The 57,671-nt window shown below is 35.0% G+C and carries 55 protein-coding genes and 1 other annotated feature (1 of these 56 running past the window's edge); of the genes, 6 read left to right on the top strand and 49 right to left on the bottom strand.

Translation table 11 applies throughout. The features are described from left to right. The 20 genes from ADJ83_RS21350 to rpsU all read right to left on the bottom strand — a co-directional run. Positions 1 to 458: the 5' portion of a YaiI/YqxD family protein gene (locus tag ADJ83_RS21350; protein WP_031536615.1), read on the bottom strand. It extends 4 nt beyond the left edge of the window; the window shows 458 of its 462 coding nt (coding positions 1-458); the start codon lies at positions 456 to 458; its stop codon lies beyond the left edge, outside the window. Positions 459 to 951: 493 nt separating this feature from the next. Further along, complete coding sequence (locus tag ADJ83_RS21345; protein WP_031536614.1) at positions 952 to 1,782, bottom strand: pyruvate, water dikinase regulatory protein; 831 nt, start codon at positions 1,780 to 1,782, stop codon at positions 952 to 954. Beyond that, on the bottom strand, positions 1,775 to 2,425 hold the full coding sequence (locus ADJ83_RS21340) for a helix-turn-helix transcriptional regulator (protein WP_035416268.1): 651 nt from the start codon (positions 2,423 to 2,425) through the stop codon (positions 1,775 to 1,777). Before ADJ83_RS21340 ends, ADJ83_RS21345 begins: the two co-directional genes overlap by 8 nt. Before the next feature lie 213 nt (positions 2,426 to 2,638). Next, on the bottom strand, positions 2,639 to 4,705 hold the full coding sequence (glyS, locus tag ADJ83_RS21335; protein ID WP_031536612.1) for a glycine--tRNA ligase subunit beta: 2,067 nt from the start codon (positions 4,703 to 4,705) through the stop codon (positions 2,639 to 2,641). Next, positions 4,698 to 5,588, bottom strand: coding sequence for a glycine--tRNA ligase subunit alpha (gene glyQ / locus ADJ83_RS21330; protein ID WP_031536611.1), 891 nt, complete (start codon positions 5,586 to 5,588; stop codon positions 4,698 to 4,700). The genes glyS and glyQ overlap by 8 nt, the downstream gene beginning before the upstream one ends. A gap of 113 nt (positions 5,589 to 5,701) precedes the next feature. After that, positions 5,702 to 5,876 (bottom strand) — a binding site (T-box leader). Between the two features lie 74 nt (positions 5,877 to 5,950). Next, positions 5,951 to 6,712 carry a DNA repair protein RecO gene (recO, locus tag ADJ83_RS21325; protein ID WP_031536610.1) on the bottom strand — a complete coding sequence of 254 codons (762 nt, stop codon included), beginning with the start codon at positions 6,710 to 6,712 and terminating at the stop codon, positions 5,951 to 5,953. A gap of 33 nt (positions 6,713 to 6,745) precedes the next feature. Then, positions 6,746 to 6,889 carry a YqzL family protein gene (locus ADJ83_RS24655; protein ID WP_065429142.1) on the bottom strand — a complete coding sequence of 48 codons (144 nt, stop codon included), beginning with the start codon at positions 6,887 to 6,889 and terminating at the stop codon, positions 6,746 to 6,748. A gap of 191 nt (positions 6,890 to 7,080) precedes the next feature. Further along, positions 7,081 to 7,995: a GTPase Era gene (gene era / locus ADJ83_RS21320; protein WP_031536609.1), complete on the bottom strand. Its 915-nt coding sequence runs from the start codon at positions 7,993 to 7,995 to the stop codon at positions 7,081 to 7,083. Then, complete coding sequence (cdd, locus tag ADJ83_RS21315) at positions 7,985 to 8,386, bottom strand: cytidine deaminase (protein ID WP_031536608.1); 402 nt, start codon at positions 8,384 to 8,386, stop codon at positions 7,985 to 7,987. The genes era and cdd overlap by 11 nt, the downstream gene beginning before the upstream one ends. 507 nt (positions 8,387 to 8,893) lie before the next feature. Beyond that, positions 8,894 to 9,292, bottom strand: a complete 399-nt coding sequence (locus ADJ83_RS21310; protein WP_031536607.1) for a diacylglycerol kinase family protein — start codon at positions 9,290 to 9,292, stop codon at positions 8,894 to 8,896. After that, the gene (ybeY, locus tag ADJ83_RS21305) at positions 9,270 to 9,740 is read right to left on the bottom strand and encodes an rRNA maturation RNase YbeY (protein WP_031536606.1); all 471 of its coding nucleotides are present in this window, start codon (positions 9,738 to 9,740) and stop codon (positions 9,270 to 9,272) included. Before ybeY ends, ADJ83_RS21310 begins: the two co-directional genes overlap by 23 nt. A 12-nt stretch (positions 9,741 to 9,752) precedes the next feature. Further along, a complete protein-coding gene (locus tag ADJ83_RS21300; protein ID WP_031536605.1) occupies positions 9,753 to 11,924 on the bottom strand; it encodes an HD family phosphohydrolase in 2,172 nt (723 codons plus the stop codon). Between the two features lie 302 nt (positions 11,925 to 12,226). After that, complete coding sequence (locus ADJ83_RS21295; protein ID WP_031536604.1) at positions 12,227 to 13,192, bottom strand: PhoH family protein; 966 nt, start codon at positions 13,190 to 13,192, stop codon at positions 12,227 to 12,229. Continuing rightward, a complete protein-coding gene (gene yqfD, locus ADJ83_RS21290; protein ID WP_031536603.1) occupies positions 13,189 to 14,382 on the bottom strand; it encodes a sporulation protein YqfD in 1,194 nt (397 codons plus the stop codon). Before yqfD ends, ADJ83_RS21295 begins: the two co-directional genes overlap by 4 nt. Positions 14,383 to 14,396: 14 nt before the next feature. After that, on the bottom strand, positions 14,397 to 14,681 hold the full coding sequence (gene yqfC / locus ADJ83_RS21285; RefSeq protein WP_016202973.1) for a sporulation protein YqfC: 285 nt from the start codon (positions 14,679 to 14,681) through the stop codon (positions 14,397 to 14,399). 225 nt (positions 14,682 to 14,906) lie between these two features. Next, a complete protein-coding gene (locus ADJ83_RS21280; RefSeq protein WP_031536602.1) occupies positions 14,907 to 15,359 on the bottom strand; it encodes a hypothetical protein in 453 nt (150 codons plus the stop codon). 24 nt (positions 15,360 to 15,383) lie between these two features. Continuing rightward, positions 15,384 to 16,385 (bottom strand): flotillin-like protein FloA, encoded by a 1,002-nt coding sequence (gene floA / locus ADJ83_RS21275; RefSeq protein ID WP_031536601.1) that lies wholly within the window; start codon positions 16,383 to 16,385, stop codon positions 15,384 to 15,386. Continuing rightward, complete coding sequence (locus ADJ83_RS21270) at positions 16,385 to 17,725, bottom strand: NfeD family protein (protein WP_031536600.1); 1,341 nt, start codon at positions 17,723 to 17,725, stop codon at positions 16,385 to 16,387. The genes floA and ADJ83_RS21270 overlap by 1 nt, the downstream gene beginning before the upstream one ends. 380 nt (positions 17,726 to 18,105) lie before the next feature. Further along, positions 18,106 to 18,549: a GatB/YqeY domain-containing protein gene (locus ADJ83_RS21265; protein ID WP_031536599.1), complete on the bottom strand. Its 444-nt coding sequence runs from the start codon at positions 18,547 to 18,549 to the stop codon at positions 18,106 to 18,108. A gap of 17 nt (positions 18,550 to 18,566) precedes the next feature. Beyond that, complete coding sequence (gene rpsU, locus ADJ83_RS21260; RefSeq protein ID WP_003152957.1) at positions 18,567 to 18,740, bottom strand: 30S ribosomal protein S21; 174 nt, start codon at positions 18,738 to 18,740, stop codon at positions 18,567 to 18,569. Between the two features lie 343 nt (positions 18,741 to 19,083). On the opposite strand from rpsU, the gene ADJ83_RS21255 reads away from it, so the two are divergent. Beyond that, positions 19,084 to 20,001: a Na/Pi symporter gene (locus ADJ83_RS21255; protein WP_031536598.1), complete on the top strand. Its 918-nt coding sequence runs from the start codon at positions 19,084 to 19,086 to the stop codon at positions 19,999 to 20,001. Positions 20,002 to 20,396: 395 nt separating this feature from the next. Here ADJ83_RS21255 and ADJ83_RS21250 read toward each other — a convergent pair whose 3' ends face one another. Together ADJ83_RS21250 and ADJ83_RS21245 are read right to left on the bottom strand one after the other, a co-directional pair. Continuing rightward, positions 20,397 to 22,178, bottom strand: coding sequence for an ABC transporter ATP-binding protein (locus tag ADJ83_RS21250; protein WP_031536596.1), 1,782 nt, complete (start codon positions 22,176 to 22,178; stop codon positions 20,397 to 20,399). Continuing rightward, positions 22,168 to 23,928 carry an ABC transporter ATP-binding protein gene (locus ADJ83_RS21245; protein ID WP_031536595.1) on the bottom strand — a complete coding sequence of 587 codons (1,761 nt, stop codon included), beginning with the start codon at positions 23,926 to 23,928 and terminating at the stop codon, positions 22,168 to 22,170. Before ADJ83_RS21245 ends, ADJ83_RS21250 begins: the two co-directional genes overlap by 11 nt. 447 nt (positions 23,929 to 24,375) lie before the next feature. Between ADJ83_RS21245 and ADJ83_RS21240 the strand changes: the two genes are divergently transcribed. Further along, entirely contained in the window at positions 24,376 to 25,161 is a 786-nt protein-coding gene (locus tag ADJ83_RS21240) for an AraC family transcriptional regulator (RefSeq protein WP_031536594.1), read from the top strand. 80 nt (positions 25,162 to 25,241) lie between these two features. Here ADJ83_RS21240 and deoC read toward each other — a convergent pair whose 3' ends face one another. The 12 genes from deoC to gpr all read right to left on the bottom strand — a co-directional run bounded on the left by deoC (position 25,242) and on the right by gpr (position 39,274). Continuing rightward, entirely contained in the window at positions 25,242 to 25,907 is a 666-nt protein-coding gene (deoC, locus tag ADJ83_RS21235) for a deoxyribose-phosphate aldolase (protein WP_031536593.1), read from the bottom strand. Positions 25,908 to 26,035: 128 nt separating this feature from the next. Next, the gene (gene mtaB / locus ADJ83_RS21230; RefSeq protein WP_031536592.1) at positions 26,036 to 27,388 is read right to left on the bottom strand and encodes a tRNA (N(6)-L-threonylcarbamoyladenosine(37)-C(2))-methylthiotransferase MtaB; all 1,353 of its coding nucleotides are present in this window, start codon (positions 27,386 to 27,388) and stop codon (positions 26,036 to 26,038) included. A 5-nt stretch (positions 27,389 to 27,393) separates the two neighbouring features. Further along, positions 27,394 to 28,137 (bottom strand): 16S rRNA (uracil(1498)-N(3))-methyltransferase, encoded by a 744-nt coding sequence (locus ADJ83_RS21225; protein ID WP_031536591.1) that lies wholly within the window; start codon positions 28,135 to 28,137, stop codon positions 27,394 to 27,396. Positions 28,138 to 28,261: 124 nt separating this feature from the next. Further along, a complete protein-coding gene (prmA, locus tag ADJ83_RS21220) occupies positions 28,262 to 29,209 on the bottom strand; it encodes a 50S ribosomal protein L11 methyltransferase (protein ID WP_031536590.1) in 948 nt (315 codons plus the stop codon). A gap of 20 nt (positions 29,210 to 29,229) precedes the next feature. Then, the gene (gene dnaJ / locus ADJ83_RS21215; RefSeq protein WP_031536589.1) at positions 29,230 to 30,357 is read right to left on the bottom strand and encodes a molecular chaperone DnaJ; all 1,128 of its coding nucleotides are present in this window, start codon (positions 30,355 to 30,357) and stop codon (positions 29,230 to 29,232) included. 180 nt (positions 30,358 to 30,537) lie between these two features. Next, positions 30,538 to 32,367, bottom strand: a complete 1,830-nt coding sequence (gene dnaK / locus ADJ83_RS21210; RefSeq protein ID WP_031536588.1) for a molecular chaperone DnaK — start codon at positions 32,365 to 32,367, stop codon at positions 30,538 to 30,540. 35 nt (positions 32,368 to 32,402) lie between these two features. Then, positions 32,403 to 32,999 carry a nucleotide exchange factor GrpE gene (grpE, locus tag ADJ83_RS21205; RefSeq protein ID WP_031536587.1) on the bottom strand — a complete coding sequence of 199 codons (597 nt, stop codon included), beginning with the start codon at positions 32,997 to 32,999 and terminating at the stop codon, positions 32,403 to 32,405. A gap of 119 nt (positions 33,000 to 33,118) precedes the next feature. Beyond that, positions 33,119 to 34,147, bottom strand: a complete 1,029-nt coding sequence (gene hrcA / locus ADJ83_RS21200) for a heat-inducible transcriptional repressor HrcA (protein WP_031536586.1) — start codon at positions 34,145 to 34,147, stop codon at positions 33,119 to 33,121. Positions 34,148 to 34,350: 203 nt separating this feature from the next. Then, positions 34,351 to 35,490, bottom strand: coding sequence for a radical SAM family heme chaperone HemW (hemW, locus tag ADJ83_RS21195; protein WP_031536585.1), 1,140 nt, complete (start codon positions 35,488 to 35,490; stop codon positions 34,351 to 34,353). Between the two features lie 202 nt (positions 35,491 to 35,692). Beyond that, on the bottom strand, positions 35,693 to 37,528 hold the full coding sequence (gene lepA, locus ADJ83_RS21190; protein WP_031536584.1) for a translation elongation factor 4: 1,836 nt from the start codon (positions 37,526 to 37,528) through the stop codon (positions 35,693 to 35,695). 102 nt (positions 37,529 to 37,630) lie between these two features. Further along, positions 37,631 to 37,978 carry a YqxA family protein gene (locus tag ADJ83_RS21185; RefSeq protein ID WP_031536583.1) on the bottom strand — a complete coding sequence of 116 codons (348 nt, stop codon included), beginning with the start codon at positions 37,976 to 37,978 and terminating at the stop codon, positions 37,631 to 37,633. Between the two features lie 174 nt (positions 37,979 to 38,152). After that, positions 38,153 to 39,274, bottom strand: a complete 1,122-nt coding sequence (gene gpr / locus ADJ83_RS21180) for a GPR endopeptidase (protein WP_031536582.1) — start codon at positions 39,272 to 39,274, stop codon at positions 38,153 to 38,155. A gap of 207 nt (positions 39,275 to 39,481) precedes the next feature. Here gpr and rpsT point away from each other — a divergent pair, with 207 nt between their 5' ends. Then, positions 39,482 to 39,748 (top strand): 30S ribosomal protein S20, encoded by a 267-nt coding sequence (gene rpsT, locus ADJ83_RS21175; protein ID WP_031536581.1) that lies wholly within the window; start codon positions 39,482 to 39,484, stop codon positions 39,746 to 39,748. 149 nt (positions 39,749 to 39,897) lie between these two features. On the opposite strand, the gene holA is transcribed toward rpsT, so the two are convergent. The 4 genes from holA to ADJ83_RS21155 form a co-directional block, all read right to left on the bottom strand. Further along, a complete protein-coding gene (gene holA / locus ADJ83_RS21170) occupies positions 39,898 to 40,920 on the bottom strand; it encodes a DNA polymerase III subunit delta (RefSeq protein WP_031536580.1) in 1,023 nt (340 codons plus the stop codon). A 633-nt stretch (positions 40,921 to 41,553) separates the two neighbouring features. Then, on the bottom strand, positions 41,554 to 43,884 hold the full coding sequence (locus ADJ83_RS21165) for a DNA internalization-related competence protein ComEC/Rec2 (RefSeq protein WP_031536579.1): 2,331 nt from the start codon (positions 43,882 to 43,884) through the stop codon (positions 41,554 to 41,556). A 46-nt stretch (positions 43,885 to 43,930) separates the two neighbouring features. Next, complete coding sequence (locus ADJ83_RS21160) at positions 43,931 to 44,509, bottom strand: ComE operon protein 2 (RefSeq protein WP_031536578.1); 579 nt, start codon at positions 44,507 to 44,509, stop codon at positions 43,931 to 43,933. 152 nt (positions 44,510 to 44,661) lie between these two features. Beyond that, complete coding sequence (locus ADJ83_RS21155; RefSeq protein WP_031536577.1) at positions 44,662 to 45,300, bottom strand: helix-hairpin-helix domain-containing protein; 639 nt, start codon at positions 45,298 to 45,300, stop codon at positions 44,662 to 44,664. 88 nt (positions 45,301 to 45,388) lie between these two features. On the opposite strand from ADJ83_RS21155, the gene comER reads away from it, so the two are divergent. Next, positions 45,389 to 46,222, top strand: coding sequence for a late competence protein ComER (gene comER, locus ADJ83_RS21150; protein ID WP_031536575.1), 834 nt, complete (start codon positions 45,389 to 45,391; stop codon positions 46,220 to 46,222). A gap of 159 nt (positions 46,223 to 46,381) precedes the next feature. Here the strand turns inward: comER and ADJ83_RS21145 are convergent, their stop codons facing one another. Genes ADJ83_RS21145 through ADJ83_RS21110 form a run of 8 tightly spaced genes read right to left on the bottom strand, consistent with a single transcriptional unit; the run spans position 46,382 to position 51,419 of the window. Continuing rightward, positions 46,382 to 47,128 (bottom strand): class I SAM-dependent methyltransferase, encoded by a 747-nt coding sequence (locus tag ADJ83_RS21145; RefSeq protein ID WP_031536574.1) that lies wholly within the window; start codon positions 47,126 to 47,128, stop codon positions 46,382 to 46,384. Beyond that, positions 47,125 to 47,481 (bottom strand): ribosome silencing factor, encoded by a 357-nt coding sequence (rsfS, locus tag ADJ83_RS21140; RefSeq protein WP_031536573.1) that lies wholly within the window; start codon positions 47,479 to 47,481, stop codon positions 47,125 to 47,127. Before rsfS ends, ADJ83_RS21145 begins: the two co-directional genes overlap by 4 nt. A gap of 4 nt (positions 47,482 to 47,485) precedes the next feature. After that, positions 47,486 to 48,052, bottom strand: coding sequence for a bis(5'-nucleosyl)-tetraphosphatase (symmetrical) YqeK (gene yqeK, locus ADJ83_RS21135; RefSeq protein WP_031536572.1), 567 nt, complete (start codon positions 48,050 to 48,052; stop codon positions 47,486 to 47,488). After that, positions 48,042 to 48,611: a nicotinate-nucleotide adenylyltransferase gene (locus ADJ83_RS21130; protein ID WP_031536571.1), complete on the bottom strand. Its 570-nt coding sequence runs from the start codon at positions 48,609 to 48,611 to the stop codon at positions 48,042 to 48,044. The genes yqeK and ADJ83_RS21130 overlap by 11 nt, the downstream gene beginning before the upstream one ends. Positions 48,612 to 48,633: 22 nt before the next feature. Continuing rightward, entirely contained in the window at positions 48,634 to 48,927 is a 294-nt protein-coding gene (gene yhbY, locus ADJ83_RS21125; protein ID WP_016202941.1) for a ribosome assembly RNA-binding protein YhbY, read from the bottom strand. Then, positions 48,921 to 49,760: a shikimate dehydrogenase gene (aroE, locus tag ADJ83_RS21120; protein ID WP_031536570.1), complete on the bottom strand. Its 840-nt coding sequence runs from the start codon at positions 49,758 to 49,760 to the stop codon at positions 48,921 to 48,923. The genes yhbY and aroE overlap by 7 nt, the downstream gene beginning before the upstream one ends. A 36-nt stretch (positions 49,761 to 49,796) precedes the next feature. After that, positions 49,797 to 50,900 carry a ribosome biogenesis GTPase YqeH gene (yqeH, locus tag ADJ83_RS21115; protein ID WP_031536569.1) on the bottom strand — a complete coding sequence of 368 codons (1,104 nt, stop codon included), beginning with the start codon at positions 50,898 to 50,900 and terminating at the stop codon, positions 49,797 to 49,799. Positions 50,901 to 50,903: 3 nt separating this feature from the next. Continuing rightward, positions 50,904 to 51,419: a YqeG family HAD IIIA-type phosphatase gene (locus tag ADJ83_RS21110; RefSeq protein WP_031536568.1), complete on the bottom strand. Its 516-nt coding sequence runs from the start codon at positions 51,417 to 51,419 to the stop codon at positions 50,904 to 50,906. A 600-nt stretch (positions 51,420 to 52,019) separates the two neighbouring features. Between ADJ83_RS21110 and ADJ83_RS21105 the strand changes: the two genes are divergently transcribed. Then, complete coding sequence (locus ADJ83_RS21105; RefSeq protein ID WP_048719030.1) at positions 52,020 to 52,160, top strand: sporulation histidine kinase inhibitor Sda; 141 nt, start codon at positions 52,020 to 52,022, stop codon at positions 52,158 to 52,160. 197 nt (positions 52,161 to 52,357) lie between these two features. Here ADJ83_RS21105 and ADJ83_RS21100 read toward each other — a convergent pair whose 3' ends face one another. Beyond that, entirely contained in the window at positions 52,358 to 53,149 is a 792-nt protein-coding gene (locus tag ADJ83_RS21100; RefSeq protein WP_031536567.1) for a phosphatidylserine decarboxylase, read from the bottom strand. A 122-nt stretch (positions 53,150 to 53,271) separates the two neighbouring features. Between ADJ83_RS21100 and pssA the strand changes: the two genes are divergently transcribed. After that, positions 53,272 to 53,811 carry a CDP-diacylglycerol--serine O-phosphatidyltransferase gene (pssA, locus tag ADJ83_RS21095; protein ID WP_031536566.1) on the top strand — a complete coding sequence of 180 codons (540 nt, stop codon included), beginning with the start codon at positions 53,272 to 53,274 and terminating at the stop codon, positions 53,809 to 53,811. A 126-nt stretch (positions 53,812 to 53,937) separates the two neighbouring features. Here pssA and ADJ83_RS21090 read toward each other — a convergent pair whose 3' ends face one another. Together ADJ83_RS21090 and ADJ83_RS21080 are read right to left on the bottom strand one after the other, a co-directional pair. Next, entirely contained in the window at positions 53,938 to 55,722 is a 1,785-nt protein-coding gene (locus ADJ83_RS21090) for a M3 family oligoendopeptidase (RefSeq protein WP_031536565.1), read from the bottom strand. 430 nt (positions 55,723 to 56,152) lie between these two features. Continuing rightward, positions 56,153 to 57,499, bottom strand: coding sequence for an ISLre2 family transposase (locus ADJ83_RS21080; protein WP_048717475.1), 1,347 nt, complete (start codon positions 57,497 to 57,499; stop codon positions 56,153 to 56,155). Positions 57,500 to 57,671: the final 172 nt, after the last annotated feature.

Below are 57,671 nucleotides of genomic sequence, written 5' to 3'. Positions count from 1 at the left end.
TCGACGTAACCAATCGATTCTCCTTCAACTTTCGACAAAATCCTTATAAAATTTCTTCTGAATTTTTGGCGATCCTCTTCTGTATAAGGTTTTGGCCCTTTCCCATATACCCCTTTTCGTCTTGCCTTAGCAGATAAATATCGCATATCAAGTGCAGTATTTATAGTTTTCTCCTCAAATATTACGCCCCTAGGGGAGAGGACAGTAACTTGCTTTAACAATAACGTAGAGGCAAGGCCAATATCTTGAGTGACGACAATATCCTGTTTTTTGGTAGCATTCATAATAAATAAATCTACAGCTTCTTTATCGCTATCCACATACTTCCACTTTTGTTCGTCATTTTCTTTCATCATATGTGCATAGGATGCAACGAATAGCAATTCATAATGATAATAAGAAGCTATTTCGACAATATCTTCTTTTACAGGACAGGAATCAGCATCAACATATACCATATGTTTCCCTAATGTACTATTAATTCTACATCACTCCACATATTCCTTCTTCCTAAATAATTTTTTCACGAAAGAAGTAATGTCGAAAATTTTTTTATCCCTTTCCTTGACTTCTCACAATAAATAGTTTATTCGTAAAAAGCCAAGTCTAAACCTAAAACATGATACTTTTTTATCACAATTTTTTATTATAGTATAAATTCACTTGAAATTCCATCTTTTTTTATCTATAATTATTCCTTTTATGCCATACTAGAACCAAAATACATACAAAAAATAAATTAAGATAGGTCATTAAATTAATTTTATTAAATAGAAATTATCTTTGCTAATTTATTTTATGAACACAACCATTTTTAGAAACGGCCATTTAAATAGGACGAGAAATAGTTCACTTGAAAATTATTGAAACACAAGTTTTTCATAATTAAAAACTTGATTCTCCCATATGAGAATCAAGCTTTTACCAATTAATCTCACTAATATCAAGCAGTTATCTGTCTGTGCTATACTTAGATCTATAATACAAACTGTGAATAATATTTGCTGTTTCTTCCACTGCTTTATTTGTAACATCAATAACTGGACAGCCAAGTCGATTCACAATGTCCTCAAAATAAGTTAGCTCTTCTTTTATTCTTTCAATTTGCGCATAACTCGCTTTGTCACTTAATCCAAGAGAAATAAGGCGCTCTTTTCTAATATTGTTTAATTTTGTCGGACTTATTTTTAAACCAAAACATTTACTCGCCGGTACTTCAAATAACTCTTTTGGCGGGTCTACCTCTGGCACAATCGGTACATTTGCTACTTTGACTCTTTTATGGGCTAAAAATTGGGAAAGTGGTGTTTTAGAAGTCCTCGAAACACCAATTAATATGATATCAGCCTTCTCTAAACCTCTCGGATCCCTGCCATCATCATATTTCACAGCAAATTCTATTGCCTCCACTTTTTTAAAATAGTCTTCATCTAATTTCCGAACAAGTCCTGGTTCATAAAGTGGAGTCTTTCCCCATAACACTTGAAACTGATCAATAATTGGTCCAATTATATCGCATGCATATACTCCTTCTTGCCGAGCTAGCTCACTCATATAATTACGGATTTCTGGTTTAACAAGTGTATAGGCAATCATTCCATGCTCTTCTTTTGCTTGCATTACTACTTCATGAATGTTTGATTTATCCTCTACAAAAGGAAATCTTTTTATAAGCACATTAACATTGTGGCCGGAAAATTGGCTGATTGCTGCTTTTGTTACAAGTTCAGCTGTTTCACCAACCGAATCAGATACAACATATATAATTTGTCTTTCAGTCATTTTGTTCCTCCACAATTCCATCACGATTATTAGACAAGTCTACAAACGCTCTAGTAATATTAGTTTTCGAAACTCTTCCTATTACAAGAAGACCATTCTCCGTTTTTTCTACAACTGGGAGTGCATCAATTTCTCGATTCATTAATTTACAGCCAACATCTACTAATATTTCCTCTTCAAAACAATACGTGACATTCGGCATCCTTGTCATAATAATCGCAACTGGCAACGAATTTAACTCTTGTTTACCAATACTTGCTCGCAATAGATCTTTACGAGAAACAACTCCTGTTAATGTGGAGTTCTCATCAACGACAAAAATGGTTCCAACATCTTCTGTAAACATAATTACGATTGCATCATATACAGAGGAATTTTCATGAACCACAACTGGATGTGAATAATAATCCTTCACTAATATATTGCGTATATTATCGATTACTTGTCTTTCCGAGTTTTTTCCCGTATAGAAGTATCCTACTCGAGGTCTGGCATCTAAAAAGCCCGCCATTGTCAATATCGCTAAATCAGGTCGAAGGGTTGCCCTTGTCAAGTTTAATTTATCTGCAATATGCTCACCTGTAATTGGGCCACTCTCTTTTACTATTTCAATTATTCTTTCTTGCCGTTTGTTCAGTTCGATCTCCTATTCACCACCTTCATTTAGGTAACGATATCTACTAACTATTATATACGAAATAGGCGGAATCAAAAGAAAAAGAATCCAAAGTTATCTATTTTATCTATAATATTTAAAACATTTGCTCGTTCTTTTCCTTATCACGCCATTAAATTCTTACAAAACGAAACTAGGTAGGGGTGGCCCTGCCTAGCTCTTTTTAAAACAATTTAATTCTTACTTTACAATTATTTCGTTTACACTTGCAAATCCTTTAATATAGGAAGCTATTTCCACCATCAGATTTAATCGATTTTCTTTCACTTTTTCTTCATCAGCCATAACCATAGTATGATCAAAGTATGCTGAAATAGCATCTTTTAAGGAGAATAATAAATCAAAATATTCTTCTTCATTTACCTCTGAATTTATTTTTTCCATTACATCTTGAAAACGATTATAAAGTTCATGTTCATATTCGTTTTCAAATAAACTTGGATCAACCGGGGAAATTGTTGTTACCTTATTAGAAATATTGATGATTCTGCTTAGGGCTTCAATTCCTTCTTTAAAATCGGCAGCTCCCTTGCGAAGCTCAAGAACGCTTGCTTTTCTTAACACACTTGCTGCTCCACCAATTTTTTCTGCTAATATGGCATCAATCATATCATAACGAATGCCTTTTTCTTGTAAAATATGCTTCACACGCAATTTAAAGAATGAAAGAACGGAATCAACTAGTTCTTCACCAGCTACTTTTAAAGAATGTGACATTGCATTTATGGTGAGATCGACTAAGCTCTCAATGGATATACTCCAGTTTTTATCAATGAGCGTCTGCACAATTCCTGTTGCCTGTCTTCTTAAAGCGTAAGGGTCTTGTGATCCTGTCGGAACCATGCCAATACTAAAGAATGAGACAATCGTATCTAGTTTTTCAGCAAGTGCCAGGACTGCCCCTACATTACTCTTAGCTGTTTCATCCTCCGCATGGCGCGGCATATAATGTTCGTTTATCGCAGCAGCTACTACTTTTTTCTCTCCCTTTTGCAAAGCATACCGTTCTCCCATTAATCCTTGCAGTTCTGGGAATTCATAAACCATATTGGTAACAAGGTCAAACTTTGCAATTTGTGCTGCTCTATCAACATCCTGTTGTTCTTCTTTTGTTAAATTTAGCTTTTCAGATAAGGAAGCGGCAATTGCTCGCACTCGAGCAACTTTTTCTGCTAAAGTGCCGATTTCCTCGTGATAAACAATCGTTTCCAACTTTTTAAGAAGATCATCAATTACTAGTTTTTGATCTTCTTTATAGAAGAATGCTGCATCAGCAAGTCTTGCTCTAAGAACTTTCTCATTTCCTTTTGCAACTTTTTCTAAATGTTGATGATCACCGTTACGAACAGTGACAAAGTATGGCAACAGCTTTCCTTCCTTTGATTTCACTGGGAAATAGCGTTGGTGTTCCTTCATACTAGTGATTAATACCTCTGTAGGCAATTCTAAAAACGACTCTTCAAAAGTACCAAATAATGTAGTTGGATATTCAACTAAATTGGTTACTTCATCTAATAAATCTGCATCGATTGGAATCACCCAATTATTTTCTTCCTCTAATTTTTTAATTTGAGAAACAATAGCCTCTTTACGTTCGTCAGCATTAACCATTACATACTGAGCTAACATTTTTTTCTCATAATCAGATGGATTGTTGAAAACAATTTCTCCACCAAGGAAGCGATGACCGAGAGATTTATTGGAAGTTTCTACATTGGCGATAGAAAAAGGTATTACTTCCTCGCCGAATAATGCGATTAGCCATTTTATTGGGCGTATGTAACGTAAGTCATTATTTGCCCAACGCATATTTTTTGGAAAAGTTAAGCTTAAAATCAATTCTTTTAATTCAGGCAATAACATACTCGTTTGTTGTCCTTTTATGAACTTTTTAACGTGAGCATACTCTACACCATTTATTTCTTTAAAATATATATCTTCTACTGTTAAACCTTGTCCTCTAGTAAAACCAGCAGCTGCCTTAGACCATTCTCCGTTATCACTTTGCGCAATTCGTTTGGCAGGACCTTTTGCTTCTTCTTCCCTATCTTGCTGTGATTCATCTAAACCAGCAACAACTAGTGCCAATCTACGAGGAGAAGAAAATGCATAAACAGAAGTATAGCCTAATTGCTTTTCACTAAGCCATGACTCCATTTTTCCCTTCAATGCCTCTATGCTAGCAGGGATGAAGCGAGCGGGCATTTCTTCTAAACCAATTTCCAATAACAAGTCTCTTTTATTCATGACTTTCTCCCTCCTTGCTTTTTAAAATTGGGAATCCTAATTTTTCTCTTTCTTCGTAGAATGTTTTGGCAATCTTACGTGCTAAATTTCTACATCTTCCAATATATCCCGTTCTTTCCGTAACAGAAATAGCCCCTTTAGCATCCAATAGATTGAAAACATGAGAGCATTTTAATACATAATCATAAGCAGGATGTACTAGACCCTCGTCCATTTGTCTATGTGCTTCTTTTTCATAAATGGAAAATAAATTAAATAGCATTTCTGTATCAGATGTTTCAAATGTGTATTTACTATGTTCAAATTCTGGTTGATAAAAAATATCTTTGATTGTAAACCCATCTGTCCACTCTAAATCAAAAACATTCTCTTTATCCTGAATGTATGATGCCAATCGTTCAATCCCGTATGTTATCTCAACAGATACTGGCTTACATTCAATACCGCCAACTTGTTGAAAATAAGTAAATTGTGTGATTTCCATGCCATCAAGCCATACTTCCCATCCGAGACCAGCACAGCCTAGAGAAGGATTCTCCCAGTTATCCTCTACAAAACGGATATCATGCTCAAGTGGATTAATGCCTAGTGCCTTTAAAGAATCTAAGTATAGTTCTTGAATATTATCTGGCGATGGCTTCATGATAACTTGAAATTGATGATGCTGATATAGGCGATTGGGATTTTCACCATATCTTCCATCAGCAGGTCTTCTCGATGGCTCTACATAAGCCACATTCCAAGGCTCAGGACCTATCGCTCTTAAAAAAGTGTAAGGACTCATTGTTCCTGCACCTTTTTCCACATCATATGCCTGCATCAAAATACAACCATAATCTGACCAATGTTTCTGCAATGTTAAAATCATGTTTTGAATATTCATTGCTTAAATACACCTCCGAAATTGATAAATCATTATTTAGCATAGAAACTTTAGCCGAGACCTTTTAAATTTAGAAACACAAAAAAACTCTCGTCTCTATGCCAAATTTTTGACATAGGGACGAGAGTTAACCCGCGGTTCCACCCTATTTGCTGTATACATACAGCCACTTTCATACGCAGTTGCTCCAAGAACGCCTTCCTTAATACTCATGCACTTGGCTTTCACTATCCCAAGCTCGCTTTTCATGAGGAGAAATAAGTACTACTTTCTTTTCAACGCAACACTCTTATTTACATGAATAATAGCGAAATTTTTTTTGATTGTCAACCTTGCAACCAATTGGAATCAAAATTTAGTTATTATGTAAAAGCATCTCCCAAATTTTTCATGGATTGGATAAACTTTTTAGATTTCAAATATAACCCTGAATATTCTTCATAATAAGCATCAATAATCATACTAAGTTCTTTCTTTGTTGTATCTTTTACTGAAATACTTCCTAGTCGAGATATATCCATATAATAAAAAATCCGGAGAAGCTTCACAGTAGCCTGAGAAATTTTATAATGATATAGATCTTTTTCCAAGCATTGATGGCAGACCAATCCTCCTTCTCGTATGGAAAAAGAAAAATGGCCTTCTGTTGCTCCACAAAAAACACAACGATCTAATGTTGGATATAACCCCAAACCGTTTAACATTTTTAATTCATAAATGTTCACTAGAATTTCCGGGTCAAATTCTTCATTCATATAATTCAAAGTTTGAAATAATAATTCGAAATGAAAAGGATTTGGCTTTGGCTTTTTTTCATCTGTACATTTGTCAGTAAGCTCTACTATGTAGCTTGCATATGCGGTAAGAAAAATATCCTCTTTTAATCCACGCATGCTAGAAATAATATCGCCCTGCTGCAAAAGACCTAATCCACTACTACGCTGAACGAGAAAATAGCCATAGACAAAAGGTTGGGTTACAGCAGAAAGTCTGCTGTTTGGCTTTTTTGCACCTCTTGCCATAACCCCAACCTTTCCCCATTCTCTTGTAAAGAGAGTAACAATTTTATTTGATTCACCGTAGTCAATTGATCTAATAACAATTCCTTCACACTTTTCCAGCATCACCATTCACCATCCCTTACTATAAGGACAGCGCTATGAGATGGGATAATCAAGTTCTGCTAGTTCCTCTTCTTGCATTCCTGGTATTTCATGATTAGTCTTTTCTAATTCTTTAAAGAGTAGATAAGTATCAATGTTACCTGTTTTGGAAAAAACTTTCCAGGTAAAGTCTAACATGTAAAACCCCACCTTTCGATTTTAACTAGCTGTTTATAACTTTAATCTTATCATAGCCTGTCTTTATAAAATCATGAGACGAAAATATTGTTAATTGATCGCATGTATAATTTTTTAATACCTATGAATTCAAACCATGACGGTTTTTGCAGGTCGAGTAAAATATATCTATTCGCTAAAAAAACAACTAATTAATATTCGTCTTCTCTAAAGCCGAAGTCACGGAGCTGTGTCATTTTATTACGCCAATCTTTTTGCACCTTTACCCATAACTCTAAGTAAACCTTATTTCCGAGAAGATTTTCGATATCTGTTCTCGCTCTTTTTCCAATCTCTTTCAGCATGCTTCCTTGTTTACCAATAATAATCCCTTTTTGAGAATCACGCTCAACGATGATTGTTGCCATTACATTAATAACATCGTTTGGTTTTCTCTCCATTTTCTCAATGACGACTGCAAGGGAGTGAGGAATTTCCTCTCTTGTTAAATGAAGTGCTTTTTCTCTTATTAATTCTGAAACAATAAAGCGTTCTGGATGATCGGTTACTTGATCAGCCGGATAAAACTGTGGTCCTTCTGGCAAATATTTTTTTATTTGCGTTAATAATGTTTCCACATTATTTCCCTCTAAAGCAGAGATAGGAATAATCTCTTTAAATGGATATTTTTCTTTATATGATTCAATAATCGAAAATAATTGATCTGGATGAATTGTATCAATTTTATTAATCACTAAAAATATCGGCGTCTTAACTGTCTGGAATTTTTCAAGAATAAATTCTTCGCCTTTTCCAAATCCTTCTTCCGCATTAACCATGAAGAGGATTAGATCCACTTCTTTCAACGTATTTTGGGCTACCTTCATCATAAAATCACCAAGTCGATGCTTTGGCTTATGAATTCCAGGTGTATCAATAAATATGAGCTGGGAATCATCTGTTGTTAATACACCTTGAACTTTATTTCTCGTCGTTTGTGGCTTGTCGCTCATTATGGCAATCTTTTGGCCAATTACGCGATTTAAAAACGTAGATTTTCCTACATTTGGTCTTCCGATAATGGATATAAATCCTGATTTATGCTCTGATTGGTTATTAATGTTCATGTAAATCCTCCGGTGAAAATGCTCCTGGCAATAATTCTGCCACAGTTAATGTTTGTATGTCGCCTTTTAAATTTGTCAATACTACTTCCATGTCTTTAGGACACAGCTCAGAAATTACTTGTCTGCAAGCCCCACAAGGAGAAACAGGTCCCTCTGTATCAGCAATAACGACAAGCTTCTTAAAGCTAGTATCACCTTCTGATACCGCTTTAAACAAGGCTGTTCTTTCCGCACAGTTTGTCATACTATAGGCTGCATTTTCAATATTACAACCATGATAAACGGTTCCATTTTCGGAAAGAAGCGCCGCACCTACCTTGAATTTCGAGTAGGGAACGTATGCTTTCTCACGAGCAAGCTTAGCTTCTTCTATTAGAAGTTCTTTTTTCATGTAAACCCCTCTTTTCCTTTGCAGTTTTTTATTTCCATTTTGCAGTTAACATTTGGGTGTATAAATAGACGCTTAAATGGCGGCGAGTTGTCAATTGTCTCGACTCACTTACCATTTTTTTTAGTAAAGCTTTATCTTAAAATAATATCTTACATTTAGTTATCCCTTTGTAAGAAGGAATATATTAGCCTTCAAATTATTTTAAAGAAAAGTATCAACGTTTACAAACTTTCGTATCAATTGACCCTATTTACTATGTACTGTCTTAAAATTATATACTAATTTGTATTTACAATAAAGGGGCAGAAGTAAGGAGTTTGTCGCTTATTGTTTGTTTTGGCTAGATGGCCAAGTATTAGAATTTTACTGCCTGTATTTGTCTATAGCAATATCTTTATTAAAAGCCTAAAACAAAAAGGCTATCAAAAAAACTAGACCAAAAGCCAAATGCATTCTTTAGCTATTTTTCGTCTAGTTTTACTAGATAACCACTCTGTTTTTATTTTTTTAGCCGCCCGTAATAGCTTCCACTATTTTTGGAATAAAAATGATTCCACCGACTATAACAGAAAGAATCGCTGCTACAAATACAGCACCTGCAGCTATATCCTTAGCCTCTTTTGCCAATGGATGGTATTTATCGGTAACAAGATCTACCACGCGTTCAATGGCTGTATTTATTAGTTCTAAACTTATTACTAAGCCAATACAAAAAGCAATAAACAGCCACTCTTGTTTTGAGAGATCATTTATAATCCCTAATACAATGACAAAAATCGAAATAACCAAATGAATCTTTACATTTCTTTCTTGTTTAATAGCGGTTAATATTCCTGATATAGCTAAGCGAAAGGAGGATAATTGACTGTTTTTGCGAATTCTTTTATCTTTGTAATCCGAATTCATCTAAAATATCCTTTTGAAGAGTAAACATTACTTCTTCTTCTTCCTTTGTCATATGGTCATATCCCAATAAATGCAAAAATCCATGAACAGATAAAAATCCAAGTTCTCGCATATAAGAATGACCATATTCTTTTGCCTGCTCCTCCGCTTTATCAATGGAAATGACAATATCTCCTAACATTCTAGGAAGTCCTTCGCCAACTAATGGTGTCTCCCCTTCTCCTAATTCCTCAAGTGCAAAAGAAATAACATCTGTTGGTTGGTCTTTTTCTCTATATTCCTTATTTATTTCTTGAATTTGATCATTATGGACAAAAGTGATTGACAACTCAATCTCTCCCTGCAGATTTTGTTTTTTCGCTGCAAATTGAAGAAGTTCATGAATTTTGGTTATTTCACTTTCCTTTATTTTTTCCGTTTCATCAATAAAATCAATCTCTAAATTCATATTCTACTTCCTTTACTTTTTCATTTCAGGATATTCGATTCGTGAATGAAAAATCCCTTTTAGTGTTTCGCTCAATGTATTTCGAACAATATCTAATTCCTTCAATGTTAAATCACATTCGTCTAATTGTCCATCTTGCAAACGGTCAGAGATAATGTTTTTAATTAAAGAATCAATTTGGTCTGTTGTAGGAGCATTCATGCTTCTAACTGCGGCTTCCACACTATCTGCAATCCCAATAATGGCTACTTCTCTTGTCTGTGCCTTTGGGCCAGGGTAACGGTAATCACTTTCATTTACCTCTCCACCCTTTTCTTTTGCTTTAAAATAAAAATATTTTAATAACGAAGTTCCATGATGCTGTTCCGCAATATCGACTATTTCCTTCGGAAGCTTGTATTTTCTTAACAATTCAGCGCCATCTGTGGCATGGGCAATAATAATATTTTTACTTGCCTGTGGTGGAATACGATCATGGGGATTTCCCATATTCATTTGATTTTCAATAAAGAAGTGTGGTCTTTTTGTTTTACCTATATCATGATAATAACAGCCCACCCTTGCTAGTAAACCATTAGCTCCAATTGCTTCACAGGCAGATTCCGCTAAATTGGCAACCATAACACTGTGATGATAGGTGCCAGGCGCTTCTGTTAAAATTTTACGTAAAAGCGGATGATTTGGATTTGATAGCTCAATTAACTTGATTGTAGAAAGAACACCGAATCCTGTTTCAAGGAAAGGAAGAAATCCAATTGTTAAAACAGCGGAACTTATCCCTGAAATTATTGCCAGCAATATAAAAACACCATATTCCTTTGCACCATAATGACCATTTTGCAAATACAATATCGCTAATATGGTAACAATATTGATGAAAGAAATAAAGAATCCTGCATAAAGAATATTGGTACGTTGATTTCTTTTGTTTAGAAAGAGTATTCCTGCTAAACCACTTGCGATAATGTAAATACCCATGCCTACATTAAAAGTTCCAGCGACCCCTTCATTAAACATAATCATTCCACATATCGCAAGGATAATCGTTACCAAAATGGCTGATTTTTCTTCCATTAATATTTTTATTAGCATAACCGCCATCGCCGCCGGAAAAATATACCCGATTTCCGTATATTCAAACTGCTGAAATACACTTATTGTTTTCATCAGTACGATGGTTACACCTAATATGATAAAGAACATTAAATAGAATAGAATATTTTTCTCCGTTTCCTTTGTTGTTCTTTTAAATATATAAAAATATAACAACGAAAGTATTGCTAAAATAATGATACATAGACCGATAAATGGTTGAATCGAATTATCACTATCTAACAAACCAACAAGTTCAAGCTGTCTTTGAATTTCTCTGCTGATCAATTGTCCCTCTTCCACCAAAACCTGCCCTTGAAGGACCCTTATCGACTCTACATTATCCACTGCTTGTTGACGCATTTCCTCTGTTGCTGTCGGATCATAGAACTCATTTTGAATGATTGCAAACCTACCTAGATCAATACTTGCGCTCTTCAAATCAGATGTCAAACCATCATTGACTTTTAAAATATCCTCTACTCTTTTTTTAGCATTTTCTACTTCATCTGACGGAATCTTTCCGTTCATCACTGTATGTATTGCTGTAACTGTAATATCTTTTGCTATTTCTAATTGATCTTCTGAATAAGGAATAAGGGATTTTAAAGATCGATCCATAATTTCGTTCGTTACTTCATTTGTTAGCTTTCCTTTTAGCAACTCGAGCTTTTCATCAACAGTTGGTTCTTTTATTGACTCCTTATCTTTATCGTCTTCTTCCGCTTTTTTTCGTTTTTCTTCTAATTCTTTCTCTACTTCATTATTTACTTCTGTAACAGAATCAAATATGGAAGATATTAAATCGACACGATTTTGTGCAATTTCCTTATTTACAACATATACATCCTGTACCTGGTTTTTCGCTTCTTCTTTCTTTTTCTCCGTACTTTCCTTATCTTCTACCGTTATTGGTGAACGAATCGTTTGATCTGCTACAGAAAAAAGCTGCACATTTAATTTTTCTGGCTTTACGTTTCCATAGAGGGTAAAGAATAAAATGACACCAATAAGAACAAAAAGAGTTATTTTAAAAAAAGTGATATTCATTAGTTTGATTAAATTATTACTTATTCTCTGCCAAATGTTCATATTTACCTCCTATCGTTAAAAAATAGGTTGATTTGCTTTCATATTCTCATCTTGAACCTATTTCTTCATCCTTAACCTATCTAGTTGTAACTTCTTACTATGCAGTTGGTTTGAGGCTTAACCTGCACTTTCTATATAGATAAGTAAAGCCGCTATCGCATTAGAAAAAAACTTATGATATGTAAAATGATAACAGTTTTTTCGATTGTTTTCACCCTTTTTCGAAATAATTCATGTTTCTTAAAACTTAAACAAATAAAAAAAGAACAATCCCCTAAGTAATGAGATTGCCCCTTTGAATGTTAATTTTCCTGCTTTCCATATGCATTGATAATTTTTCCAACTAGCGGATGTCTTACAACATCGCTCTCTTCTAATTGTACTAAACCTATTCCGTTCACTTTTTGCAAAATTTGTTCTGCAACCACTAAACCTGATTTGACACCTTTTGGCAAATCTATTTGTGTTTTATCACCAGTAATCACCATCTTGGAACCAAATCCAAGTCTTGTTAGAAACATTTTCATTTGTGCATTGGTTGTATTCTGGGCTTCATCCAATATAACAAATGCATCATCCAATGTTCTACCACGCATATATGCGAGTGGGGCTACTTCAATCGTGTTTCGTTCAATTAAACGTGTTGTATGCTCCATACCAAGGACATCGTGCAGTGCATCATATAACGGACGTAAATACGGATCCACTTTTTCTTTAAGATCTCCCGGCAAGAACCCTAAGCTTTCGCCAGCCTCAACAGCAGGTCTGGTTAATATGATTCTATTCACTTTACCGCTCTTTAAAGCATTTACTGCCATTACAACGGCTAAATACGTCTTCCCAGTACCTGCAGGACCAATACCAAACACTAAATCATTTCGTCTAATAGATCGGATATACTCACTTTGACCAATCGTTTTTACTCTAATGGATTTTCCTTTAACCGTTTTGGCTATTTCTTCATCGTATAATGACCCGAAGTATTCGAGTGTCCCTTTCTTTGCCAAAGAAATCGCATATATCACGTCTCGTTGACTAATTGACACACCCTTTCGGATGACTTGTAAAAGTTTCTCAACAATTTCTCCAACAAGCTCTATCGAATCAGGACTTTCAGAAGAAACAAGCAGCGTTTCTCCTCTTGTTACGATGTTACAATCTAATTCTTTTTCAAGTACTTGCAGATTGCTATCTCCATTACCAAGTAAAGCAATAGCTTCGTTTGGATCTTTCAATTTAACATTCATCGTTTTTAAATCTTCTGTCATTCTGTATCTCCTTGAGTTAGAGGTTGTGCTTTCGCAATGTTTTCTATTGTTGTAAAAGCTATATTTAGTTTTACTTTACCATTCTTTATATCGCGTTGTAAAATTTTTTCTTCCTTAATTTTCCCATCTTCACCAATTCGTTTCAATATATCCTTCCTCGCATCTTCCTTTCCTTTCTTTACAGCTTCTTTCTCACTATATCCTCTTTTTACGATTTCCTTTTCTCGATACGTTTTATCGACAACCTTAATTGGTAACTCCCATTTAAAAAACTTAACGTTCGTTTCATTCTCCTCTTTTTCATACTCCTTATACTCCATTTTCCCAAAACCCCATATTGGGATATTCCACTTACCAAGCTTTATATAAAATTTTTGCTTTTCTTCTCCATTAAATACTTGGAACGTTGTTTCTAAAGGAACTGTTACTTCTGTCGTATACCATACTTCGCCCCATACTTTCCCTTTAGCAGAAACATTTTTGGTATGATCTTCCTTTCCTATTGTGCCAGCAACTAATAATTGTCCTTTTCTTACCACTTCATTAAGTGTATATTGTTTCGTACCAGATTCCACAAAATCTGTTACGATTGTCGCTTTTTTCGTTGCCACTAAGTTTTGTGGTCCCACTTCTTCTCTTTTCTCGGGTTCATTTTTTTCCACAACTTGAAAATGATAAGTTGTCCCTTTTAGCTCCACACCAATCCATGTAATTGCATCAATATTATTCGTTAATTCCGCTTGGATTTCATCTAATTCTTTTGCAAAAAATTGAGACTTCCCAATTTTAATATCCATCTTATCAAGCTGCTTACGTATCTGATATTCTGTTGCTGGATTCGCTCCTTTAATTTCGATTCCCCAAACCATATTTGATAAGGCAATAACTAATCCAAGAAAGAGGAAAATCCCAATAACAAACCCACTGTTCTTCCACAATCTTTTATATAGAAATGGAGCTCCAGCTCTGCGCTGAAACTCTATTTTTATTCCGCTTCCTCTCACTAAATGACGAAGTCGGTGAACTTTTTTCAAACTAATTTGAAAAGTTACAGCATGCGGTCCATGTTTCTTTACGTTCCAGACAGAAATATCATTTTTTAATAGCCTATTTAAAAAGCGTTCCAATCCTTTGCCTGTAGCTTTTACTGTAATTATCCCTGTTATATATTCTAGCCAATGATTTTTCATATTTTCCTCCCAAATCATTCATTTATGTATAAAACTTGATCAATTTTTCCTTCTAATAATATTTCTTCTGGTAATATTGTTTTAATAACAAATCCTTTTCCTTTAATAAGGAGTTGACCTTGTTTTAGAAGCAGACGCAATTCTTTATCTGAAAAGGTTATTAATCCACGGTGGTTCTCTACATAAATATGTATTTGTCCAATCATTGTGATTCTAGGTAAGTCCATCATGACATCTTGAGGAAGTTCTAAATTTTTAATCATCCAGTTCCGCAAGTTGTGTCCCCACTTTTTAGCCATAAAAAAAGAACCCCCCTTTCCTCTCTTTTATGAGATTCTCTAGGTAGACGGTACACTTTCTTACACTTACTATCATCATATTCAGGGAGATTTACATTATGCTAAGAAAAGCAGAGATACCTCTACGCTTTTTTAGAGGATATTTTCATCTCATCTATTTATTAAACTAAAAAAGAGTTATTACCACGCAGAAAAAAGACTGCATGGTAATAACTCTTCATTTTTTTAGACCCTATTCTTTCCTTTACGGTGCATGGATGCTCTATGCGGGTTTCTTGCTCTAGGAGCACTTAGAACTTCAGAAAACACTACCGCTTGAATAACATTATCCTTCGTAAACAGCCCTTCAGCATCAGCACTGTCTTCCTTTTTTGGGAGAGGTGATTGAACCCCTCTACTCCTTTGCTTTTCCATCATCTTAATCTTCTTCTGTAAGCTTGCATTTTCTCGATGTAGCCTTTCTAACTCAGAAAGGGGATTCTCTTTCTCCACTGCTTTCTCCACTGCTTTTTTCGCCTTTTCAGGGACCCTCAGAACGGTTGATTCTCTGTTCCTTTCCGTCTTTACAGGCTTAGGTATCTGTGGTCTTTTTGGCTTAGGAGCCTGTTTTTTACTATTATCAAATAAAGAAGAGAAGAGAAAAGCTGCAATCGCTATGATTATTCCGATAAATTCCAAATTTTCTCCCTCCCTTTTTTAAAGTTACTCATTATCATCTTTATTTTTTTGATCATCTGACAATTTGCCAATGGAGCCTCTCATTTCCGTATCAGCAGTAATATTTTGTAAATTCATATAATCCATTACGCCGATATTTCCTGAACGCAATGCATCAGACATAGCCATTGGTACTTCTGCTTCTGCCTCCACAACCTTCGCACGCATTTCTTGTACTTTTGCTTTCATCTCTTGTTCTTGGGCAACAGCCATCGCTCTGCGCTCTTCCGCTTTTGCTTGCGCGATTTTCTTATCTGCTTCTGCTTGCTCTGTTTGTAATTCAGCTCCGATGTTTTTGCCGATATCCACATCCGCAATATCAATCGACAGAATTTCAAAGGCAGTCCCGGCATCTAGGCCTTTTGATAAAACAGTTTGAGAAATCATATCTGGATTTTCCAGAACTTTTTTATGATTACTTGAAGAACCGATCGTAGAAACAATACCTTCGCCAACTCTGGCTACAATTGTTTCTTCACCAGCTCCCCCTACTAGTCTTTCAATATTAGCACGAACTGTAATTCTTGCTTTTGCTTTTACCTCAATACCATCCATCGCTACACCAGCAATAAATGGTGTTTCAATTACTTTTGGATTAACACTCATTTGAACAGCTTCTAATACATCACGTCCTGCCAAATCAATAGCAGCACATCGTTCAAATGATAGTTCAATGTTCGCTCGATGTGCAGCGATTAATGCATTTACAACTCTATCTACATTCCCGCCAGCAAGATAGTGGCTTTCTAATTGATTAATCGTTACATTTAAGCCAGCTTTATGTGCTTTAATCAACGGATTAACAACTCGACTAGGAATAACCCTTCTTAAACGCATCCCTATTAACGTGAAAATGCTAATTCTCACTCCTGCTGCTAAAGCAGAAATCCATAGCATTACAGGCACAAATGTTAATAGCACCCCTAACAAAATAATTGCTAATACTACTACAATAATCCAAAAAATTTCAAATCCGCCTACTAACATTACTCATCCTCCTTAAGTATATCTATCGGTAGTATTTCTCTAACTACAATTCTTGAACCTTCTGCTTTTACAATTTTTACTTTCTTCTCTTTATCAATAAAACTTCCCTCACTTACTACATCGATTCTTTCATCGTCAACAAGGACCACTCCAGCAGGACGTAATGCAGTTAGGGTCGTACCTATTTTTCCAATCAATTCCTTGCGATTTTGATTGGAAACATACCCACTTTCCGTGTTGGTTGAGTCGGTTAATATAATTTTTCTAAAGAATTTCATTTTTCTACCAAACACCTTTACTAATAAGATAGACGCAATAATGGAAACTCCTATTGCGATTAAAAGACTTATCCCGATTACTGCAATATCTCCACTCGCAAGAAACATACTTGCAATTACAGCAATAATCCCTATCGCTCCTGCTATTCCTCCAACAACAAAGAATTCCAGTATTATCAAGAGTATACCTATAACAAAGAGAATAAGACTTTCATATCCAGCAAGGCCTGCAACTAGATGCCCATAGAAAAATAATAACAATGCAGAAAGCCCCGCAATTCCGGGTAAGCCAAAACCAGGTGAATATAACTCAATTATTAACCCTAGACTCCCAATTGACAATAAAATAGGAATAATAATTGGATTTGTTACAAATCTTGCAATTTTATCTGCAAAGCTTTCATCTACTCTTTCTACCTTCGCATTCTGTAAACCAAGTTCTTCAAGTAGTTTATCTAAATTATCGACTGTACCATCCGAATAGTTTACCTCTTCTGCTTCTGTTGAAGTTAAGGTTAAAAAGGTCCCTTCTTCTTTCATTCCAGGAATGGCTATAGATTTATCAGCCATCGCCATTGCATAAATTGGATCTCTTCCTTTCTTCTCTGCTGCTCCCTTCATTGCGGATATCCAGTAAGATTGCGCTTTTTCATCTGCTGCATTTCCTTGTCCGTCAATAACGCCAGACGATCCTATCCTGCTTCCCTCCACCATATAGATTTTATCGGTATTTAATGCAATATAGGAACCTGCTGAAATAGCATCTTGATTAATATAGGTTATGGTTTTAACATCCGTTTCAGAAATTCTTTTTCCTATTTCAATAGCAGCCGAAACATCTCCGCCAGGTGTATTCATATCAAAAATAATCGCACTAGCTTGATTTTCTTCAGCTTCCGTTATGGCTCGATCTATAAACTCACTTAAACCTTTTTCAACAGTGTTTTTAATCGGCACAACATACACGACTTCTTCGTTATTCGCACTGATTACACTAGGTATTATTGATAGTAAAAAGATAAAAAGAAGAGAAAGCAATAATCGTTTCTTATGTCTTCTCAGAATTCTCCCTCCTTCCCCAAACGTTTTAGTATTTAAAACACTATGGCTATGTATACGTTTCATTTTAAAAAAAGTTTCATTTTAATTTATATTTTTTTAAAGACTATCTTCATTATATGTTTTTTAGTTTAAGATAAAACAGTAATCTTCTAAAATTACTTCAACATTAAAAGAAAGCACTTCGTTCAAATAAATAAAAGGGGGTTTTTTCTTTGTCCTCCACTGAGTTAGATGAACTACTTTGCCTTAAGGGCTTTTGACACACCCATCTTCCGAGAATGTTCATCAGATTACAATTGATTCTTATTCTACTGAGAGCAGGGAAAGTAGATGTAAAAAGGCTGCAGACATAGTCTGCAGCCTTTAAAACATAAACTTATTTATGAAAGGTGTTGTTGTACAAGTTTATTTACTAGTGAACCGTCTGCTTTTCCTTTTACCTTAGGCATTAAAGCAGCCATCACTTTTCCCATTTCTTTCTTTGAAGAAGCACCTGTTTCATCAATTGCTTGTTTCACAATTTCAGATAGTTCCTCTTCTGAAAGTTGTTCAGGCATATATATTTCAACATGTTTTAACTCCGCACGTATTTTGTCAACAAGATCTTCACGACCTGCTTTCTCAAACTCATGGAGGGAGTCTTTGCGTTGTTTTACTTCGCGAGAAAGGACAGATAACTCGTCTTCTTCAGAAAGAACTCTACCAAGCTTAATGCTTTCATTCTGAATGGCAGCCTTAATCATTCGAATCACAACTAGTTTATCTTTTTCTTTGTTTTTCATCGCTTGCTTCATATCATTGTTTAAACGTTCGAGAAGACTCAATTTTGCTACACCCTCTCTTAGAACTTACGTTTTCTTGCTGCTTCTGATTTTTTCTTACGTTTCACACTTGGTTTCTCGTAGAATTCGCGCTTTCTAGCTTCCTGCAAAGTACCAGTTTTTGATACTGAACGTTTGAAGCGACGAAGAGCATCTTCAAGCGATTCGTTTTTACGAACGACGGTTTTAGACATTCTCTTTCCCTCCCTCCGAACACAACACACTAACATCAACATGGTTTCCATGTACCTTGACATTATAATATATCAAAGTGACAAGGTCAACCGTATTTGACCTAGTTAGACAAATTGTTTTAAAAAAAACGTAAAAAAAGGGTGTTTTATACAATAATCAGCCCTTTTCTCCCTCCATTCCTTTCTCGTCCTTTATTTTTCCCTCTATAGGTCATTATAAACATATGTCATGACAAGAACTTATATAAGTAACTTATGCTACCTTCTCCATCATTTATTTAGCCGCAGATGACATGTCCACAGCCTTTTCTTCATATAGTTTTCATAGAGGAGGAAATATATAATGATTTATCTTATACTTTTTATCGTTCTTATCCTATTATTTATTTTTGGGATGACCCTTTTACGGACAGGTTTATTTAATTTATCTTCCAAATCTCTTAAAGGCTTGCTCGAAAAATTAACAGATAAACCTTGGAAAGGGTTAATTATCTCGATTTTAATTACAGCATTACTCCAAAGCAGTGCTGCCGTAATGGTGCTTACGATTGGGCTGATTTCCGCCAGAGTTTTATCCTTTCCTCAATCCATTGGCATTATTTTAGGAACCAATATTGGGACCACATTAACAACTGAATTCATCACTTTCGACATCAATGATTATTTACTTCCGCTTGCTATCATCGGTGTCCTATTTATGATAATTAACAAATCCCAATTAAGAAGTATTGGATTCATATTATTCGGAATTGCTACTGTATTTACAACGATGCGTGGATTTAAATATTTTGCAGGGATGATTGAAGACCATCCCCTTTTAAACACTTTTTTTCTACAATTAGCTGATCAACCTATTATTGCTCTTTTAGTTGGCATTGGCGTTACTGCCTTGATTCAATCGAGCACGGCAACAATTGGGATTATGATGGGTTTTTTAGTGGCCGGCATGCTTCCAATAGAAATTGCTATAGCCATTATGCTTGGCTCTAATATCGGCACATGTATTACTTCTTATTTAGCATCAATAGGAACAGAAAAAAGCTCAAAGCTATGTGCATATGCTCATATTTGGCTAAATATAGGAGGAGTTATTCTATTCTATCCTTTCATTGACATATTAGCAGCTACCGTTAAAAATATGACTGCTGACATCGATGTTCAACTTGCCCATGCAAGCCTTTTATTTAATGTCCTATCTTCCCTACTTGTTCTACCCTTTGCCGAGCGTTTTGGCAAATTAATAATGCGTATACATAGCTGAAATTTTGCTTATTTTCTTGATAATAGAGGAGGCTTAGACAAAACTAAATTGTCTATCTGTAAATAATCAATCGGCGAAACCAATTCATTCCATTGCGATACGTCGCGCGATGAACGAGGCATTTTGACTTAACTAATGGAGAATACTGAAACAGCAATTTAACCATAATTATTGGTAGCCCACTTTTAAATTGGGTATTTTCATATGTTTTCCGAGGAGATAGCACTCCTTTGGAAAGCGAAGTGTATTTTAGGCTGTTGATATTACTATCCCAACTTTACTGAAACAGCCTTTTATAAACTGATTAAAAACCCGCCCCCCAACCATACGAAACGCTTGTATGGTTGGGGGGCGGGTTTATTTATGACCGAAATACTTATGTCCCAGTCTCTTTTTCACATAACTTTAAGTAAATCATATTGTGATTGATATAAATGATAATATAATCCTTTTAAAGCCATTAGCTCGTCATGGGTACCTTTTTCCGCAATTCTTCCTCCATCTATATAGAATATTTGACTGCTATTTTTAATGGTCGATAAGCGATGAGCGATAATAAAAGAAGTTCTTCCCTTTAGTAATTCCGTTATCCCTTCTTGTAGAAGCTCCTCTGTTTTGGTATCAATACTACTAGTCGCTTCATCTAAGATCAATATTTTGGGATTTGCTAAAAGTGCCCTTGCAAAGGATATTAATTGTCTTTGTCCTGCTGATAAAGTACTGCCTCGTTCTTCAACAACCGTATGATATCCATCCTTTAGATCTTTAATGAAGTCATCTGCCCTGACAATTTTAGCCGCTGTGATTATTTCATCTTCTGTTGCATCCAATTTTCCATAACGAATATTATCAAGGATTGTTCCTGAAAATACAAAAGTGTCTTGAAGCATTACCCCCATTTGAGAACGCAGTGATTTCAATGTGACATCTCGTACATCGATATCATCAATTTTTACGCTTCCTTCATTAACATCATAGAACCTGCTAAGTAAATTTATAATGGTTGACTTTCCTGCACCAGTTGGTCCTACTAAAGCAATGCTTTCTCCCGCATTAATATGGAAACTGACATCGTTTAGAATGTTTTTCCCTTCTTCATAACGGAAAGATACATGATCAAATGTTACGTTTCCTTTAATAGTCGGCATTTGAATGGCTTTAGGATTATCTTTAATATCTGGCTCTACATCTAGCGTTTCAAAAATTCGTTCTAAATAAGCAGACGCTGTAATAAGCGCATTATAAAAGTTCCCCATATTAATTACTGGATTCCAAAAGTTATTTACATAGCCAATAAAAGCAACAAGTGTACCTGTACTAACATCCACCCCAATCTGACGGATTCCTACAAAGTAAATTAAACTTGTTGTCAACACAGAGATGTTTTGTACACCTGGCCAGAGTAGAAACTGAATGGAAACAGCCTTCATCCAAGAGGTTCGAGTTTCATTGCTCACTTCATCAAATATTTCATAATTCTCATCTTCTCTTGCAAATGATTGTGTAATCTTAATCCCTGCAATACTTTCATGAATATATGCATTCATGTTGGATTGTTTGTTACTTAACACTTGATATGCTTTTCTTTGCATATTTTTAATAACCCATACCAATATTCCTAAAATAGGGAGCAGAGCTAAACTGTATAATGTTAATTTAGCATCAATCGCAAACATAAAAATCAAAGTAATAATAACACTGATAATATCTGAGATTAGATTAATTAATCCGTTGCTTAATAAATCACTAAGTGTATTAATATAGTTAACTACTCTTATTAATATTTTTCCATGTGGACGATTATCAAAATAAGAAAAAGGTAACTTTTGCAAATGCTGAAAAATATCCAAACGCATATCCTTTAAAATATTTTGACCGATACGTGTAATCCATTGAATTCTATAACGCATACATATTCCAATAACGATAAGGGATAACAAAAATAGTATACTAAGTCCAATTAATAGCGGAATATTTTTATCTGGGATAATTTCATCGATTGCTATTTTCGTAAAAAATGGACCGAGCATCCCTGCAACATTGGCAGTTAATATGATCAGCAATGTAATAAACAATGCCTTTTTATAAGGTTTAATATATGCACCGATACGTTTATAGTGACTCCAGTTAAATTCGGTTTCTAATTCTTCATCAACATTAAATTTATTACGGGCCAATGGTTGCTCCCCCTTCTTCCTGCTCAACTAGTCCTAGCTGCCTTTTATAAACATCGTAATACAGCCCTTTTTTCGCTACAAGCTCCATATGCGTACCCTGCTCTTTCACTTCCCCTTTGTCGAGAACTAAAATAAAATCCGCATCTCTTACAGAAGAAATTCGGTGTGCAATAATGAAGGTTGTTTTATCTTCGGTTAGCTGATTTAATTCCTTTTGGATTTTACTTTCTGTTTCCATATCTACCGCAGAGGTTGTATCGTCCAAGATTAAGATGGATGGATCTTTTGCTAATGCTCTTGCTAAGGAAATCCTTTGCTTTTGTCCGCCTGATAGACCAACTCCACGCTCTCCCACAATGGTATTGTAGCCCTCGGGCATTCTGACGATAAAATTATGAGCATCTGCTATAGCAGCAACTCGCTGTATCTGTTCTATATTCAAAAATGGCTTTCCAAAAGAAATGTTTTCTTCAATTGTATTTGAGAATAAGAAGATATCTTGCATAACCATGGAAATCTGATTACGGAGCTTTCGTACAGGCCATTCTTTTGCATTTACGTGATCAATTAATACTTCCCCTTCAGTCGGATCATAGAATCTGGCAATCAAGTTAACTAGTGTAGATTTACCTGACCCTGTTTCCCCTAATATTCCAACCGTTTGTCCTGGTCGGACTGCAAAGGACACATTTTTTAATATTTGCGTTTCTGGATCATCAGAAAACGCAAAGGAGACATTTTTAAACGTTACGTAGCCGGAAATTTTCTTCGTTTGCTTTCTTTCTTCCACTCTAATCTGTGGTTCTGTTTTTAATAAATTTCTTATTTTTACACAAGATGCATTAAAACGCTGTACATCATTTATTAACCATCCGCTCATTCGCATTGGCATATTTAATAACCACATGAATCCATTAAAAGCAACTAAATCCCCAATTGTCATGCTTCCTTGAATAACAAATAATCCGCCTAGCAATAATGTGATAACAGCGAGCATACCTGCAAAGCCATCTAACCATGGTAAGTATTTTTTTGACACATTGGCAGAATCCAGATTACGCTTTTGATAATCATTATTGAAATGATTGAACTTTTCAATTTCGTATTCTTCCCGCGAAAATGCTTTGACTACTCTGTTCCCACTAATATTTTCTTCTACCATTGAATTCAGCCTTGAAAAACTTTCTCTAATTTCTAAAAATACTGGGTGTGCTGCCCTGGACATTTTTTGTGTAAAAATAAAAATAATTGGCGTGACTGCAACTAATCCTAAAGTTAATTTCCAATCAATATTCATCATTACGATAATAGCTACAACAAACCAAACGACACATTCGGCTATGTTATAGCATACCCATGAAACGAAATGACGTATGGCGTCCATATCCCCCGTCATTCTCGCCATAATATCTCCCACTCTATTATGATTAAAGAAATCAAAATCAAGCTCTTGAAGCTTCTTATACATGTCTTGCCTGATATCAAACTGTGCATCCTGACCAACTTTTTCATATAATAATTGGTATATGTAACGGGTAACGGTTCTAATAAGTGTTGCTCCTACCATCGCTAACAGAATTGGAACTAAAAGTTGTACTTGATTATTCTCAATGACTTCATCAATTAGCCTTCCACTTAATATAGGAATAATCACTACAAAAAAGGAATTTGCCAATAAAATCAATGTTGCGGTAATTACTTTTTTCTTATTCTTCTTTACATAACTCCAAATCCATTGATAATTATTCAATAGGAATCTACACTCTTTCTTTTTTAATTTGTTTACTTCAAAAATGATATTTGCAAAGACATCTTAATATTCGTATAAAACGAAATTCACTACGTAAAATCAATAATATCTCTCAAAACAAATATAAGGGGGTATACAAAACTTGAATTCGTTTTCATGTCTTTCTCATCTCTCCCATCTTTTTATAGCATTGCTGAGTCCATTGTTATGCATAGGCTATTTATCTTTCATCTCCTTTTTGCCATTTTGTTAGCTAACAAATCCTCATACGCCATTTGAATAAAAAATGTGCAGTCTCATTATTAGTATAGTAAGACTACTTATAGGGCAATAAGAAATAAAGATTCCTTTCTTATTACAGATTAATTTTAGTCATCACTGATTGACGTAACTAGTACTTAAATTGTATAATTATGGACAAAATTTGACTTGAAAGGAGCATATTGAATGTTATATTATCAATCTAATTATTTTGGACAAAATGGAGATTTTGATCGTATTTCGGCAACCAATCCCAATATCCTTCCACATTTTCATCGAAGTATGGAGCTTGTAATGGTCGATGAAGGGACACTGAATCTTACAATCCAAAATAAAACCTATACCCTTCACAAAGGAGAAAGCGCTTTCGTTCTTTCGAATCAAATACATAGTATGCAAAGTAAAAATAAAAACCATGCCTGGATTTATGTCTTTTCTCCAGAGTTTGTTAATCAATTTTTTCAATTAAGCAAAAATAAAGATTTAATCGAACCTATATTCCGCTTACAGCCCGGTATTAGTGAGATGATTAAGGAGATATTAATGACTAATAAAAGCTCGATGATAGCCAAAAAAGGTGTCCTTTATTTGATTTGTGCTGAATTGTTAAATCAAACAACCTTTAAAGAGGAAGCAAGAAGAGATGAATATTTATTACATGATTTACTGAATTATATCCAAAATCATTTTACCGAGGAGCTTTCATTAAAAGATTTATCACAAAAATTTGGCTATGACTATTCCTACCTATCTAGATTTTTCACAAAGATACTGAAAGTTCCGTTCGTTGATTTTCTTAATGGACATCGTGTCACATTGGCATCTCAATTATTAAAAACTACGGATAGCAAAATTACAGAAATTGCCGATATAGTCGGATATCGAAATATTCGTAGCTTTAATCGTAATTTCGAAAAACTTATGAATACAACTCCGAGTAATTATCGAAAAATTTATTTGGAAAATTATTAGTATTACATGCCGTTTGAATGAAAAAAACCTTAGAGAAAACAATTCTACGTTTTCTCTAAGGATTTTAAAAAAAAGGAATATTAATAATCACTGGTGCTCGTTAAACCATTAACGATTGCAACACCAGAGCTTGCTCCAATTCTAGTTGCTCCAGCTTCAATCATTTTCGCTGTATCTTCGCTACTGCGTACCCCTCCAGATGCCTTTACACCTACACTCGGTCCGACAGTTTTTCTCATTAATGCAATGTCCTCAACTGTTGCTCCACCTGTGGAGAAACCAGTAGATGTTTTAACAAAATCAGCGCCAGCTTCTACTGCTAGTTTACAAGCAATCTCTTTTTCCTCATTAGTTAATAAGCTTGTTTCAATAATAACTTTTGATAACGCCTTGCCTTTTGCAGCATTCACTACTGCTTTTATATCTTCTTTTACTAAATCATAATTTTTATCCTTTAATGCACCAATATTAATAACCATGTCTACTTCTGTAGCACCATTTTTAATGGCATCCTCTGTTTCAAATGCTTTCGTTGCAGAAGTGGTTGCACCTAAAGGGAAACCGATCACTGTACATACTTTTACTTCTGTTCCATCAAGTAATTCACTAGCAACTTTCACCCATGTTGGATTAACACAAACGGAAGCAAATGTATATTGCTTTGCTTCTTCACAAAGAGTAACAATTTGTTCTTTCGTTGCTTCAGCTTTCAATAAAGTGTGATCAATCATTTTAGCAATGTTCATTATGATTCTCCTTTGATATATGTACTCTTGAAAAATATATATTCAAGCTCTTTAGAATACTAATTCAAAAGAGCTTGAGTAACTTATTATATATTAAATGTAAATCAACAAAATAGGAAATGCTATGGTTAAGATACTATCGCAGCCTGATCTTCCATTTCCTCTAATATGCGGACAAATTGCCCTTCATTTACAGGATAACCAGCTTTTGTTATTTTTACTTTAACAATTTTCCCTATCATTTCTTCTGTAGCAGGGAACACAATTTTTAAATAGTTATCTGTATAGCCAACAAAGAGTTTTCCATTGCCATCCTCTTTGTATACTTCTTCCGGAATGACTTCTACTACTTCCCCTTCATAGTTAGACGCATATTCTTTTGCAAGTTGATCAGAAAGAGAAATCAATCGATGAACACGTTCATTTTTTACTTCTTCGTCAATTTGGTTGTCCATACGTGCGGCAGGAGTTCCAGTTCTCTTAGAATATGGGAACACATGTAATTCAGAAAATTTATGGTCTTTTATAAAATTATATGTTTCCATGAACTCTTCTTCTGTTTCGCCTGGGAAGCCAACGATAACATCAGATGTGATAGCAAGTCCTGGTAGAGCTTCTTTTAATTTTGTAATTCTTTCTGCAAAAAATTCCATCGTATATTTTCTTCTCATTCTTTTTAAAACAGTGTCAGAACCTGATTGAATAGGAATATGAAGATGGTTTACGACAATTTTGGATTTATCCAATACTTCAATAACTTCATCTGTTATTTGACTAGCTTCAATGGAAGAAATACGTAGTCTTTTCAAGCCCTTTACTTCTGCTTCTAAGTCTCGAAGTAAGTTTGCAAGATTATAATCCTTCATATCTGAACCATATCCACCTGTATGAATCCCTGTTAAGACAATCTCTTTATAGCCAGCATCCACTAATTGTTGTGCTTGTTTAATGACATCTTGTGGATCCCGAGAACGCATTAAACCTCTTGCCCATGGAATAATACAAAATGTACAAAAATTATTACAGCCTTCTTGAATTTTTAATGAAGCTCTTGTTCTATCTGTAAAAGCAGGTACATCCATTTCCTCATATACGCGGTTTTTCATAATGTTTCCAACCGCATTAATTGGTTGTCTTTCTTCTTTGTACTGTGCAATATACTCTAGCATTTTTACGCGATCCTGTGTACCCACTACAATATCAACACCAGGAATAGCCATAATTTCTGCTGGTGACGTTTGTGCATAACAACCTGTAACACAAATAACTGCGTCAGGATTTTTCCGCACTGCACGACGAATAACTTGTCGGCTCTTCTTATCGCCTGTATTTGTAACTGTACATGTGTTAATAACATATACATCAGACATATTTTCATATTCTACACGTTCATAGCCCTGTTGTTTAAACAACTGCCAGATCGCTTCTGTTTCATAATGGTTTACTTTACATCCTAATGTGTGAAAAGCAACTGTTGGCATTTTTATCACTCCATCAATTCAAAATGATAAGATACAGCAGACAACAGATACAATGGAGCTGTCTCTGTTCTTAATATTCTTGGACCAAGTCCACATAATTCAAAACCATGATCTTTTAATAACGTAACTTCTGCTTCTGTTAGACCACCTTCTGGTCCAAATACAGCAAGGATTGATTGTCCCTTTGCCATTGACTTAAGTTTCTTCGTTAATATAGACGATTCGCCTTGTCTTGCCTTTTCTTCGTATGCTACTAACTTTACATGAAAGCCTTCTGAAAGTTTAATCAATTCTTTTATATCAATTGGGGTATTTACTTTAGGAATCATCGTCCGATGAGATTGTTCTGCTGCTTCTTTCGCAATCTTATTCCAGCGAACAAGCTTTTTCCCACCTTTTTTCTCATCCCACTTAACGACAGAGCGAGCTGCTATAAAAGGGATAAACTTAAAAGCACCTAATTCTGTCCCTTTTTGAATAATCCATTCTAGCTTATCCCCTTTTGGCATTCCGCTCACAATGGAAACAGAAACAGGAAGCTCTATTTCTCCTTCTAACCATTGTACCACCTTTGCCGTCACTTCGTTTTCGGAAATATTTGCTATCTTACAACGTGCTACCTGTTGATTATCATTTACACAGTATATTTCATCTTCCATATTCATTCGCATAACACGAACGATATGATGATAATCATCTTCTTGGATAATAAATGTATCTTCTTCATTTTTAGCAAAATAACGCTGCAATCGAAATACCTACTTTCCTTTACCCAATAGATAAGGAAGAATCGTAAAACGAAACTTCCTTTTTCCTTTAGTCTATACGCTTACCCTTTTTTAGCTTTAACCGTAAAAAGATATAAGTTTATAGTTACTCACTCATTCTTTTTTGAGCAGTAATACTAACCCAATCTTCCATTTGAACCGTTTCTATTATTTCTAGTCCAGATGCAATAATAGCATCCTTTACTTCTTCTTTTTTCTGAAGAATTATACCAGAAGCAATAAAGTAGCCGTCTTTATGAAGTAAACGGTACACATCATCTGTAAAACGCACAATAACCTCTGCCAATATATTTGCAACAATCACATCTGCCTGTTCATTTATTCCACTCAATAAATTATTTTGACAGACCGTTGTCGTTTCATGAACCTTGTTTAATTTAATATTTAGTTTTGCAGAACGCACCGCAACTTCATCCAAATCTAGGGCAAGCACAGATTTAGCTCCTAACATTGCCGCAGCAATGCTTAATACACCAGAACCAGTCCCAACATCAATAACTATATCCTCTTTTTTAACTATTCTTTCCAAAGCTTGGATACATAATACAGTTGTTGGGTGGGTACCTGTACCGAAAGCCATGCCTGGATCTAATTCAATTATTAATTCATCCGTATGAACAGGTGTATAATTCTCCCATGTTGGTACAATGGTAAATTTCTCTGATATTTTTACAGGATGATAATATTTTTTCCAAGCAGTAGCCCATTCTTCTTCATTAACTTCCATGATGGAAACTTTGTTTAAACCAATATCAATATTAAATAGTACTAAATTATTGATGTTTTCTTTAATTGCCTCTACTGTTTCTCCAAGAAAACTATTGATTGGTAAATATGCTTTAACTAGGACGCCTTCTTCAGGATAATCATCAGGATTTAGTTGGTAGATTTCGCCGAATTGGTCTTCTCTTTCTTTAATTAATTCAAAGGGATCTTCAATCACTACCCCACTAGCACCTGCTTCATGCAAAATATTTGAAATAGGTTCAATCGCTTCATTTGTCGTATGAATTGTGATTTCTGACCATTTCATCTCTACCAACTCCTTTTTGATTATTCACCTTTAAACGCTTTTTTTACTTTAGAGAAAAAGCTGTCCTCTTCTTCTCCTTGAGGGGAAACTCCAGATACATCAGCAAATTCTTGTAATAGTTGCTTTTGCTTATCTGATAACTTTGTAGGTGTGACTAAACGAATGATAACATGCTGGTCACCTTGGCCATATCCACGTACATTCGGAATACCTTTGCCTTTAAGTCGGAATTTCGTTCCAGTTTGTGTCCCTGCAGGCACTTTTAGCTTCACTTTTCCATGGATGGTTGGTACTTCCACTTCATCTCCAAGCGCAGCCTGAACAAACGTGATTGGCATTTCACAATATACATCTTCTCCATCACGTTCGAAGAACTCATGTCTTCTTATGTGGAATACGACATATAAATCTCCTGCTGGTCCCCCGTTTGTGCCAGGTTCTCCTTGGCCTGTGACTCTTAATTGCTGACCATCATCAATACCGGCTGGAATTTTAACACTGATTTTGCGGCGTTTTTTCACTTTACCTGTTCCGCCACAAGTAGAACATTTATGTTTAATCTCTTTACCAGTTCCATTACAGTAATTACATGTTCTTCTATTCACAATACGACCGAATGGTGTGTTTTGCTCCACATTCAGTTGACCTGTACCGCTACAATGCTTACATGTAACTGGCTTAGTGCCTGGCTTTGCTCCTGTTCCATTACATGTTTCACAATTTTCTTCTCTTGGTATTTCAATTTCAGTTTCTTTACCAAATGCCGCTTCTTCAAACGAAAGGGTCATCGTATACTGTAAATCAGCTCCTTGACGCGGTGCATTTGGATCTCTTCTTCTGGATCCTCCACCACCACCAAAGAAAGTGCTGAAAATATCTTCAAAACCGCCAAAGCCACCGAAATCTGAGCCGCCACCAAAGCCTTGGTTAGGATCTGTATGTCCAAATTGATCATAATGAGCTCGTTTTTGGTCATCACTTAGTACTTCATAGGCCTCTTTCACTTCTTTAAACTTTTCATCTGCATCTTGTTCTTTATTAATATCCGGATGATACTTTTTTGAAAGCTTTCGATAAGCCTTTTTTATTTCATCCTTAGAAGCTCCTTTGCTAACTCCAAGGACTTCATAGTAATCTCGTTTGTCCATAATTGATTACCACTCCCCGATTCTTTTCACATAGATGCTATTGTATCATTTTGCATTTCCAAAGTACAATAGTTTCTTCCTAACTTTCTTAAATATCCCCAAAAAACATCTAAAAGAAAAGCCAAAGTCAAGATAACCTGACTTTGACTTTTTTTCTAATTATATATTGTTTTCATTCGTTTATTTATCGTCTTTTACTTCTTCAAATTCTGCATCGACTACGTTGTCATCTTTATCAGATGCTCCGCCCTCTGCTCCTTGTGCAGCTTGTGCAGCTTGAGCAGCCTCTTCATATAATTTCATAGAAAGAGCTTGAACGATTTCTTGAAGAGCTTCTTTTTTCGCACGAATATCTTCTAATTCGTTTTTCTCAATAGCAGCTTTTAAAGCGTCTTTTGCCTCATTCGCTTTGGCAACTTCGCTTTCGTCCACTTTTCCTTCTAAATCTTTCAATGTTTTTTCAGTAGTGAATACTAATTGATCTGCTTCATTACGTAGTTCCACTTCTTCTTTACGCTTTTTATCTGCTTCAGCATTTTCTTCTGCTTCTCTTACCATTTTGTCGATTTCTTCATCTGACAAGCCTGTAGAAGATTTAATTGTAATAGTTTGTTCTTTGTTTGTGCCAAGATCTTTCGCACGAACATTTACAATACCGTTTTTATCGATATCAAATGATACTTCAATTTGCGGAATTCCACGTGGTGCTGGTGGAATATCAGCTAATTGGAAACGGCCTAATGTTTTATTATCTGCAGCCATTGGGCGCTCCCCTTGAAGCACGTGGATATCAACAGCTGTTTGGTTATCTGCAGCAGTTGAGAATACTTGGGACTTAGACGTTGGGATTGTTGTATTACGATCGATTAGCTTCGTAAATACTCCACCCATAGTTTCGATACCTAATGAAAGTGGTGTGACATCTAAAAGAACAACATCTTTAACATCACCAGTAATTACTCCACCTTGGATAGCTGCACCCATTGCAACTACTTCATCAGGGTTTACCCCTTTATGTGGCTCTTTGCCGATTTCTTTTTTGATTGCTTCTTGAACTGCAGGGATACGTGTTGAACCACCTACAAGGATAACTTTATCAATTTCAGAAGCGTTAAGATTAGCATCTTTAAGTGCTTGACGAGTTGGTCCCATTGTACGTTCTACTAATGAAGCAGAAATTTCTTCGAATTTAGCACGAGATAAAGTTACTTCTAAGTGAAGTGGCCCAGCTTCTCCAGCTGTGATAAATGGTAAAGAAATTTGTGTAGAAGCTACACCAGAAAGATCTTTTTTCGCTTTCTCTGCTGCGTCTTTCAAACGTTGTAAAGCCATTTTATCTTTGCTTAGATCAATGCCATTTTCTTTTTTGAATTGTTCTACTAAATAATCGATAATAACTTGGTCAAAGTCATCTCCACCAAGACGATTGTCACCAGCAGTTGACTTAACTTCAAATACGCCATCGCCAAGCTCAAGGATAGATACGTCAAAAGTACCTCCCCCAAGGTCATAAACTAAAATAGTTTGGTCTTCCTCTGTTTTATCAAGACCATAAGCTAAAGCAGCAGCAGTTGGTTCGTTGATAATACGCTCAACTTCTAATCCAGCAATTTTACCAGCATCTTTTGTTGCTTGACGTTCTGCATCATTGAAGTAAGCAGGTACTGTAATAACAGCCTTTGTTACTTTCTCTCCAAGATACTCTTCTGCATAACCTTTTAAGTATTGAAGAATAATAGCAGAAACTTCTTGAGGAGAGTAGTTCTTGCCTTCAACTTCCACTTTATAATCTGTACCCATATGACGTTTAATTGACATAATCGTGTTTGGGTTTGTGATAGATTGACGTTTTGCAACTTCCCCTACTTGACGTTCTCCATTTTTGAATGCTACTACAGAAGGAGATGTTCTATTACCTTCTGGATTTGGGATAACTTTTGGTTCTCCACCTTCAAGTACAGCAACACAAGAGTTTGTTGTACCTAAATCAATTCCAATAATTTTACTCATGGAAATTTCCCTCCTATTATTTTAATATGTAATGCTTATTGACTTACTTTAACCATTGCAGGACGAATCACTCTGTCTTTTAACTTATACCCTTTTTGAAACTCTTCTACCACGATATTAGATTCCGTTCCCTCTACTTCCTCTTGCATAACTGCTTGATGAAGGTGGGGATCAAATTCTGTTCCAACCGCTTCAATAGCTTCTACACCTTCTTTTTTAAGAGCCTCAATAATTCCACGATAAACCATCTCCACACCAGTATATAAACTCTGTGTTTGTTCATCAACGGCTTCAATTTTCAATGCTCTTTCCAAATTATCGATGCTTGGTAATAAGTCCATTACTAGACTTTGTGCTCTATATGTTTGAGCCGCTTCCATGTCAAGCCTTGATCTGCGACGTGAATTATCAAAATCAGCCTGCAGGCGAAGATAGCGATTAGTTTCTTCTTCTAACTTAGCTTCTAGCACAGCAATTTTTTCATTTGCTGCCTTTAGTTCTTCCTCAACTGCATTTTCCTCATTGGAAGGAGTTGCTTCAGCCTCTTCAAATACTTCTTCAACAGTTTCTTCTACTTGGACATTTTCTTGTTGTTCCATCTCTGCACTATTTGTTGTTTTTTCATCTGCCAACTTGTTCACCTCCCTTAAAGGAATAATTATTCAAATGAAACCCGTACAGATTGGCACAGTTGCCAATAAGTTAATAGGTTAGTTATCCTAATTTCTACACTTTAAATATTCCACAGTAGTTATTTTTGATACAAATTAGTAAGTACTTTTGTCAGGTCATTCGATAAAATATTTAATAAGCTAACAACTCTTGAATATTCCATTCTTGTAGGACCAAGAATGGCGATTGATCCAATTTGCTCATTCCCTATACTGTAAGAAGCAGAGATAATACTGCAGTTTTCCATAGCGATATTATTATTTTCTCTACCAATTTTAATGCTTATATCAGAGGAATTATTGCGAATAAGCTCTGGGATTCCATCCTCTTTTTCAATCATATTCAACAAATTTCTTATCTTAGCAATATCATGAAATTCTGGTTGACTTAAAATATTGGTTTTTCCGCCAAAAAACAATTTTTCATGTGTTTCAATTTTTACCGTTTCTGAAAGTGAGTTGATTAAATACTCATAATTGCTAATATGCTGTTTCAACAAGGAAGCAACTTCTTTATAAATCTTGTTATGAAGCTTATCAATAGATACGCCCGTTAAACGTTCATTCAAGATATTTACCAGCTTCTCAATTTCACCAGCATGGATAGATTCAGGTAAATGAAACATTCTGTTTTCTACATGTCCTGAGTCTGTCACAATAATGGCAATGGCCGTATTCGTATTTAAAGGAACAATTTGAATTTTCTTCAATTTGTTTTCCTTAACGGCAGGCCCAAGGACAATAGTAGTATAATTTGTTAAATCAGACAATATTTTTGCGGATTTTTGTACAATATTTTCTAATTCGTATATTTTTTCTGCAAAAAGTGAGTTAATTCTCAAAATTTCTGAACGCTTTAATTTCTGTGGCGATAAAAGATGATCAACATAAAAACGATATCCCTTTTCTGAAGGTACTCGACCAGAAGAAGAGTGCGTTTTTTCGATAAACCCGGATTCTTCTAAATCTGCCATTTCATTACGAATGGTAGCGGAGCTAAACGTAATATTTTCTTTCTTTGATAAACTCCGTGAACCCACAGGTTGTGCTGTTGAAATAAAATCATCAATAATCACCTGTAATATTAATAATTGACGATCAGTTAACACATTAATCACCTCTGTTAGCACTCTTTGTTAGCGAGTGCTAAATCTATATATAAAGTAGCAAAAACAAAGGGGCTGTGTCAATAATTTGCTTCTGATTTCTACAAGAAATTTTTCCCTTTTCCCTTCCAACTAATCACAACAGAAGAAAAGTTTTCTTTCTTAGCCTTTAAAATGTTTAAAAGAAGCGAATACTTCTCCTGTTATTAGAGAACTCCAATAAACGATTGAAACACTTCATTACCTAAGAATCTTCCTTTATCGGTCAATTTCAAATATTCGCCCTGAATTTTGATTAGTCCTCGATCCAATAGCCCCTTTATTTCTTTCTCAAAAAGTTGTAAGACAGTATTATTATATTTTTTTTCAAAGGATGTTAAACTTACCCCTTGGTTTTTTCTTAATCCGAGAAATAATTCTTCCTCCATTTGTTCAACAAGGGATACCTTCTGTTCATGCATAATAGGAAATTCCCCTTGTTCTAATGGCTGCATATATTTTTTCAAAGGACCATAATTAGAGTAGCGGTTTCCAGCAATATACCCATGTGAGCCAGCTCCAAACCCAAAGTATTGCTCATTATTCCAGTAGGTTAGATTATGTCTACTTTTAAACCCAGGCTTGGCAAAATTACTAATTTCATATTGCTGAAAACCATGACTTGTCATCTCTTCCATTAACACCCCATACATGCTTGCTTCCACATCTTCACCAGGTGTTGGTAGTTTACCCTTTCTCATCAGGTTATAAAAAACGGTTTTTGGCTCTATAATAAGAGAGTAGCCTGAATAATGCTGGATATCCAATGAAAATGCAGTCTTTAATGTATCTTTGAAATCTTCCAGTGTTTGCCCTGGCAAACTATAAATTAAATCCACACTAATATTGTTAAATCCAATCTTTTTGGCAGCCTCAATGGATGAAAAAACGTCTTCCGCCTTATGTGTTCTGCCAATCCTTTGTAATAGCTCATTATTAAAAGACTGAACACCAAAGCTTAGACGATTGACACCCCCTTCATAAAGAGCTTTTAATTTATCTTCTGTTAAATCACCAGGATTCGCTTCAAAAGTATATTCGATCCCCTGATGCTGCTGTAGTTCTGTATTAATGATTCCACAAAGTCTTTCTAGCTGCGAGGCAGATAAGCTTGTCGGTGTACCTCCCCCAACAAAAATGGTAGAAAGCGTTTGTTCCCCATACTTATCAATGGTTAACTTTATTTCTTTCTCCAATGAATCTAAGTATTCATCTACCGGCTGTCCTTTTAAAAATACTTTATTAAAATCACAGTAGTGACAAATATGCTCACAAAATGGAATATGAATATATGCTGCTTGTATCAATTTTTCACAACCTTTAATTTAATCAACTCTATTACTAAACAGGGAGACCACAATCCCTGTTTCATTGGTAAAATAAGAAAAGAGGTTGATGCTATCTTTATCTTTAGCACCTACCCCCTTTACTTATAGCAGTCAATGCACTTAATAGCAAGTTTCCTGCACTAGCTGTCATCCATGCTACTTTCGGCTCATCAACTGTATTTTATTTTTTTGTATTATTATCATCCATCCGTAACACGGCCATAAAAGCTTCTTGCGGTACTTCAACGGAACCAACTTGCTTCATTCGTTTTTTCCCTTCCTTTTGCTTCTCTAACAATTTACGTTTACGAGAAATATCGCCACCGTAACATTTAGCCAATACGTTTTTCCGCATCGCTTTAATGGTAGAACGGGCAACTATCTTTTGACCAATTGCCGCTTGGATCGGAACCTCAAACTGCTGGCGTGGAATAAGTTCCTTTAATTTCTCTACAATTACTTTCCCTCTTTCATAGGCAAAATCTTTATGAACAATAAAACTGAGGGCATCCACTTGTTCTGCATTTAATAAAATATCCATCTTCACAAGTGTAGAAGTTTTGTATCCAATCAACTCATAATCAAAGGATGCATAACCTCTTGTGTTTGATTTCAATTGGTCAAAGAAATCATACACAATTTCCGACAATGGGATTTCATACGTAATTTTGACACGAGTTTCATCCATATATTGCATATCAATGAATACACCACGTTTTAGTTGACATAATTCCATGATCGCACCGACATATTCATTAGGAGCCATCATTGTTGCTTTAACAAAAGGTTCTTCAATGCGTTCGATTTTTTGAGGATCTGGCATTGCCGACGGATTGTCTACCTTGATTTCAGTTCCATCTGTCAAAATAACATCGTAGATAACACTTGGTGCTGTTGTAATCAAGTCAATTTTAAATTCTCGCTCAATCCGTTCTTGGATAATCTCCATATGAAGAAGGCCAAGGAAACCACAACGGAAACCAAATCCTAATGCTTGAGATGTCTCTGGCTCAAATTGCAACGCAGAATCATTTAGTTCCAATTTTTCTAATGCTTCCCGTAAATCATTAAATTTCGCACTGTCTATTGGATACAACCCACAATAAACCATTGGATTTAACTTACGGTATCCTGGTAATGCTTCTGTTGCGCCATTCTTTGCATTAGTTATGGTATCCCCTACTCGAGTATCCCCAACATTTTTAATTGCCGCTGTTAAGAAACCTACATCCCCAACAGATAAGTGATCTGTAGGAGTAGCTTTCGGTGTAAATACTCCCACCTCAATAACTTCAAATTCTTTGCCTGTTGCCATCATTTTAATTTTGTCACCAGGTTTTACCGTACCATCAACAACACGGATATACGTCACAACCCCACGATATGCATCATATAGGCTGTCAAAAATAAGTGCTTTTAATGGCGCTTCTGGATCCCCTTCAGGAGCAGGAACTTTCTCAACAACTTGTTCTAGTATTTCCTCTATCCCTATTCCAGCTTTGGCAGAAGCTAGTACAGCCTCAGAAGCATCTAATCCAATTACCTCTTCAATTTCATTTCTAACCCTTTCAGGATCAGCACTTGGAAGGTCAATTTTATTAATAACCGGAACAATTTCCAAATCATTATCAATTGCTAAATAAACATTTGCTAATGTTTGTGCTTCAATTCCTTGTGCAGCATCAACTACTAGTACTGCTCCTTCACATGCAGCCAAACTACGTGATACTTCATATGTAAAATCCACGTGACCTGGTGTATCAATTAAATGAAGTGTATAGATTTCTCCATCATTTGCCTTATATTTAAGCTGGACTGAGTTTAATTTAATCGTGATTCCACGTTCTCTTTCTAAATCCATTGAATCTAATAGCTGATCTTTCATCTCACGTGCAGTGAGTGCGTTTGTTTTTTCTAATATTCTATCAGCTAGGGTGGATTTCCCATGATCTATATGTGCAATAATAGAAAAATTTCTAATTTTTGATTGTCTTTTTAGCATCTCTTCTCTGTTCATTTAGTTCACTCCTACAATAATCGCGCATGTACACTATTTTTGATTATAGCAGTGTGAAGAATAAGATTCAACGAAAAGTAAAATGAATTACTAAACAGTTTTCTAGTTTTCTTTTTCTTCAATTATATCTCCAACCAGACTTACGCCTTTTTCTGCCAATGAAGAAATGGTATCAGCTACTCCTTTACCGATACTTGACAATAAATTAAAAGCCCTCATTTCTTCTAATTGCTGTTTCTTTTGTTCTAAATCATGACTTGTAACGTTTTGTCCTAGGACGGAAGCCTCTACATTTCCATCCTCATTTTTTACGGAGACTGCACTTTGAAGCCCTTGATCATCATAGCCTCTCATTTTGTGAATCCCGCTATTTGCTTGCTGCATTCCGAATAAGACACATATAAACATTAACAAAACGATTCCGACAGCACCTAATGTATATAGTTTCAACTTGATCAATCTCCTTTAATCTAATTATCAAGTCTGCAATTCTCCATATATTAAAAAGAAAGGGAGCATCCCTAGAGATACATCCTTTCGTTCCATGGAAAAATAGCAATCATTTCCTAGCAACTCTATTAAAATGTATGAAAATACTAGGAAAGATAGAACTATTATTGTCAACTAGTGAGTATTATAACCAACATTTTCTTGATTAATGGCTGAATGAAGGGCAGCATTTAATCCATTTGCAAGTAAGTTAGCCATATCCTCAATAAAGACATCCACTTCTTTTGGCGTAACCATTAAATTATGACCTATTGGCGATAGCACTTCATAAATTAACTTTCTCTTTTCCTCTTCAGGCAATGTACCAATAATACCGAGAAAAGTCTTCCGATGCTGTTCTTCTGGCAAATCCTCCTCCGTTAATTTTCTTTTTTCTCCAAAGCTTAATCCTGCCGGTGCTAACGCTCTTGATGGCCTATTCCCTTCTTTTAGTTCTTTTCCAAAATGCTTCAAGATGTAATCTATCGTATCGCTCGTAATAGATACAGCATCCACCACCGTCGGTACTCCTATTGCAATCACTGGTCTTCCTAGTGTTTCTTCACTCAGTTCCTTCCGTTTATTTCCTACGCCAGACCCTGGATGGATCCCTGTATCTGAAACTTGGATAGTAGAATTTACACGGTCTATTGAACGTGATGCGAGTGCATCAATTACGATAACAAAATCAGGATTCGTTTTCTCTACTACTCCTTTAATGATATCGCTCGTTTCAATTCCAGTAAGACCCATTACTCCTGGGGCTAAACTTGATACTGGCCGATATCCCTCTTCCACGCTTTCTGGCTGCAATTCGTATAAATGCCTCGTTACAAGTATATTTTCACAAACCTGAGGTCCTAACGCATCTGGGGTAACATTCCAGTTCCCTAGCCCAACTACTAAGCAGGATGCATTTTCTTTAATATTGCTCTGCTTTAAAAATTGCGAAAACTCACTTGCAAAAACTTTCTCTACTTTCTCTTGCAATTTCGTATCCTGCTGTCTTATTCCTAATACTTCTATTGTTAAATATTTACCTTGTTTTTTCCCTATTATTTCTTCGCCCTTTTCTGTTACTTCCACATAGGACATTTTAATGCCATTTTCCTCTTTTTCCTTGATGATAACCCCTTCAAGCTGTGATTGATCCTGTTCATTTTGAACAAGCCCTTGTTTATGTAAAGCTAAATCCTTTGCCTCAATAGCTAAATCAGTCCGTATAGAATACATGCTTAAATCTAGTTTTTCCTCCATCGTTATCCCCTTCCAATTAAATTAATATAAGAGTATTATTAGCATTGCCTTTCTCCCCAAAAAAATTCATATTGTCCAAATTAGAAGGAAGTCTTGCATTATTAGTCCTCGTTTGATAAAATATCACTTGTTCTTTAAGTTTTTTAGGAATGTATATATCGAGTTTAAATAATGAACTTGATGCTTCTTTTTAGGAGGTGAACGTAAATGCCAAATATTAAATCTGCTATTAAACGTGTAAAAACTAGTGAAGCTCGTAATGCTCAAAACACTACAGTTAAATCTGCAATGCGTACTGCTGTTAAAAAGACTGAAGCTGCTATTGCTCTTAATGATACAACTGCTGCAAATGAAAGTTTTGTAGAAGCTGCTAGTAAATTAGACAAAGCTGCTGCTAAAGGTCTTATTCATAAAAATGCTGCTGCTCGTAAAAAATCTCGTTTAGCGAAAAGAAAAAATGCTTCAAACGCATAATGAGTAAAAAAAGACTATCAATTAGATAGTCTTTTTTATGTCTTTTTATTTATTCAGCTATAATATTAACCCCGTAAATCAAAATATAAACAAAAACAGTAAGAGGGGTTTTTCATCCTACTGTTTTTGTCACTATAAATTCCGCTCTCCTACATTCCATGTCCTAATTGAAATAAAATCATTTCTATCACCATATTTTTTGGCATGGATCCTGTTTTTAACTGATAATCGCCTTCTGCAAATAGTTGGATGCATTTTGTTAATTCCTCTTCTGTAAAACGCTGAGCTTGTCCTGCGGCTAGTTTCACTCGGAATGGATGGACTTTTAAAACAGAGGCAATTTGCTGTTGCCCATATCCTTTTTGAGCTAGTGCCTTTACTTGATAGATTAAGCGAAATTGATTTGCAATAATCGAAAGTATTTTTAATGGCTCTTCATTTTGCTTTAATAAATCATAATAAATCCGTAAGGCTTCATCCATTTTTTTAGAGATTACTTTATCGACAAGGCTAAAGATATTTTGCTCCAATGATTTCGCCACTAATTCCTCGACAATTTCCTTCGTTATTAATTTTGAATCTTGTACATATAAAGCCATTTTATCAATCTCAGATGTTAAAAGGGATAAATTTGTTCCCGCAAGACTTAGGATCATATCCAATCCATCTTCATTTATTTCAACCTGATTATATGCTGCACGCTGCTTGAGCCATTTCTTCAATTCTTGCTCATTTAATTTTTTGGCTTCCAAAATAGACGCTGCTGTTTTTAACTGTTTTGTTATTTTTTTCCTTTCATCTAACTTTTCGTAACTAGCGATAAATATCATTGTAGTAAACGGTGAAGGCTGTTTCAAATATTCCTCCAATTTCTTTACATTATGCTCTACCTTTGACTTTGTTTTTTCAGCCGTAAGGAAGAATGGATTATTTAAAACAATCACTTTTCTATCGCCAAAAAAAGGAATTGTTTCTGCATCCTCTATCGCTAATTCTACCGGAGTTTCCTCCAAATCATATGTAGATAAATTAAAATCCTCATCTTCCTCATTTAATAAAGATTGCAACAATAAATATTTCGTTTCGTTTATTAGAAAAGACTCTAGTCCGTATAATAAATAGACAAAAGAAAAATCTTTGCGTTTAATTTTTTTCCATAATTCTTCGATCATTTCTTCTCCCCATTCCCTAAATAACTCTTTAGCATAAACCATTACTAAACCATTATTATATACGAAACTCCTATTTGTTGTCCTCTTTTTCAAAAATTAGCTCATTTATTAACAGAAAGAAGGTCCTCGAGAAAACTCCTCTCTTGCTTAAGAAATTTCTTCAAAAAAGCTTGCTTGCTTTTCCAAAGAGTCACTAGTAGCAAAAAAAGGGATTCAGAGAAACCTTCCTTCAATCTATAATGAACGTTACATATCAAGGCCTAGGATACTTCATATGTAACGGTGCACTTGTATTATTAATAGTGTGCTCGAATGGCTTTAATCTATTTGTGTCAAGTCTTGACAGCTTAGGAAATGCAAAACAAGTCATTTTTTATAAGTATTTTTTGTTCACAGGTAAGAAAGTAGAAACGTTCTAAAGTCCATTTGCTATCTAGCATATGCTGGCTAACAAATTTCAGGTCTCCTTTTGCGTAAGCAGACACAAAAAAGCTATCGCACTTTGTGTTTCCTTAATCTAGTCGCAGCGCTTAGGTGTTTTGGCGATGTGCAAAGAGCTTAAGCATATCTTACAGTGGGATAGGTATTAGAGTGACATTGTTTATTGATTTAGCCATTCTCATTTGCTATATTCTATGGAATTTGCAATTGAAACGTTCCACCTTTTTCGGAAAAATAAAAAGAAATTCCCCCATTTTCATCTGTTCTAAATACTTTGACTTTACTTTCTTTTAAAGTAGAAAGCACTTCTTGACTTGGATGGTTATAACTATTATTTTCCCCAACTGATATAATAGCAATTTTCGGTTTAAGCTGCTCAATAAATTCACTAGTAGAAGAAGTTTTGCTTCCATGATGGCCCACCTTTAAAATATCTATATCCTTTAAAAGCGGATAGTTAAGCATTAACGCTTCTTCTCCTTCCTTTTCTAGATCACCTGTAAATAACCATGTTCTATTGGCAACCTTTGCATAAATTACAATCGAACCATTATTCTTCGTTAAATCCTCTGTCTCAAAAGGAGCTAAAACTAAAAAAGCATCCTTCCCAGTAGTCCATTTTTCCCCTGCTTGAATAAAGTGAATCGGAATTTTTTTCTGCTTTGCTAACGATAATAGTCTTTCTTTTTCTATCGAAGATTCTTCCGTTACATTTGGATACATTATTTCTTTTACATTTAATTGCTCTATTACAGCTGTACTTCCTCCAATATGGTCTAAATCACCGTGTGTCAATATTAGTTTATCAATCGTAGATATCCCTTTACTTTTCAAAAAAGGAACTACTGTTTTTGCACCTACTTCAAAAGGATCTTTTCGTTTTTGCCATTCCTCCATAGGAAAAGTTACCGTCCCACCAGTATCAATTAAATAAGTCCCCTTATTATATGGCAATTGAATGAGAATACTGTCACCTTGGCCTACATCAATAAAAGTAATTTCGCCTTTTGCTGAATAAACATTGTCAATGTATTGAAAACTAATAATCAATATAGGGATAATATAGAGCCAATTCCTCGATTTCTTTGGCATAATTTCATACAAAAAAAAGAAAATCGGTAAACTGACAATATAAGCGCCAAGCAAAACAGAAGATGGTCTTCCGAGAACAAGCGTACTAAAAGGATAGCTAGCAAGCTTTAATACCAGTTTATCTGAAAACATTAACATAAGATCCAAAGGAAAAGAAAAAAAGGATAATATTTGTGGAAATAGAAAAGAGAGAATATAAAGGCTAATTAAATACGGCAAAACAATAATTGTATAAAAGGGGATATAAATAAGATTCGCTACTAAAGATAGAGTAGGAATTTCATAAAAATAATACAATATAACAGGAATTACTGCATATTCGGAAATAAAAGTAGTAAAGAAATACATTTTGACGGTTGAGGTATGATAAGACCTAATTAGAGTGGAAGAAAGGATGAGGAAAAAACAAACAATAAAGGCTAACAAAAAACCAATATTAAAAAGATTCCGTGGGTCGATAATTAAGCATAAACAAAAGACTACACTGATTATATCAATCATCGGCAAGCCAGAAAAAATTCGAAATTTATTTTTGGCCAATAGTACCATGGAGGTCAAAACAGCTCTAACTACCGATGGACTTATTCCTGTCAATACAGCATAAACGGGCAAGAGTAGTAAAAGAATTGTGCTAGCCCTTTCTTTCGTAATTCCAGCTCGGATCATCACAAAATAAAGTATCCCTATTAATACGACAACATGGGAGCCAGAAATAGCTAGTAGATGGATAATTCCTAAACGCTGATACGCAATTTGGAGGTTTTCGTCCATCATTCCTCGTTCGCCAAAAATAAGCGCTTCTGCAATAGGTACGGTTGTTTCTGAAAAATGTTCAGCAATCCAGATAGTCCCTTTTTCTCTCAGCTGCTTTAATGAAAAGAGGAGATTACTTTCTTCCTTACAGTTTGTTAAATTTAAATCCTGTGTTGCAAGTAACCAATAAATTGAATCATTTTTAAGAAACTGTCTATAATCAAACCCATTCTCGTTTCTTTGCGAAGCGGGAAGCGATAATGACCCCTGTAGCATACAAGTTTTCCCAATCACTCGCTCACTTTCTAAAAAATTTTTTTCTTTTTCTGTATTCATTTTGTAGGAAACGATTAATTTTTCTTTCGTTTGTTTATCACGCCCAACGGTCCTCCACCTATCCCCGTCTATATCAGCTGACTCTAGGAAAGTAATGATAAAAGAAGAATCATCTTCGCTTATCTCCGAGTGGTTTCCTATATTGTCATAACTACCCCTCACAAGAAAAAGGAGAAAGAAACAAATGAGAAAACCACTTAATCCTAATGTGATTTTTTTAGCCAAATAAAGCCATAGGATAAAAAGAATATATAATAGATAAAAAAATAATGTTTGAGAAAAAGAGCATAAAATACCAAAAAATGCCGAAATGGCGAAGAATAGAAATCTAGTTTGAAACATAAATCGCTCCTATCTACTGCTGTAGATCGGAAAAGGAAAAGAATTATCAAATAGACGTCTTTGCTGTAGGGATAATAGAAAATAATTCTTCTGCTCTTTTTTCCAACGTTTCCACATTAACAGTATCCGTATTATTTTCCTTTAATTGCTTAACAAGTGCTTCCACTAAAGCCTTTTTCTCTTCTTTTTTATCAAAATCATTTCTCTCCACTTGTACTGTTGCAATATTAGCCTGTTCAAACAGCTCAAGTGCATACGGATGATTTTTATAATCTATTGCATAATACACTGTCTTAATCCCTGCTTGTACAATCGCCTTGCAGCATTGGAGACAAGGAAAATGAGTGACATATATATCTGCCCCATCTGTAGGAACACCAAATTTTGCACATTGTAAAATCGCATTCATCTCTGCATGAATGGTTCGTACACAATGATTATCAATGACATAGCAACCTTCGTCTATACAATGAACTCCACCAGCTATGCTACCATTATATCCACCAGCAATAATACGCTTATCTCGTACGATAGTCGCTCCAACTGCTAATCTTGTACATGTGCTTCTTAATGCTAATAATTCACTTTGTGCCATAAAATACTCATCCCATGAAATTCTATCCAATTCCCATTCACTCCCATTAATTATCAAAGTTATGCAATGCAATAATCTAATTCTTCATTTAGTTTATCGAGAAGTATGTTGTGAGTCAATTATGAAAAGGAAGCTAAGCCATGGACATAACTCACCTAAATTTTCTGTAAAACATTTGTCTTTCACTTTATGGTAATGAATGCTTCTAATTTCTCATATGTTTTCTCGCCAATTCCACTTATGTTTTTGATATCCTCTTTTGTAGAGAAACCTCCATTTTGTTCACGATATTCAATGATTGCAGCTGCTTTGGAAGGTCCCACCCCTGGCAATTCAGTTAATTCTGTTTCACTAGCCTTATTTATATTTATTAATTCCTCATCTGAGGATAGGCTCGTCTGGTTTCCAGATTCGCTAATAATAGAATCTTCTTCCCCTATATATGGAACATAGATAATCATCTCATCTGTCACCTTCATCGCTAAATTCACCCCATTTTTTTCTCCTTTATCCAACATCCCTCCTGCTTTTTTTATGATATCATTCACTCGGTCTCCTTCCGTTGCTTCATAAACTCCCGGGTTTTTAACTGCGCCTTTTACATCTACAATCAGCAATTTATCTTGTAATCCCTCTTCCACACTATTACCATCTATCGCTGTTTCCTCCACACTGCTACCTGCAAATAAATCATCTTGCTGAATATAGTCTTCTTCCTCATTAGGTTGCATAAGGATAGGAGAATAATGATAAAGCACAAGAAAGAGTAAACAACCTAAAACAATAAAAATGAATTTTCTATTTTTTCGAAGCCAGTCCATGATAACTAATCATCCTTTCAGGTATATTTTTTATCTTTGCTTCATATCGTTATATGAGAAACCGCTCATTATAGGGGGGGAAGGAAAAATGAAAATTGGAATGATTGGTACAGGTAATATGGGGAAAATATTAATAGAAGCGATGATTGATGGAAATGCTATTTCCCCCGAAGACGTATTTATTTTTAATCGAACACTTTCCAAAGCATTAGAAATTAAGGAAAATTATCCAAACATAAATATATGCTCTAATGCTATTGAAATAGCAAAAGAAGCAGATCTTATTTTTTTATGTGTAAAGCCTCATGATATGTATGGTGTCTCTAAAAACATTTCTCCTGTTTTAACAAAGGATAAATGTGTCGTTTCCATTACAAGTCCAATTAGCCCTGACCAGCTTGAAACTTTCTTTAATTGCTCTGTTGCGCGGATAATTCCAAGCATAACAAATAGAGCATTAGCAGGCGTATCTTTGTTCTCTTTTGGAAGGAATTGTACAGAAGCTTGGAAAAATCAGCTGGAGAATTTCTATAAAAAGTTTTCGACTCCGTTAGAAATTGAAGATAATATTACGAGGGTAGCCTCTGATATAGTAAGTTGCGGACCAGCATTTTTTTGTTATCTTACTAGGAAGTTTATCGAAGGTGCGGTGGATGAAACGGAAATTGATTTAGAAACAGCAACTAAATTAGCTAGTGAAATGCTTATTGGGTTGGGAGAATTATTAAAGAAAGGTTATTATACTTTACCTACCTTACAGGAAAAAGTAAGTGTAAAGGGTGGTATCACTGGCGAAGGAATAAACGTATTAGAACGTCAACTAGGAGATACTTTTAACCAGTTATTTCAGGCAACACATGCAAAATATGAGGATGATCAGCTATCCCTTAAAAATCTTGTTTCAGGGCATAAAAATAGTTAATGCTAATAAAACATTCTATAAGACTAACGTAAATTCCTTCTTTCCATTTAAATTTTTTTATCCGCCTTTAAGATTTTCCAATCGGACATAAGAAAATGGAAATGATCCCTCTATGGAACATTTCCATTTTCTAATAATTATTTCAACTTAGATACTCTCTCACTTTTTCTTACAATAAAAGAAAATTCTTTCTGCATGATCCTCTATTGGACCATCAGAAAAATCTGCTTCTACTTTTAGAATAGCAAAACCAGTTTGCTCAAGCCATTCTCTATACTGTTCAACCGAATAGGTTCGTTGAAGATGGAGTTCATCGTAGCGAAAATACATATCTGTTTTTTCGTCAAGTTGAAAAAAGCTTAAATCATGCTCAACACTATTTGGATAGTCACCTTCGTAGCACTGCCAAATAAGGCTTACGTCCTCATCGTTGACAGCATAGGTTTGATTAATAAATAAATGATTCATTTTATACAAAGAATGAACATCGAATATAAATAGACCTCTTTCATCCAAATGTTCATAAACACTGTTAAATGTATTAACCACTTCTTCTTCTGTTTGTAAATAATTGATGGAATCACAGCATATACAAACAAGATCAAAAACAGGTAAACCTTCTAACTGAGACATATCTTGTTCAAGATAAAAAATCGATTCTCCTGCTTCCATCGTTTTTGCCTGGGCAACACTCAGCATATCCTCTGATAAATCAACACCAGTTACTTGAAAACCAGCCTGTGATAATCTAATCGCTAATTCGCCTGTTCCACATGCTAAATCTAGAAGGTTTGCTCCATCAACTTTATAATCGCTTGCTGCTTTTTTTATAAGCTCAATCCACTTATCGTATGGAACATCATTCATCAGTCGATCATAAAGATAGGCAAACTGCTCATAACTCATTGACTAATCACGCTTTCAATGTTTTCAACTGGCGCGTCTCCCCAAAGGCGTTCTAAATTATAATAAGTTCTTTCATCCCGGTGGAAAACATGAACGATAATATCACCTAAGTCAACTAAAATCCACTTTGCTTCATTATACCCTTCAAATCGTTTAACCGTGATGCCAAGCTCGCTAGCTTTATCTTTAATTTCATTTGCAATTGCTTGTACTTGCTTGTCTGAATTACCATGACAAATAACAAAATAATCTGCGACTAGAGAAATACCTTTCATATTTAGTGCAACAATATTTTCTGCTCTTTTCGCATCTGCTGCTTTTACTGCCGTCCATAATAACGTACGTTCATCCATTCAATCAACCTCCATGTTTTATACAATAACTATTATATGTTTCAAAACTCAAAGGAAATACTGCTCTATTATTCCGGATGAGAAACATGATCGTGTTTTTTACTGCTTGTAAAAATGCACGTTCAAAATCCAGTTCTGCTAATTCTCTTACTTCATCAACACCAGGAAAAGCTCTACCTGGTTCCATATAATCAGCCAAGTATACTATTTTTTCTAGCATACTCATTTCTGGTCTCCCCGAAGTATGGTATCTAATAGCATCTAGTATTTCCCTATCGTTAATTCCTACTTCTTTCTCTACTAGAAAAGCGCCAACTGGAGCATGCCAAAGTTCAGAATGAAACAATAAAAGATTAGGATCCATATTTTGCTCTAGGATAATCTGTTTCATTTCATCCTTCTGTCGGAATTTAGCGTAATCGTGAAAAATCGCTGCCATTTCTGCCTTTTCGACATTTCCGCCATATTTAGTCGCTAACTTAATAGCTGTTTCCATTACACCAATTGTGTGAATATAACGTTTTTCCGTTATCTGCTCTTTCACTATTTGTAATGCTTCCTCACGCTTCATATAATCGATTCTCCTCAATATATCTCTTTACTGCATCTCTTACTAAAAATGAAATGGTTTCTCCAGCTTTAACCCTTTCACGAATTAAGCTAGAGGAAATATTAATATCAGGAACCTTTACATACTGAACAGGATAATCTGTTTCAAGTTCATATTTAGGACGGTTTACACTAATGAATTGTACCATTTTCAAAAGCTCTTGAATTTTATACCATTTAGGCAGATATTCTACCATATCTGCTCCAATTATAAAATAGAAATCAATATCTGGATAAGCTTCTTCTAATAGCTTCATTGTATCGAAGGTATATGATTTTCCTTCTCTATCCATTTCAATTGTTTGGATTCGAAAAGAAGTGTGTGCCTCTATCGATAACTGTACCATGTCCACTCGATGAGCATTCGTTACGTCCCCTGATTTCATTTTATGTGGAGGTTCTTGGTTTGGCATAAACCATATTTCATCTAATTTTTTTGCATGTAGCACTTCATTCGCAATGATTAGATGACCAATATGAGGGGGATCAAACGTTCCTCCTAATATCCCTACTTTTTTCAAAAATATCGCCTCTTCTGCGGAATTAAGATGGTAAATTAATCGTTTTATTTTCTTTAGACTCTTTATATAACACGATTGTATTGCCAATAATTTGAACTAGCTCACTTTTCGTGCCATTCACTAATTCACTTGCAACGGTATCTTTATCTTCATCGCAATTTTGTAAAATGCTTATTTTCAATAATTCTCTTACTTCTAATGCTTCACTTATTTGCTTAATCATATTATCATTTACGCCACCTTTTCCTACTTGGAATATAGGACTTAAATGGTGTGCCTTTGCTCGTAAAAATCTTTTCTGCTTACCTCTTAACATGTTAATCCTCCTAATTGTGTCAAAACATTTTGCCTCATTCTAGTTGTATCTGGAAATACCCCTTGCCATTTTTCAAAAGCTAGGGCTCCTTGATATACAAACATATCAATCCCGTTTTGAGTTATTGCGCCTTTGGCTTTGGCATCCTTTAATATTTTTGTTTCCAATGGATTATAGATTATATCACTTACAAACGCACCCTCCATCACATTGCTCATTTGAATGGGAGAAGCATCTATTTTTGGTGACATTCCGATAGAAGTTGTTTGTATAATAAGACCATATTCTCCAAGCGTTTTTTCCGCTAGCGCAATTTCCATTATATTTGTTTTTACTGGATAAGGACATGCCTCTTTTAAGGCTTTTGCCTTTGAAATGGTACGATTGCAAATATCGACTTGTTCTACTCCATAATGAGCAAGAGTAAAATAAATACCCCTTGCAGCCCCACCACTTCCAATAATTAAGGTTCTTCGCTGTTTTATATCAGGAAGCTGCTTTAAAAGACCTTTTAGATATCCTTCTCCATCTGTATTATACCCAATCCATCGACCATTTTCACAAACTACAGTATTTACAGCACCAATAGCTTTACTCAACGGATCCAGTTCATCCAAAAAGGGAATAATAGCTTGTTTATGTGGTACGGTAACATTAAAGCCTGCCATGTTCATGTCCCTTAATTCACTTAAACCACTTTGCAGGAAATCCTTTTTTATATGTATCTTTTTCATCTCAGCATCTAATCCATAAAACTGAAAAAGATCATTGTGCATAATAGGTGACATGGAATGTTCGATTGGATCGCCAATTACTGCAAAATTCTTCCTCATACCGCTCTCCCTTTTCCCTTATGACATTTCTAATCCTTATATCAATGATTTACGAAGCATGGCATGAACCCCTTTTGGAACGTAAACAGATACTTGAATATTTGGTTCATTAACTGTAATCCAGCCTAAGCCCGAAAATACAATATCCGTCTTTGGCTCTTTTATGGAGAAATCGTGTCTTACTAATTCGGGAAATTCATCCATCTGTTCTCTGTTTGGAGGAGTTAATAACTCACCAGCATGCTTTTTATATAATTCATCTGCATTCTCCAATTTTGTTCGATGAATCATTATCTCGTTAGAAAAATAACAAACAAAGCTATTACGATCCCCTTTAACAAAATCAAATCGAGCTAGTCCACCAAAGTAAAGTGTTTGTCTGTCGTTTAATTGAAATATTCTCGCTTTGATTTCCTTCTTTGGAGTAATAACTTTTAAATCCTTTTTGTCAACAAAATGGGCCATTTGATGATGATTGATGATTCCCGGAGTATCCACTAAAAATTTCCCATCTGATAAAGGAATCTCAATGATATCTAGTGTCGTACCTGGAAAATGGGAAGTAGTGATTACATTTTCTTCTCCTGAAACCTCTTTAAGAATTCGATTAATAAATGTTGATTTCCCTACGTTTGTACAGCCAACTACATAAACATTTTTTCCATTACGGTGATAATCAATTGCTTCTAAGACTTCCTTTACATTCTTCCCTCTTTCAGCACTAACAAGATACACATCTTCAGGTCTTAATCCTAAATCTTTCGCTTCTTTTTTCATCCAATTAATGACTTTCTGCTGTTTCACTGATTTAGGTAGAAGATCGACTTTATTTCCAATTAATAAAACCTTATTTTTCCCGGTAAAACGATGCAGACCAGGTAGCCAGCTTCCATTAAAATCAAATATATCTACTAATTTAACAATCAGACTATCGCTTTTGCCAATCTCATTTAATATCTTTAAAAAGTCATCATCTGTTAATGAAACATCCTGTACTTCATTATAATGTTTTAAACGGAAACATCTTTGACAAATTACCTCTTGTTTCACCAGTGAAGAAGAAGGGGCATATCCTAATTCATTTTTATTATCCGTTTGAATGGCAACTCCACAGCCAATACAATGTATTCTTTCTGTCACTTATTAATCCTCCCAAGTCAATTTTCCGTTTCTACGAAACCAATTTAAAATTCTTCTTTCAATTTTCCGATTAATTCTTGTCATAAAACCATCTGTTTGTGCAACAGGAACTACTAAAATAGTATGAAACCCACTTCTATTTCCACCAAGAACATCTGTTAATATTTGGTCTCCGATTACTACTGTCTCTTCTTTTTTTACATTCATTTGCATTACTGCTCTTTTAAATGCTCGACCAAGTGGTTTGCGCGCAGCAAAAATAAAAGGAATATGCAATGGATCTGAAAATGACTTAACCCTCGTCTCCTTATTATTAGAAACAATTGTTACTTTAATATTATTTCTTTTCATTTCTGCAAACCATTCAATAATTTGCGGTGTTGCAAGCGGGCGATCCCATTCTACTAACGTATTATCTAAATCAGTGATAATCCCTTTAATTCCTTTTTCTTTTAAGCTTTCGGGTGAAATCTCAAATATATTTTTTACAAACTGATCAGGTAAAAATTGATTAAACACTTAAAATACACCTCTTGTCTCTTTTATATCTATGTTTTTACCAATATATATGCTTCTCTTTTTATGGTAACCATTTTTCACGGTAGAAGAAAGTAATATTATACCGTTTTTCTTCTTAAAGAAGATACAATATCTATTCTTTTTTTGATAATAATAAAATAATTTTCGACAAAAATCGCATTTTTCAACATATGTGGATAACATTATGCACATAATACCCATTGATTTACACGCCGTCTACATACTTCTCAACAAATTAATCACAGGTTATCCACTTATGATTGTGGATAACCGAACAGTTGTTCTCTATGTTTATTTTTGTTAAAGTAAGGATACAGAATAATATCCAGTAAACTTCCAAGGCTAACTTCCCGGAAATGACAAAATGTATCTTAAATGACTATTGTTGGACAAGCAATTATTACTATCAAAAAAAACTATGTCAAATTTATACGCACAGTATGTATGGTGCCCATTTTCAAAGGACTACTTTCATCTTAATAGAATAACAAAAAAATTTTTTCGGCATCACAGGTAATACATATTTATATGTTACTAGAAAGAAGTACTTATTTTGATTTGAGTGGAGGTGTTTCTGGCATGCGTAAATTGTCAGATGAATTATTGATCGAGTCTTACCATAAAGCTAGGGAACTTAATTTAAGCCCTGAATTTATTCGTCTCATCGAAACAGAAATTCACCGACGTTCTTTAAACAACAAGATAAAAGTTTCCTCTTGATTAAGTGACAAAGAATAATGATAAAACTATATATACACTTTAAAACAGCCCTTTCATTTAGGCTGTTTTTTTATTTACGCTACATAAAAGTTACTATATCTATATAAAATACAAAATGGCAGCAGAAAACACCTTACTTTGGTAACAAAGAAAAAGCAAAGTGACTCATACTTAGCCATTAATTTTGAAAGATTAGTCTATACTTTTTTTCTCATTTCGCCAATAACCTCTCCTATTTTAACCGGATATGGCATAGAAGGAAAGTCTTTCTGTATAAAAGTATTTTTTTCAAATAGTAAAACAACTGTAGAACCGAAAGAAAAATAAGCCATTTCCTCTCCTTGTACTAAGTGCTCTTTATGATGACTTAGTATAATCGAGTTAATAAACATCGCTCCAACTTTTACCATACAAATGCCAGTTCCTTCTTCGGTCTTAATTTCAGTTATAGACCGATAATTCCGAGATAGAGTTGATTTCCCCCACTTTAAGCCATATTTATTAACAGGATACGATTTATTTCCAAGAGTCCAACGTTTTATCACTATACCTGTTGCAGGACAATGAATTCGATGATAATGACTTGGACTTAAATAAAAAATAAGATAAGTTCCTCCAACATATTTTTTAACTATTTTTTCGTCTCCAAGCATATCATAAATAGAATACGTTTTTCCTTTCACGATAATGGATTGATCGCTCTTTACTTTTCCAATATCTTCAATCACTGCATCAACAGGACTAATGATCTCTCCTGCAACGGCATCTATTTTTCGACTATTAGCTTTTAATTTTCTAATAAAGAATTCATGTAATGAACGGTATTCATTTAACTGTTTTTCCATTTCACCTATATTTATTTGATATACCTTTGCAAAGGAAGGAATCATATAACGGCTCCATTTAGAATAGGCAAATTTCTTAATTAAAGCGGAGCTCCATCTTCCATTCGTTAGTTCGATACAATGGCGATATACTCTTTCTTTCAACGAAGCAATCCTCCAATAAATAAAATTTTTCTTTACGAATATTCATATACTACATTAAAATTATATATGATTATATTAAAAATAGTTGTATGAAATTCATTTCATACTGGGAGTGAATATAAATGTTTTTACATGAAGTCTTAGAACAAACGATGAAGAAGATTAAAACACAATTAGCTAATGTATTAACTTTAACAAATATTTCTTTAGGTGCTTTGGCAATTATTTATAGTTTAAAGGGACATCTACAATTAAGTCTATTATTAATTTTTATTGCAGCATTAGCAGATCGCCTGGATGGAATGACAGCAAGAAAATTTAATATTGAATCAGAACTAGGCAAACAGCTTGATTCGATGAGTGATATTATTTCATTTGGACTAGCGCCAGCACTATTAGTATATCAAGGAGTTCTATTTGAATTTGGAGCACCAGGATCATTTTTTACAGTCCTTTATATTGTGTGTGGAGCTTTTCGCTTAGCTAGATTTAATATAACAGAAAGTCATGGTTATTTTACAGGCTTACCAATAACAGCTGCTGGTTGTATCCTGACCTTTAGCTGTCTATGGCTCGCATATCTGCCACTTCATATTTATTTATTCCTCATGCTAATCCTTTCTGTATTAATGATTGGAAATTTTAGATGGAGAAAAATTTAACTACACTTACAACGCATTATTTTATTTTAAAAAAAAACTAGGACCTCATAAAGTAGCTATAACCAAGCTAGATTTATGAGGTCTCTTTATTTTGAAAATGCTTATTCTGATTTGCTTAGATCAAATTCATTCATTTGTTAGCTCCAAAAATTCTTCTACATCATTTATACAAAGCTGAATAGCACTGTTCCAAAAATCTTCTTTTGTTAAATCAACTTGTAAATGTTTATAAGCCAGTTCTTCTACTGTCATACTTGCTGTATCCCTTAATAGTGAAATATACTTATCCTCATAACCTTTTCCTTCCTCTAATGCTTTTGCATAGATCCCAAGAGAAAATAGAAAACCAAATGTATAAGGAAAATTATAAAAAGGTACCCCTGTTATAAAGAAGTGTAATTTTGAAGCCCAGAAAGAAGGATGATATTCGGATAGAGCATCTCCATATGCTTCTTTTTGCGCAGCCAACATTAGTGTGTTTAGTTGCTCCTTAGAAACTTGTCCGTTTTGTCTTTCTTCATAATATTTTGTTTCGAATAGAAAACGAGCATGAATATTCATTAATAATGCAATAGAACGCTGTATTTTATCTTCAAGTAATACTAGCTTTTCTTCTTCCGTGGACGCAGCTTTCACAGCCGCATCTGAAACAATCATCTCTGCAAATGTAGAGGCTGTTTCTGCAACATTCATTGCATAATTCCTATTTAATGTATGCATATCTCTCATCGCAAAAGTATGAAAACCATGACCTAGCTCATGGGCTAAGGTTGAGACATTTGATGGAGTACCAGAATATGTCATAAAGATGCGTGATTGGGCACTTTCTGGAAAATAAGTATGGAATCCTCCAGGTCGTTTTCCTTTTCGATCTTCTGCTTCAATCCATCTATCTTCAAATGCCTTTTTTGCAAAAATAGCCATCTCTGTTCCGAATTGTTCAAAGTGCTTAATAATAAAGTCAGCACCCTCCTGATAAGACATTTTTGTTTCTACCTTACCTAGCGGTGCATCCAGATCATACCAACTCAGCTTTTCTAACCCTAACAGTTTTGCTTTTCTTTCCAAGAACTGCACAAAAGGCTGTTTCTTTTTAGAAATGGCACTCCACATTGCTTGCAGTGTTTTTTCTTGCATGCGATTCATGTCTAACGGTTCTTTTAGAAAGTTATTCCACCCTCTCATTCCATAAACATTTAATCGAAATCCAGCTAAATGGTTTAATGTTTTTGCGAGAACTTCTCCATGAGCATCCCATGCCTTTTCCCATTCTGAAAACACCCTTTTACGAACCGAACGATCTGGACTAGAAAATTTATTTGCAGCTTGTCCAATAGATAGTTTTTCCTCTTGAAAAGGAATCTGGATTTTTCCAACAATCGTATCATACATTTGGCCCCAACCATAATATCCATCAACACTTAGTTTATTTATAAGCGTTTCTTCTGCTTCAGATAATTTCTCATTAGCTGCAGTTCTTCTTTCTGACAGGACAAAATAAAGTTGTTCTAATTCATTTCCTTTGAATAAGGAATCCCATTCCATGTCACTATATAAGGATAATTTCCCGTCCAGAATAGTTAATACATTTTGAAAGGTTGCACTTAATTCGGTTACTCTCCCTCTTAATGCGCTCGCCTCTTTATCCTCCATATTTTGTGCCTCTAAACAACTTACGAAGGCACCTGCCTGTCTTACTTTTTTTACAACAATTTCAAATTGTTCCACAATTTGTTGCAAAGCATCGCCGTCCATCGCTTCTTTCAATGGCTCAAATTTATGTACATATGATGATAATTTAGCTATTTCATCCATTGATATCGCTAAGTGCTCTCTAAACTTGGGAGAATGGCTTCCTCCAGGAAATAATCCATCTAAATCCCATGTTTCTTGATAGGCTATTCTACTCATTATTCTATTAGCTCCTTTCTTAGTAACTACTATGCTATTATAGTTCGAATATCGGAATATTTCCATTCTTTCTTAAGAATCGTTTGAGTCAAGTATTTGTGGGAGAAATTTTTTATCGTCGGAATTTCTCTCTTTTTCAGTGTGTTTGCTATCTCTATTGTTAACGCTTTCTATACTTACTCTATTTATAGTCAGGCTGTTTTCGTAAAATTTTTTGGGATCAATAGACCGTTCCTTTCCGCTACAGGCACTTGCTTTCCGCGGGGAGGAAGTCGAGCCTCCTCGCCGTTCCGGCTGTGGGGTCTCGACCTTTCCTCTATGTCCCGCAGGAGTCAAGTGCCTTTCGCTCCAATCCACTCTGCGTTTTCTATGTTGTTAAAATCCATAACCTTTTAGAATACAGTTTACAGTTAAACGTCGACAATCCTTTTTAAAATCCTTGTAATGCTTTTAACGCATGATATAGTGGCTTTCCTGTTGTTTGACTCAAATAGGCAATGTTTTGTCTTGTTGCCTGTCCTGCTGTTTTGGTTAGTTTTTCACGGTAGTATTTTGGTTTTATATGATTTGATTCCTTCTCTTCCAATCGTTTCGTCATTGTTCCGATCAGTGTTTTAATATCTAATCCATCTTTTAAGCCAACCATGAATCGAATAAATGCATCTATTCCTTTTTCACTCCATGCCCTTCCGTTTTTCAGACGCTTGGCAAACACACTCATGGTTCCTTCTGCGCTGCCCATCGGACGCATATCACTCGTATCTATTCCTTGTTCCTGTAACCAAATTCTATAGTCTCCAAGTGCCTCGGGATATGGAGAAAGCTGGTTAATTAATGCTTCTAATCGTTCTTCTTTTTTCTCTGTATCCAGGGTCGCCACTGCACTATTTAACTCTACTAATAATCCCTCTCCATCATACTTAGCTAGCTTTTTTCGTATCGCTTTATATCTAGGATGTTCTTTAAAAATACGTTGGATTTCTCGAGCTACGTGGAATCTGTCTATCGTGAAAAAAGCTTTCTTTTGAAAATACTCTCTGCACGCAGTTATCCAACTAGCTCCGTCCCCATTGATAGCTAAAAGATGAGTAGTTGGATCGTAATGATACGTATCCATTAAAAATTGTTCTAACTCTTCCCAGAAAGGTGCTTCTGCTTTATGAATAAAATGCCGTTTTCCCACAAGACTGGCTCTCTTTCCATTCATAGACCAACCTTCATGGATAGCTGCGATCTTTTCTTCTCGTCCGCGCTTCTTACCACCTTGCCGTTTAATAAATAAGCCATCTACTTCGATAAATAATACCTTTCTTTTTGGTTCGATTGGCAAGCTCGGTACAACTTCTGTTTGTAATAAATGTTGACGAATCGCTTCATGACTAGCTACAGAGTATCCAAGTAATTTTTCTAACGTAGAAGATGCATGTCTGTATGATGGCCCAGTAACCGCCAATTCCATCGCCATTTCTTCCACAACTGGACTAAATCCTTTACCGCCCTCAAACTGTAAATATTGATCTAATAAATAGACATATTTGTTGCCGATACGATCCCAATAGTAATTTCGCTTAATTGAAACAGATCCAAATAAGGTGTCCATCTGAATCGCTCTCTTATCTTTGAGTTGATATCTTCCTTTATCTCGTTGTTCAGCTATTTCTCTGTCATACCCAGTTAACAGCTCCTCGAGAACTTCCGAAAAAGTTTCCTGTAATGTTTTAAATAAATCACTTTCTATTTCTTTTAATGTAGGTAGTTTTATGGTATTTTGTTTCATAGGGACTTTCTCCTTTTGTATGTTTTGTCCGCAAACACTACTATACAAAAAGAAAGTCCCTTTTTCTTTATTTTTGCTCATACTACCGCGCTTGCGTTTGGTTGGCGGTCTAACGACCACCAACCAAACCAGAGGGTAAATTATTTTCTACCCACAAACATTTTACTCATAC

Source organism: Bacillus sp. 522_BSPC (genome assembly GCF_001076885.1).
GTDB lineage: Bacteria > Bacillota > Bacilli > Bacillales > Cytobacillaceae > Niallia > Niallia hominis.
The sequence above is the reverse complement of the archived record's forward strand: the minus strand, read 5'-3'. Positions and strand labels throughout refer to the sequence as shown.

Bases quoted from the DNA above. Each gene is read 5' to 3' on its own strand.
- ADJ83_RS21345 (WP_031536614.1), bottom strand. From the start codon at position 1,782: ATGACTGAAAGACAAATTATATATGTTGTATCTGATTCGGTTGGTGAA.
- glyS (WP_031536612.1), bottom strand. From the start codon at position 4,705: ATGAATAAAAGAGACTTGTTATTGGAAATTGGTTTAGAAGAAATGCCC.
- glyQ (WP_031536611.1), bottom strand. From the start codon at position 5,588: ATGAATATTCAAAACATGATTTTAACATTGCAGAAACATTGGTCAGAT.
- recO (WP_031536610.1), bottom strand. From the start codon at position 6,712: ATGCTGGAAAAGTGTGAAGGAATTGTTATTAGATCAATTGACTACGGT.
- ADJ83_RS24655 (WP_065429142.1), bottom strand. From the start codon at position 6,889: ATGTTAGACTTTACCTGGAAAGTTTTTTCCAAAACAGGTAACATTGAT.
- era (WP_031536609.1), bottom strand. From the start codon at position 7,995: ATGAACATTAATAACCAATCAGAGCATAAATCAGGATTTATATCCATT.
- cdd (WP_031536608.1), bottom strand. From the start codon at position 8,386: ATGAAAAAAGAACTTCTAATAGAAGAAGCTAAGCTTGCTCGTGAGAAA.
- ADJ83_RS21310 (WP_031536607.1), bottom strand. From the start codon at position 9,292: ATGAATTCGGATTACAAAGATAAAAGAATTCGCAAAAACAGTCAATTA.
- ybeY (WP_031536606.1), bottom strand. From the start codon at position 9,740: ATGAATTTAGAGATTGATTTTATTGATGAAACGGAAAAAATAAAGGAA.
- ADJ83_RS21300 (WP_031536605.1), bottom strand. From the start codon at position 11,924: ATGAACATTTGGCAGAGAATAAGTAATAATTTAATCAAACTAATGAAT.
- ADJ83_RS21295 (WP_031536604.1), bottom strand. From the start codon at position 13,192: ATGACAGAAGATTTAAAAACGATGAATGTTAAATTGAAAGATCCAAAC.
- yqfD (WP_031536603.1), bottom strand. From the start codon at position 14,382: ATGAAAAATCATTGGCTAGAATATATAACAGGGATAATTACAGTAAAA.
- yqfC (WP_016202973.1), bottom strand. From the start codon at position 14,681: ATGGCTAAAAAGTGGGGACACAACTTGCGGAACTGGATGATTAAAAAT.
- floA (WP_031536601.1), bottom strand. From the start codon at position 16,385: ATGTTAGTAGGCGGATTTGAAATTTTTTGGATTATTGTAGTAGTATTA.
- rpsU (WP_003152957.1), bottom strand. From the start codon at position 18,740: ATGTCTAAAACCGTCGTTCGTAAAAACGAATCGCTTGAAGATGCTCTT.
- ADJ83_RS21255 (WP_031536598.1), top strand. From the start codon at position 19,084: ATGATTTATCTTATACTTTTTATCGTTCTTATCCTATTATTTATTTTT.
- ADJ83_RS21240 (WP_031536594.1), top strand. From the start codon at position 24,376: ATGTTATATTATCAATCTAATTATTTTGGACAAAATGGAGATTTTGAT.
- deoC (WP_031536593.1), bottom strand. From the start codon at position 25,907: ATGAACATTGCTAAAATGATTGATCACACTTTATTGAAAGCTGAAGCA.
- mtaB (WP_031536592.1), bottom strand. From the start codon at position 27,388: ATGCCAACAGTTGCTTTTCACACATTAGGATGTAAAGTAAACCATTAT.
- prmA (WP_031536590.1), bottom strand. From the start codon at position 29,209: ATGAAATGGTCAGAAATCACAATTCATACGACAAATGAAGCGATTGAA.
- dnaJ (WP_031536589.1), bottom strand. From the start codon at position 30,357: ATGGACAAACGAGATTACTATGAAGTCCTTGGAGTTAGCAAAGGAGCT.
- dnaK (WP_031536588.1), bottom strand. From the start codon at position 32,367: ATGAGTAAAATTATTGGAATTGATTTAGGTACAACAAACTCTTGTGTT.
- lepA (WP_031536584.1), bottom strand. From the start codon at position 37,528: ATGAACAGAGAAGAGATGCTAAAAAGACAATCAAAAATTAGAAATTTT.
- gpr (WP_031536582.1), bottom strand. From the start codon at position 39,274: ATGGAGGAAAAACTAGATTTAAGCATGTATTCTATACGGACTGATTTA.
- rpsT (WP_031536581.1), top strand. From the start codon at position 39,482: ATGCCAAATATTAAATCTGCTATTAAACGTGTAAAAACTAGTGAAGCT.
- holA (WP_031536580.1), bottom strand. From the start codon at position 40,920: ATGATCGAAGAATTATGGAAAAAAATTAAACGCAAAGATTTTTCTTTT.
- ADJ83_RS21165 (WP_031536579.1), bottom strand. From the start codon at position 43,884: ATGTTTCAAACTAGATTTCTATTCTTCGCCATTTCGGCATTTTTTGGT.
- ADJ83_RS21155 (WP_031536577.1), bottom strand. From the start codon at position 45,300: ATGGACTGGCTTCGAAAAAATAGAAAATTCATTTTTATTGTTTTAGGT.
- comER (WP_031536575.1), top strand. From the start codon at position 45,389: ATGAAAATTGGAATGATTGGTACAGGTAATATGGGGAAAATATTAATA.
- ADJ83_RS21145 (WP_031536574.1), bottom strand. From the start codon at position 47,128: ATGAGTTATGAGCAGTTTGCCTATCTTTATGATCGACTGATGAATGAT.
- rsfS (WP_031536573.1), bottom strand. From the start codon at position 47,481: ATGGATGAACGTACGTTATTATGGACGGCAGTAAAAGCAGCAGATGCG.
- yqeK (WP_031536572.1), bottom strand. From the start codon at position 48,052: ATGAAGCGTGAGGAAGCATTACAAATAGTGAAAGAGCAGATAACGGAA.
- yhbY (WP_016202941.1), bottom strand. From the start codon at position 48,927: ATGTTAAGAGGTAAGCAGAAAAGATTTTTACGAGCAAAGGCACACCAT.
- aroE (WP_031536570.1), bottom strand. From the start codon at position 49,760: ATGAGGAAGAATTTTGCAGTAATTGGCGATCCAATCGAACATTCCATG.
- ADJ83_RS21105 (WP_048719030.1), top strand. From the start codon at position 52,020: ATGCGTAAATTGTCAGATGAATTATTGATCGAGTCTTACCATAAAGCT.
- pssA (WP_031536566.1), top strand. From the start codon at position 53,272: ATGTTTTTACATGAAGTCTTAGAACAAACGATGAAGAAGATTAAAACA.
- ADJ83_RS21090 (WP_031536565.1), bottom strand. From the start codon at position 55,722: ATGAGTAGAATAGCCTATCAAGAAACATGGGATTTAGATGGATTATTT.
- ADJ83_RS21080 (WP_048717475.1), bottom strand. From the start codon at position 57,499: ATGAAACAAAATACCATAAAACTACCTACATTAAAAGAAATAGAAAGT.